43 protein-coding genes and 1 rRNA gene (1 of these 44 running past the window's edge) are annotated in these 57671 nt (G+C 54.8%); 37 read left to right on the top strand and 7 right to left on the bottom strand.

Annotated features, from left to right (window positions below; genetic code table 11):
* The 10 genes from QWJ34_RS19945 to QWJ34_RS19900 all read left to right on the top strand — a co-directional run.
* On the top strand, window positions 1–66 hold the 3' end of the coding sequence (locus tag QWJ34_RS19945; protein WP_302730569.1) for a type II secretion system F family protein. It extends 1143 nt beyond the left edge of the window; only the last 66 of its 1209 coding nucleotides appear in the window; its start codon lies off the left edge, out of view; it ends in the stop codon at window positions 64–66.
* Window positions 67–209: 143 nt separating this feature from the next.
* The gene (locus tag QWJ34_RS19940; RefSeq protein ID WP_302730567.1) at window positions 210–722 is read left to right on the top strand and encodes a prepilin-type N-terminal cleavage/methylation domain-containing protein; all 513 of its coding nucleotides are present in this window, start codon (window positions 210–212) and stop codon (window positions 720–722) included.
* A 282-nt stretch (window positions 723–1004) separates the two neighbouring features.
* Window positions 1005–1757, top strand: coding sequence for a prepilin peptidase (locus QWJ34_RS19935; protein ID WP_302730565.1), 753 nt, complete (start codon window positions 1005–1007; stop codon window positions 1755–1757).
* A 15-nt stretch (window positions 1758–1772) separates the two neighbouring features.
* Window positions 1773–3431, top strand: coding sequence for a pilus assembly protein PilM (pilM, locus tag QWJ34_RS19930; RefSeq protein ID WP_302730563.1), 1659 nt, complete (start codon window positions 1773–1775; stop codon window positions 3429–3431).
* Window positions 3415–4086 carry a type II secretion system protein GspM gene (gene gspM, locus QWJ34_RS19925; protein WP_302730561.1) on the top strand — a complete coding sequence of 224 codons (672 nt, stop codon included), beginning with the start codon at window positions 3415–3417 and terminating at the stop codon, window positions 4084–4086. The genes pilM and gspM overlap by 17 nt, the downstream gene beginning before the upstream one ends.
* A gap of 298 nt (window positions 4087–4384) precedes the next feature.
* Window positions 4385–5071, top strand: coding sequence for a cell division ATP-binding protein FtsE (gene ftsE / locus QWJ34_RS19920; RefSeq protein WP_302730559.1), 687 nt, complete (start codon window positions 4385–4387; stop codon window positions 5069–5071).
* On the top strand, window positions 5061–5969 hold the full coding sequence (ftsX, locus tag QWJ34_RS19915; protein WP_302730557.1) for a permease-like cell division protein FtsX: 909 nt from the start codon (window positions 5061–5063) through the stop codon (window positions 5967–5969). Before ftsE ends, ftsX begins: the two co-directional genes overlap by 11 nt.
* A gap of 59 nt (window positions 5970–6028) precedes the next feature.
* Entirely contained in the window at window positions 6029–7420 is a 1392-nt protein-coding gene (locus tag QWJ34_RS19910) for a M23 family metallopeptidase (RefSeq protein WP_302730555.1), read from the top strand.
* A gap of 178 nt (window positions 7421–7598) precedes the next feature.
* A complete protein-coding gene (locus QWJ34_RS19905; RefSeq protein WP_302730553.1) occupies window positions 7599–9050 on the top strand; it encodes a S41 family peptidase in 1452 nt (483 codons plus the stop codon).
* A 70-nt stretch (window positions 9051–9120) separates the two neighbouring features.
* A complete protein-coding gene (locus QWJ34_RS19900) occupies window positions 9121–10485 on the top strand; it encodes a PDZ domain-containing protein (RefSeq protein ID WP_302730551.1) in 1365 nt (454 codons plus the stop codon).
* A 179-nt stretch (window positions 10486–10664) separates the two neighbouring features.
* Here the strand turns inward: QWJ34_RS19900 and QWJ34_RS19895 are convergent, their stop codons facing one another.
* Window positions 10665–11513 (bottom strand): flagellar motor protein MotB, encoded by an 849-nt coding sequence (locus QWJ34_RS19895; RefSeq protein WP_302730549.1) that lies wholly within the window; start codon window positions 11511–11513, stop codon window positions 10665–10667.
* A complete protein-coding gene (locus tag QWJ34_RS19890) occupies window positions 11510–12298 on the bottom strand; it encodes a flagellar motor protein (protein WP_302730547.1) in 789 nt (262 codons plus the stop codon). Before QWJ34_RS19890 ends, QWJ34_RS19895 begins: the two co-directional genes overlap by 4 nt.
* 464 nt (window positions 12299–12762) lie before the next feature.
* Between QWJ34_RS19890 and uvrB the strand changes: the two genes are divergently transcribed.
* The 18 genes from uvrB (at window position 12763) to QWJ34_RS19800 (ending at window position 39998) form a co-directional block, all read left to right on the top strand.
* Window positions 12763–14757, top strand: coding sequence for an excinuclease ABC subunit UvrB (gene uvrB, locus QWJ34_RS19885; RefSeq protein ID WP_302730545.1), 1995 nt, complete (start codon window positions 12763–12765; stop codon window positions 14755–14757).
* A 514-nt stretch (window positions 14758–15271) separates the two neighbouring features.
* Window positions 15272–18148 carry an excinuclease ABC subunit UvrA gene (gene uvrA / locus QWJ34_RS19880; protein ID WP_302730543.1) on the top strand — a complete coding sequence of 959 codons (2877 nt, stop codon included), beginning with the start codon at window positions 15272–15274 and terminating at the stop codon, window positions 18146–18148.
* Window positions 18149–18386: 238 nt separating this feature from the next.
* Window positions 18387–19427: a S1C family serine protease gene (locus QWJ34_RS19875; protein ID WP_302730541.1), complete on the top strand. Its 1041-nt coding sequence runs from the start codon at window positions 18387–18389 to the stop codon at window positions 19425–19427.
* A gap of 62 nt (window positions 19428–19489) precedes the next feature.
* Complete coding sequence (locus QWJ34_RS19870) at window positions 19490–21364, top strand: stalk domain-containing protein (RefSeq protein WP_302730539.1); 1875 nt, start codon at window positions 19490–19492, stop codon at window positions 21362–21364.
* A 109-nt stretch (window positions 21365–21473) separates the two neighbouring features.
* The gene (locus QWJ34_RS19865) at window positions 21474–23108 is read left to right on the top strand and encodes a PA2928 family protein (RefSeq protein ID WP_302730735.1); all 1635 of its coding nucleotides are present in this window, start codon (window positions 21474–21476) and stop codon (window positions 23106–23108) included.
* A gap of 282 nt (window positions 23109–23390) precedes the next feature.
* Window positions 23391–25904 (top strand): U32 family peptidase, encoded by a 2514-nt coding sequence (locus tag QWJ34_RS19860; RefSeq protein ID WP_302730537.1) that lies wholly within the window; start codon window positions 23391–23393, stop codon window positions 25902–25904.
* Window positions 25905–26066: 162 nt separating this feature from the next.
* On the top strand, window positions 26067–27632 hold the full coding sequence (locus tag QWJ34_RS19855; protein ID WP_302730536.1) for an oligosaccharide flippase family protein: 1566 nt from the start codon (window positions 26067–26069) through the stop codon (window positions 27630–27632).
* A gap of 76 nt (window positions 27633–27708) precedes the next feature.
* Window positions 27709–28632 (top strand): glycosyltransferase, encoded by a 924-nt coding sequence (locus QWJ34_RS19850; protein ID WP_302730534.1) that lies wholly within the window; start codon window positions 27709–27711, stop codon window positions 28630–28632.
* A 26-nt stretch (window positions 28633–28658) separates the two neighbouring features.
* Complete coding sequence (locus QWJ34_RS19845) at window positions 28659–29963, top strand: hypothetical protein (protein ID WP_302730533.1); 1305 nt, start codon at window positions 28659–28661, stop codon at window positions 29961–29963.
* Window positions 29960–31111 carry a glycosyltransferase family 4 protein gene (locus QWJ34_RS19840; RefSeq protein WP_302730532.1) on the top strand — a complete coding sequence of 384 codons (1152 nt, stop codon included), beginning with the start codon at window positions 29960–29962 and terminating at the stop codon, window positions 31109–31111. The genes QWJ34_RS19845 and QWJ34_RS19840 overlap by 4 nt, the downstream gene beginning before the upstream one ends.
* A 14-nt stretch (window positions 31112–31125) precedes the next feature.
* Window positions 31126–32073, top strand: coding sequence for an NAD-dependent epimerase/dehydratase family protein (locus tag QWJ34_RS19835; RefSeq protein ID WP_302730530.1), 948 nt, complete (start codon window positions 31126–31128; stop codon window positions 32071–32073).
* 60 nt (window positions 32074–32133) lie between these two features.
* Entirely contained in the window at window positions 32134–34056 is a 1923-nt protein-coding gene (locus tag QWJ34_RS19830; RefSeq protein ID WP_302730528.1) for a polysaccharide biosynthesis protein, read from the top strand.
* 19 nt (window positions 34057–34075) lie between these two features.
* Window positions 34076–35323 carry a glycosyltransferase family 4 protein gene (locus QWJ34_RS19825; RefSeq protein ID WP_302730526.1) on the top strand — a complete coding sequence of 416 codons (1248 nt, stop codon included), beginning with the start codon at window positions 34076–34078 and terminating at the stop codon, window positions 35321–35323.
* A gap of 1 nt (window position 35324) precedes the next feature.
* A complete protein-coding gene (locus QWJ34_RS19820) occupies window positions 35325–36233 on the top strand; it encodes a dTDP-4-dehydrorhamnose reductase family protein (protein WP_302730525.1) in 909 nt (302 codons plus the stop codon).
* A complete protein-coding gene (locus tag QWJ34_RS19815) occupies window positions 36220–37290 on the top strand; it encodes a polysaccharide biosynthesis protein (protein WP_302730523.1) in 1071 nt (356 codons plus the stop codon). Before QWJ34_RS19820 ends, QWJ34_RS19815 begins: the two co-directional genes overlap by 14 nt.
* Before the next feature lie 45 nt (window positions 37291–37335).
* On the top strand, window positions 37336–38448 hold the full coding sequence (gene wecB, locus QWJ34_RS19810) for a non-hydrolyzing UDP-N-acetylglucosamine 2-epimerase (protein ID WP_302730734.1): 1113 nt from the start codon (window positions 37336–37338) through the stop codon (window positions 38446–38448).
* A 21-nt stretch (window positions 38449–38469) separates the two neighbouring features.
* Window positions 38470–39420, top strand: a complete 951-nt coding sequence (locus tag QWJ34_RS19805) for an NAD-dependent epimerase/dehydratase family protein (RefSeq protein WP_302730521.1) — start codon at window positions 38470–38472, stop codon at window positions 39418–39420.
* 5 nt (window positions 39421–39425) lie between these two features.
* Window positions 39426–39998, top strand: a complete 573-nt coding sequence (locus QWJ34_RS19800; protein ID WP_302730519.1) for a sugar transferase — start codon at window positions 39426–39428, stop codon at window positions 39996–39998.
* A 4-nt stretch (window positions 39999–40002) separates the two neighbouring features.
* Here QWJ34_RS19800 and QWJ34_RS19795 read toward each other — a convergent pair whose 3' ends face one another.
* The 5 genes from QWJ34_RS19795 to mraY are packed head-to-tail and all read right to left on the bottom strand — an operon-like array spanning window position 40003 to window position 46602.
* On the bottom strand, window positions 40003–41298 hold the full coding sequence (locus QWJ34_RS19795; protein WP_302730517.1) for a hypothetical protein: 1296 nt from the start codon (window positions 41296–41298) through the stop codon (window positions 40003–40005).
* Window positions 41295–42260: a glycosyltransferase family 2 protein gene (locus QWJ34_RS19790; protein WP_302730515.1), complete on the bottom strand. Its 966-nt coding sequence runs from the start codon at window positions 42258–42260 to the stop codon at window positions 41295–41297. The genes QWJ34_RS19795 and QWJ34_RS19790 overlap by 4 nt, the downstream gene beginning before the upstream one ends.
* 9 nt (window positions 42261–42269) lie before the next feature.
* Entirely contained in the window at window positions 42270–43160 is an 891-nt protein-coding gene (locus tag QWJ34_RS19785; RefSeq protein WP_302730513.1) for a Wzz/FepE/Etk N-terminal domain-containing protein, read from the bottom strand.
* A 15-nt stretch (window positions 43161–43175) separates the two neighbouring features.
* The gene (locus tag QWJ34_RS19780; protein ID WP_302730511.1) at window positions 43176–45620 is read right to left on the bottom strand and encodes an O-antigen ligase family protein; all 2445 of its coding nucleotides are present in this window, start codon (window positions 45618–45620) and stop codon (window positions 43176–43178) included.
* A 28-nt stretch (window positions 45621–45648) separates the two neighbouring features.
* Window positions 45649–46602, bottom strand: coding sequence for a phospho-N-acetylmuramoyl-pentapeptide-transferase (gene mraY, locus QWJ34_RS19775; RefSeq protein ID WP_302730509.1), 954 nt, complete (start codon window positions 46600–46602; stop codon window positions 45649–45651).
* Window positions 46603–46845: 243 nt separating this feature from the next.
* Here mraY and galU point away from each other — a divergent pair, with 243 nt between their 5' ends.
* The 9 genes from galU to QWJ34_RS19730 all read left to right on the top strand — a co-directional run.
* Window positions 46846–47742 carry a UTP--glucose-1-phosphate uridylyltransferase GalU gene (gene galU / locus QWJ34_RS19770; protein WP_302730507.1) on the top strand — a complete coding sequence of 299 codons (897 nt, stop codon included), beginning with the start codon at window positions 46846–46848 and terminating at the stop codon, window positions 47740–47742.
* A gap of 109 nt (window positions 47743–47851) precedes the next feature.
* Window positions 47852–48619: a glycosyltransferase gene (locus QWJ34_RS19765; protein WP_368046911.1), complete on the top strand. Its 768-nt coding sequence runs from the start codon at window positions 47852–47854 to the stop codon at window positions 48617–48619.
* A complete protein-coding gene (locus tag QWJ34_RS19760) occupies window positions 48616–49011 on the top strand; it encodes a DUF2304 domain-containing protein (RefSeq protein WP_302730505.1) in 396 nt (131 codons plus the stop codon). The genes QWJ34_RS19765 and QWJ34_RS19760 overlap by 4 nt, the downstream gene beginning before the upstream one ends.
* A complete protein-coding gene (locus QWJ34_RS19755; RefSeq protein ID WP_302730504.1) occupies window positions 48995–49462 on the top strand; it encodes a GtrA family protein in 468 nt (155 codons plus the stop codon). The genes QWJ34_RS19760 and QWJ34_RS19755 overlap by 17 nt, the downstream gene beginning before the upstream one ends.
* A 1-nt stretch (window position 49463) precedes the next feature.
* Entirely contained in the window at window positions 49464–50750 is a 1287-nt protein-coding gene (locus tag QWJ34_RS19750; RefSeq protein ID WP_302730503.1) for an ArnT family glycosyltransferase, read from the top strand.
* An 802-nt stretch (window positions 50751–51552) separates the two neighbouring features.
* Entirely contained in the window at window positions 51553–52260 is a 708-nt protein-coding gene (gene pcrB, locus QWJ34_RS19745) for a heptaprenylglyceryl phosphate synthase (RefSeq protein WP_483314292.1), read from the top strand.
* Window positions 52261–52706: 446 nt separating this feature from the next.
* Entirely contained in the window at window positions 52707–55076 is a 2370-nt protein-coding gene (pcrA, locus tag QWJ34_RS19740) for a DNA helicase PcrA (protein WP_302730502.1), read from the top strand.
* A 19-nt stretch (window positions 55077–55095) separates the two neighbouring features.
* The gene (gene ligA / locus QWJ34_RS19735; RefSeq protein ID WP_302730500.1) at window positions 55096–57108 is read left to right on the top strand and encodes an NAD-dependent DNA ligase LigA; all 2013 of its coding nucleotides are present in this window, start codon (window positions 55096–55098) and stop codon (window positions 57106–57108) included.
* Between the two features lie 496 nt (window positions 57109–57604).
* A 16S ribosomal RNA gene (locus QWJ34_RS19730) occupies window positions 57605–57671 on the top strand; the annotation flags it as partial.

Below are 57671 nucleotides of genomic sequence, written 5' to 3'. Positions count from 1 at the left end.
GTAGTCGGTACGATTATGGCGGCAATTATGCTTCCGATGTTCACTCTGTACAGCAGTATTTCTTAAATGATTGGCGCGCGGCTCCGTATGAAGCGCTTTGCTTGGTGCAAAGATATGTATGGTGCCGCGATCCCTCTTCTATAGTCTTTAGGGCGGGGAAGGCAAGGCCGGATACCTATCCGGAAAATAATCCATGGGAGTGAAAAAATATGAATCAAGCAGCAGAGATGGTAAGCGAAGTGGAAGTGACTGGAACACAAAAGTCGACTTTCATGCAGCGTGTGTGGAAAAAGATGGGGAAAGAAGAAAAAGGATTTACATTGATCGAGCTCTTGGCTGTGTTGGTTATTATCGCGATTATCGCTGTTATTGCAATTCCGTTGATCGGTAACATCATTAGTAACTCTCGTAGCGGTGCAGATGTTGCAACAGGTAGACAAGTTTATGATGCTTCCAGATTATACATTACAGGTGAAGAGAATGGTAAGTTCTTCACTCCAGCAGATGGTAAAACTGCAGCGGTCGGTGCAACTGTAGATATTTCTGACATGCAAGAAAAAGGATATTTAGACAGCCCGCTTTCCTTACCAAGTACTAAAAAAGAAATTACTGAAGGAACGGTTACTTATACAGGTACAGGTTCGCTCGATAAAGTGACTTTAACTACGGAAGATGGTGAACAAACGATTTCGGCTAAGCAAATTCTGAGTCAGACCAAATAACCGACTTTAAAATCAATAATTCTCATATTTTTAAGCAAAGTGAGTCGGAAAACCTTGTTTTTCCGACTCACTTTGTTACTTACATTTTCTTTATCTCTTCACCCACCAATTCGGAATCTAAGCGGAGGACTAAAGGGATTGTGGAAAAGCGAAGCGGTCGCCTTTAACCTCTTATTTCCTCCTTATAAAAAGTATAATCGGGAAATAAGAGGTTAACAGCGATTGGAACAACCCTTTAGACCGCAGCGCCCATTCCGAATCAACAATCCCTTACTACACTTTATGACAATCTTCATCGCCATCTACATCACCATCGTCGGGTTATTATTCGGCTCGTTTTTCAACGTCGTCGGCCTGCGCGTTCCCGTCGGCGAATCGATCGTACACCCGCCTTCGCGCTGCTCCAACTGCAACACGAGGCTGGGCGCCAAAGACATGGTTCCGGTATTCAGTTACTTGTTCTCAAAAGGCAAATGCCGGCACTGCGGAGTCAAAGTCTCGCCGATCTATCCGCTGTTCGAGGCGGCGACCGGGCTTCTCTTCTTATGGACATTTCTCCGCTTCGGGCTGTCGGGGGCGGCGGTGATCGGGCTTATGCTCGTCAGCTTGTGCGTCATCGTGACGGTCGCGGATTTGAAATATATGCTCATCCCGAATAAAGTGCTGCTGTTCTTCGCGCCGATCCTGATCGTGCTCCGATTCGTATTTATGGAGGCGCCGTGGTGGCATTATGTGCTCGGAGGCGCGCTGGGCGGCGGAATCATTCTGCTGATCGCGCTGCTGACGAAAGGTATGGGAATGGGCGACGTTAAGCTGTTTGCTTTATGCGGCATCGTGCTCGGAATCGGGCCGACGCTGCTTGCCTTCATGCTGGCCTGCGCGCTCGGCAGCATCGTCGGCGGGCTGCTTATTCTTTTGAAAATCGTGCAGCGCCGCCAGCCGGTCCCGTTCGGGCCCTGGCTCGCGCTCGCCACGCTGATCGCTTACGGTTACGGAACGCAGATTATCGGCGGATATCTCTCGCTGATCGGTTAGGAGGAAGCATCGAGCATGCTGGGAATCGGAAGCAAAAAAGCGGGACTGACGATCGAACAGACCGGTGTCCGCTTTGTCCGTTTAAAAAACAATAAAACCTGGGAGATCGACAAACAGAGCTATCTGCCGCTCGAATCCGGGACGATTATCGAAAACCAGATTTCCGACGAAGACGGACTGCGCTCGCAGATTCGCCAATGGGCGGAGAAAGAAGGGCTCAAAGGCAGCCGCGTCGCGCTTTCGGTGCCGCCTTCGCAGGTCATCATCCGCAAAATGAGCATCCCGGCCGTTCAGCCGAAGCAGGTGCAGCAGCTCGTCGCGCTCGAAGTGGAGACGGGGCTGCATCTGCCTTTTGAAGAGCCGGTATACGACTATATTCCGATCGGCCGGGAAACGCAGCTTCAAGACGACGGCCGCGAAGAAGAAGTAACCCGTGTGCTCGTCTTCGCCGCGCCGCGTCCGCTGATCGCCCAATACGTCGAAATCCTGGACGAAGCCGGCATCAAAACGGACAGCGTGGAAGTGTCGGCGACGGCGCTTGCGCGCATGGCGGAGATTGCGCAGGGGCAGCCTTTTGGCGATACGATGCTGGTGCACCTGGAACACGCGCAGCTCGACGTCTACATGTTCCGCGAAGGCCATCCGGTGTTCATGCGCACGCTCAACCTGCTCGATCTGCAGCCGGAAGCGCCGCTGTTCGAGTCGGAATCGTATCTGGCGCAAAAGTCGGCGCTCGGTACGGACCGATTGGCTCCCGAACAAATCGTCGAGATTACGGCCGAAATTTCCCGGATGCTCAACTTCTACCAGTACAGTCTGCACGACGGAACCGCAAGAATCACCGAGCTCGTTGTAACCGGACCGGCAGCCAGCCGCGAGCAGTTAGTGAATGAACTGCGTTTGGCGCTGGCGGAGATCGATATCCATGAACTGAAACTGGAACAGCCGCCCGGCGGACGCGAAGAGAATGCTGCCCTTAACTTGTATCGAGTGTCGGTAGGCGCTGCGCTGCGGGACGAGAAGAACAGCCTGATCGACCTGCTGCCGCGCGAAGACAGGGAAACCAAGATCTTCCCGTACGCGCTGGGCGCTCTGCTGATTATCTGGGTGCTGGCGCTGGGAGGTACCGTTTTCTACTATCTCTCGGTCCAAAAAGAAACGGAAGCGCAGCAAACGCAGATCGAGCAGTTGAATACCGAATCCCAGGTCAAACAGCTCAAGCTCCAGGAATTGAACGGAAGCACCGCTTCGCCGGAAACGCTCATCCAGGAAATTCTGAAAGCCCGGACCGATGCGGTCGCCGTGCTGAAAGGCTTGAACGCGGCGATGCCAAAGGGAGGCATCATTCGCAATATCGCGTACAAGCAAGGAACGTCGATCGATCTTACGGTCGACTTTACGCAGATGGACCAGGCCGCGGCTTACCTGACCCGTTTGAAAGAAGCGGACTTTACGACAGACGCATCGATATCGAGACTGTATCAGGAAACGGATGCCGGAACGGGCATTGCTACCGCGTCGCGTCTGTACGGAGCCGTTTATCGGATCGATATGGCGGCGAGCAGCGAAGCGGCTTTAACCGGCAGCGCGGCGGACGCGCTCGTTCCGGAAGCGGGTTCCGCGGCGGATACACGAGGACTGGAGGTGGACACCGACGATGCAGCGAATCCTTAATAACCGCCAGGGCGTGATCCTGGGCATTACCGGGCTGTTCCTGCTTATCCTGGTGTTCTATATGCTGGCCGTCAAACCGAAAGTCGAGCTGTGGGAAAACCAGGATAACGAGATTGTCGGCTTGCAGCAGCAGAATACGCTGATGCAGAGCAAGATCGACGAACTGAGCAAGGAAGAAAGCGGCAGCATGACGGACGAAGAAATGACCGCCAAGCTTCCGCCCGATGCGGATTCGCAGCAGATCATCCTGGATATTCAGCGCATCGGCCAGCAGGCCAGCGTCAGATTGTCGGATGCCACTTTTGCGTATGAAGGAGAAGGACAGGATGCGTCCGCGTCGACGCCGATTTCCAAAGCGCTGACCGCAGAAGGACTGCGTACCGTTTACGTCACGGTGAATGTGGAAGGCGACTACGCGCACCTGCGCATGTGGCTCGACCAGCTCCAGCAAACGGAGCGGCTGACCACGGTCGATTCGGTCGGTTTTCAACAGCCCGCCGTGCCGAATACCCTCCTCGCCGCGACCGTCACCTTCACCGCCAGCTACTACCCGACGGCGGCGGGAACGGCAGCCGATGCGGACGGTACGAGCGATGCAGCCGACGCCGCCGGCACAACCGACGCAACCGACGCAACCGCCGATCCCGCGCAGTAAACGCCGGTAGACGCGGAGAGTTCGCATCGGTTATACTTTGGGAAGTGGGTTTTGAGTAGTTCTATAAGAATGATGCCGGGGGAGCACCCCGTAAGCTTCGGAGCCGCTTCTTGGCGTGCCCGGAGCTTTTTTGCAAGAGGGGAGAAAATCGCGAATAAGAAAAACCTCCCCCTGTTTTTTCGCGATTTCGTGCAGAGATGGGAAATCCGGGTCTCTACTCACGGGATAACAAATTTGTTACAATGAGTACATAGAGAGAAGCCCGGAACTTCGAATCCAAAGATCGGGAAGTGATACCGTGATCGACATGCAGGATGTGTGGAAGACATATCCGAACGGAACCCATGCGCTCAAAGGGGTTTCGGTCCAGATCGACCGCAGCGAATTCGTATACGTCGTCGGACCTTCGGGCGCCGGCAAATCGACGTTTATGAAGTTGATTTATAGAGAAGAAACGCCGAGCAAAGGACAGATTTCCGTCAACGGATTCAATCTGAGCAAGCTCAAGCAGAGAAACATTCCGCTACTGCGCCGCAATATCGGGGTCATTTTCCAGGACTACCGCCTGCTGCCCAAGCTGACCGCTTACGAGAACGTGGCGTTCGCGATGGAGGTCATCGAGACGCCGAGGCGGATCATGAAGAAGCGCGTGATGGAAGTGCTGGATCTCGTCGGGCTGAAAAGCAAAGCGGGACGCGAGCCGTCGCAGCTGTCGGGCGGCGAGCAGCAGAGAGTGGCGATCGCGCGAGCGATCGTCAACAATCCTTCGGTCATCGTCGCGGACGAGCCGACCGGCAACCTCGACCCGGAGACGTCCTGGGGCATTATGCAGCTGCTGGACGAGATCAACTTCCGGGGAACGACGGTCGTGATGGCGACCCATAATAGAGAGATCGTCAACACCATGCGCAAGCGCGTGCTGGCGATCGAAGACGGACAGGTCGTGCGCGACCAGCTGAGGGGAGAATACGGTTATGAATTTTAATACCCTTTTGCGGCACTTTCGCGAGGGCACCAAAAACGTATTCCGCAACGGCTGGATGTCGGTGGCTTCAATGCTGTCCATCGTCGTTTCGCTTATGCTGCTCGGGGTCGCGCTGCTGCTGGTGCTGAACCTGGACCGCGCGGCCGACCGGATCGACAAGCAGGTGGAAATCAGCGTTTACCTGAATCTCGAGATTACGAAGGCGGAAACGGATATCATCGAGCAGCAGATCCGCGAGATGCCGGAAGTGCAGGATATGACGTTCGTCTCCAAGGAAGAAGGGCTGGAAACGATGCGCCAGTCCCTGGGGGACGCGATGGTCAAAGGCTACGAAGAGAACGGCACCAACCCGCTGCCCGATATGTTCAAAGTCCAGGTGATCGAAGCGACGACCGTGCCTTTTGTGGCGGAGAAGATTTCGGCGCTGAACGATTCCAACCCGGACAAGCCGGTCTACGACGTGGATTACGGCAAAGGAACGGCGGAGAAGCTGTTCAAATGGACGCAGGCGATCCGGACGGTCGGCGTGGTGATTGTGCTGGCGCTCGGATTGATGGCGATGTTCCTGATTGCCAACACGATCAAAGTGACCATTATTGCGCGCCGGCGCGAGATCGCGATCATGAAGCTGGTCGGCGCGACCAACCGTTTTATCCGCTGGCCGTTCTTGATTGAAGGCGTGCTGGTCGGGATGACGGGGGCCGCGATTACGCTGGCCATTCTGCTGTACGGATACTATCGCGTCGAGCTGGCTTACAGCGGGTGGGACACCACGCAGTTCACGCCGCTGCCGCTGGGCGATTTATGGATATGGTTCAGCGTGTTGATTCTGGGTCTGGGCTTCCTGATCGGGGCCTGGGGCAGTACGATTTCGATCCGGAAATTTTTGAAGGTCTGACGGAAGAGCCTTTACAAAAGTCTGCACTCTACTTCGAAATAAAGGATGGGGAACGCGCTTTGAAAAAAACAGTCTCGATACTGGCTGCCCTTACATTGGCCGCAGCAATCGTCCAGCCCGCCAGCACTTACGCTTCGGGTTCGACCGACAAGATCGACCGTCAGCTCGAAGATTTGCAGAAAAAGCAGGACGATGCGCAGGCGCAGAAAAAAGCGGCCGAGGCGGACAAGCATGAGGCGCAGCACAATAAAAACAAAACGTCCGAGTACCTGAAGCAGGTACTGGCGAATATCGAAGTGGTCGGCGGCAAGCTGACCCAGGTATCGATGGAACTGGCGGAGACCGACGCGCAGCTGACGCAGACCAAGCAGGATCTGGAAGCGGCCAAGCAGCGGATCGAAGAGCGCAAAGGGCTGCTCGATACGCGCGTTCGCATGATGTATACGGACGGTTACGTTTCTTATCTGGACGTGCTGATGGCTTCGGCCAACTTCAGCGATTTCCTGAACCGCGCCGAATCGATCAAGCTGCTTGTCGGCCAGGACCACAATATTCTGGAAGAACACAAGCGCGACGAACAGATCGTCATCGAGAAGCAGGCGGATCTGGAAGCGCAGCAGGCCAAGCAGCAGACGCTGCTGGCGGAAGTCGAAAGTCACAAGAAAGACCTCGACGCCAAAGAAAAAGAAAAACGCGAGCTGATCGCGCAGTACGATTCGGATATCGAAGACGCGGATGAAGTCAGCGTCGAGCAGGATGCGATGCTGGTCGATTTCGCGACCAAGCGCGCCGATCTGGAGCGCGAGAAACGCGAGATCGAACTGGCGCAGCGCAAAGCGGCGGCCGAAGCCGCGCTGAAAGCCGCGCAGGAGAAAGCGCGTCAGGCCGAAGCGGCGAAGCAGGCGGAAGCGAAGCGTCTGGCGGACGCCGAAGCGGCCAAAGCGGCTGCGGCGGCTCAAGCGGCCAGCGTCAGCGACTACTCGTACAGCAGCGGCGATTCCGCTCCTGCCGATTCGGGTTCGGGCGACAGCTCGTACTCGAACAATACAAGCAGCGCAGCCATGCTGACGCCGGTGGACAACTACCGCATGTCGTCGGGTTACGGAACTCGGGTCCATCCGATCACGGGTAAAGTCAAAAAGCACACCGGGGTCGATCTGGCCGCTCCGCAGGGCACCGATATTCACGCGGCGGCCGACGGCGTCGTGACGGTGGCGCAGTGGTGGAACGGATACGGCAACACCGTCGTTATCGACCACGGCAACGGCGTCTGGTCGCTGTACGGCCACATCCGCGACGGCGGCCTGATGGTGACGCCGGGCCAAACCGTCAAGCGCGGCGAGAAGATCGCCGAAGTCGGCTCGACCGGCAACTCGACCGGGCCGCACTGCCATTTCGAAGTCCGCGTCAACGGATCGCCGGTCGATCCGGTTCCTTACCTGGGCTGGTAAAAAAAGCGGCTGTACAACACAAGTTGGACGAACCGAAAACAACGTACGAGTTCCCGTCCGGTTGCTGCCGGGCGGGACTTGCGGCTTTAGCGGAATTTGGGCAAAATAGAAGACAAGATTGCATGCAATCGGGAAACACGACGATCTATCAGTTAAGGACTCTGGGAGGCTTGCACCTATGATAAAGAAACGTACGGCGGTTCTGCTGATTATCGTGGCGATGATCATCGGAGGGGGAGCGGTGCTGGCCTTGACGAATTACCCGATCTTCGCAAGCAGCGGAGCGAGCGCCAGCGCCGGGCTCAGCCAGCAGGACATGAACAAGCTCGACACGGCGGTGAAGCTGCTCGAAGACAACTATTACAAAGACGTGGATCACGACAAGATGGTCGAAGGCGCGATCAACGGCATCGTCGGCTCGCTGGACGATCCGTACTCCGCTTATATGGCGGTCGACCAGGCCAGCCAGTTCAACGAATCGATCGAAGGCTCGTTTACCGGCATCGGGGCGGAAGTCGAATTGAAGGACAAGCAGGTGACGGTCATTTCGCCGATCAAGAACTCGCCGGCGGAGAAAGCGGGCATCCAGGCCAACGACGTGCTGCTGTCGGTCGGCGGCGAATCGCTGGCCGGATTGGATCTGCAAACGGCCGTATCCAAGATTCGCGGGCCCAAGGGCAGCAAAGTCACGATTATGGTGCAGCGTCCGGGGACCAAAGACCCGATCAAATTCGAAATTACGCGCGACGACGTCGAACTCGAAACGGTTAACGCGAAGATGGAAGACGGCAAGATCGGGGTGATCGAAGTGACCCAGTTCTCTTCGAATACGGGCACGCGTTTTGCCGAAGAATTGTCCAAGCTTGAAAAGCAGGGAATGAAAGGTCTCGTGATCGATCTGCGCAGCAATCCGGGCGGACTGCTGAACGTCGTGGTCGACATGGCCGAGAAGTTTGTGCCGAAAGGCAGCGTTATCGTGCAGGAAGAGCAGCGCGGCGGGGCGCGCCAGACGGTGCGTTCGGACGGCACGGCTTCGAAAAAGAAATATCCGGTGACGGTGCTCATCAACGGCGGCAGCGCCAGCGCTTCGGAGATTATGGCCGGCGCGCTCAAGGAATCGGCGGACGCCAAGCTGCTCGGCGAGAATTCGTTCGGCAAAGGCACGGTGCAAACCAGCGTTCCGGACAAGCTCGGCAAAGGAACGCTGCTCAAATTCACGATCGCCAAATGGCTGACGCCGGACGGCGAATGGATTCACGAAAAAGGCATCAAGCCGGATGAAAAGGTCAGCCAGCCGGATTACTTCTCGGTTGCGCCGATCGACAAAGAGCAGACGCTGAAATACAACATGAACAACGACAACGTCAAAAATGCGCAGATCATGCTGAGCGGGCTCGGCTACGATACCGGACGCAAGGACGGGTACTTCGACGCCGCCACCAAAAAGCAGGTTCAGGCGTTCCAGACGAAAAGCAAGCTGACCGTCAGCGGCATGATCGACGCGAAGACCGCGGCGGCGCTGGAAGCGGCGATCCTGAAAGCCATCGCCAATCCGGCAAACGATACGCAGTTGAACAAAGCGATTAAAGAATTGAAGCAGGAAGCTTTGGCTCCCGCGTCGAATTCTTAATAGACGAATAATCAAAACGGAGAAGGCGCAAGCCTTCTCTTTTTCAAAGCAAGGCGAAAAGGAGAAGCCGATGAACGAATATCTGGAAATCATCCTGTCGGGACTGCTGGAACTCGTGATTCAGCCTTTCTACTGGGCGGGTCTGCTGATTCTGCTCCTGTATTACCGGCGTCAGGGCATCCTGGAGCGCCGCCTCTTTCATATCCGGCTGCACGGCTACGGCGCTCTTGCCGGGCGCGCCCTGCTGGGCGGGCTGTGCGCCGGCGCGGTCGTTTCCCTCGCCATGGCCGGGCTCGGCTTCACGCTGACGCCGCAGGGGGCGGCCGCGGTCTGGATCGCGGCGCTGGTGCTGTTTGCGGCGCGGATTCGCTTCGCAAACTTCGTGTACGCCGTCGGCGTGCTGGGCGCGCTGCAGTTTGCGCTGCGCCTGATCCCGGGGCTGCCCGACCGCGGCGTCTGGGCAGCGGTGCTCGGCGCGGTGGACGGGCTGAACGTCCCGGCGCTGCTTGTGCTGGCCGCCCTCCTGCATCTGGCGGAGGGCGTGCTGGTCGCCGCGCAGGGCAAGCATTTTGCCCTGCCGACTTACATACCGGGCAAGCGCGGCCGCCCGGTCGGGGCTTACGTCCTGCGCCTGCTGTGGCTGGCGCCGACTCTGCTGCTCGTGCCGGCCGAAGGCGGCGCGATCGCGCTGCCGTGGCAGCCGCCGCTGCTCGCGTGGCTCGGCCTGCCGCAGGCGGCCGGCTACACCCTGCTGGCCCTGCCGGCGCTGATCGGCCTGCAGGAAACGACCTGGACCCTGCTGCCGGAACAGAAGGTCCGGCATACCTCCCGGCGCGCGCTGCTGTTCGGCGCCGCGCTGCTGGCCCTGGCGGCGGCGGCCGTATTCTGGCCGCCGGCGACCGTGATCGCGGCCGTCGCCGCGATCGTGCTGCGCGAACTGCTGATTCGCGGCGGGCAGCGCGAAGAAGAAGGCCACGCCGGAATGTACACCCATTCCGGCAAAGGGCTCAAGGTGCTGGCCGTGCAGCCGGGCAGTCCGGCGGAAAGCCTTGGCGTTCTGGCCGGCGAGACGCTGCTCAAGGTCAACGGCAGTCCGGTGTCCACGCCGCAGCAGATGCACGAAGCGCTGCGGGTCAATTCGGCTTTTTGCAAGCTGGAAGTGCAGAATCGCAGCGGCGAAAGCAAATTCATGCAGAGCCCTATTTATGAGGGGGATCATCATCAGCTGGGCTTTATCTTCGCGCCCGACGACGATTCGGCGGCCGAAGTGCCGGACCGTCCGGCTTCGCCGATCGGCTTATGGAGAGCCGAAGTGGAAGCGGAGCGCGGCCGCGGCGCCGGTGCAGAAGCGGCCGCAGAGCGGGAACGCGAAGCGGAAGCCGGGGAATCCCGCGAAGTTTCGGCGGACGATGCCGGCGTGCGTAACCGGGCCTAAGGGATAACACAAAGCGAAAATACTGCCGGCGTACACCATTTCGCGCCGGAATTTTTCCGAAATCAAAAAAATGTTGCAAGGGTACATCGTTTTTGCCCGCTTTCCGTCTATTGACCGGGAAGCGGGCGAAAGTAATGTATACCTGCAACATTTTTGATTTTTACACGATCGGGTGTGAATCACTCGCCCGGATTCGCCTTCACCACGGCCTCGGCGGCCGTGTCCGCACGCAGCTGCCGCAGCACCGTGATCTCGACCCGCCGGTTCTGCTGCCGGCCTTCGGCCGTCGCATTGTCGCCCACGGGCCGCGTATCGGCGTAGCCGGCATACTGGAACTGCGCGGGATCGAGCTTGCGCACATCGATAAAGTAGCGCAGGACGGACAGCGCGCGCGCTCCCGACAGCTCCCAGTTGTCCCCGTAGCGCCCGCCCCGGATCGGCTGGTTGTCGGTATGCCCTTCGATGCTGATCATGGCGTCGACCGTGCCGAACAGACTGGACAGCCGGTCGAGAATGCCCGCCGCCCCGCTTTTCAGGTCCGCCTGCCCCACGTCGAACAGAAAGCGGTCGCTGAGCGTGATCGAGATGCCCTGCGGTTTGTCCGCGACAAAGATCTGGTCCTGCAAATTGTTGGTGGTCACGTACGACTGGATCGTTTCGAGAAAATTCTGCATCTGCTGTTCCTGCTCCCGGAACTGGCGCTCGCGCTCCGTCATGACTGCGTTATCCGGGTCTTTTTCCGGTTCCGGATCCGCATTGTCGCCCTGCTTGTTTCCGCCGCTGCCCGGGATCTGCTGTCCGGCCTCGCCGGTGATCTTGGGACCTCCGTCCAGAATATTGCTGCCCGCTTGAAAAGTGGTTTGCAAAGAGGCGGAGACCGCTTCGTATTTCTCTTCGTCGACCGAACTCACCCCGTACATGATCACGAAAAAAATCAGCAGCAGCGTCAGCAGGTCGGCGTACGTAATCAGCCAGCGTTCCTGCTGGTGGGAAGGTCCCGTTTTGCGTCCGCGTCGTCTTCGGCTCATCGCGATTCAGCTCCGTCCGTTCCCACCGGCGCGCCCGTTTCGACGTCGTCCAGGTAGGTGGCGAGCTTGCGGCGGACCAGATTCGGATTCTCGGCATTTTGCACGGACAGCAGTCCTTCCAGCATCATCTCCATCACTTGGACCTCCTCTTCTCCGCGCGCGCGGATCTTGGATGCGATCGGCAGGAATATCAGGTTGGCGCTCGCCACGCCGTACAGGGTCGCGATAAACGCGACGGCGATCGACGAACCGAGATTGGCGGGTTCCGTCAGGCTGCCGAGCACCCGGATCAAGCCCATGACCGTCCCGATGATGCCCATCGTCGGCGCGTAGCCGCCCGCGGATTCGAAGATCTTGGCGTAGCTGTCGAACTTCTCCTGGCGCTTGTCGATCTCGAGTTCCAGAATCTTGCGGATCAGCGGTGGATCGCCTCCGTCGACGATCAAAGTGAGTCCTTCGCGCATAAAAGGGTCTTCGTGATTCTCGGCGGTTTTCTCCAGCGCCAGCATGCCGGAACGCCGCGCCGTGGACGCCATGCCCGCGAGGTCTTCGATCAGCTCTTCGGCGCCGGCCGGCCGCGTTCCGAACGCCAGCCTCAGCGCCTGGGGCACGGTTCGCAGCCGCCTCCACGGAAAGCTGATCGCGACCGCCGCCGCCGTTCCCCCGAATACGATCAGCGCGGCCGGGCCCTGCAGCAGTCCCCCGGCCTGGCCGCCTTCCCAGAGAAATCCTCCGAGCAAAGCGGCGATACCCGCGATAATTCCGATGATGGTTGTGATGTCCATGAGTTCGTTCCTCTCCGCAATGAAAGCTTGAAATAAGGCAGGTCCGCCGCTTGCGCGAGCCGTTCGTCTGTTTCAGAAAGATTTGCACAAACCTGTGGAAAAGAGTATACTTGACGGGAACACGCATTCTTATAAATGAATACTCGATAGAAGCGCGGGCCCGTTCGACAATGGGCTTTTCCTGTCGTTTCGAGACCGGTTTTTCTTGTGTATTTCATATTCGGGCAAAAAATATCCGGCTGTCCGCAGGCGGCCGCACGAACGCGGCGCAGCGGGCGAATACGCCGTAAGAAGTCCGGTTTGCGGAAGGCCTGGACCGCTCCGCATTCGTTTCCCCGGCGGAAATGTGGTTATTTACAATATAAGCATGAACACGGCGTGTCAAACGATAGCGATACGTCGGTTTTTTACGTATTCTTTGTTCAAATACTATCATTTTAAACGATGAGGGTGAAATAGGGCCAATGAGCGATATTGTAATCAGCAACAAAGCGTTTGAAATCGTCTCCGAATTTACGCCGCAGGGCGACCAGCCGGGCGCGATCGACGAATTGGTGGAAGGCGTTTACGCCGGCAAACGGCACCAGACGCTGCTCGGCGCGACAGGTACGGGCAAGACGTTCACGGTCGCCCAGACGATTGCAAAGCTGGGACGTCCGACACTCGTCATCGCGCACAATAAAACGCTGGCCGCGCAGCTCGCCAGCGAATTCAAAGAATTTCTGCCCAACAACTCCGTCGATTACTTCGTCAGCTATTACGATTACTTCCAGCCGGAAGCGTACGTGCCTTCCTCGGATACGTATATCGAGAAAGACTCCAGCATCAACGAAGAGATCGACCGGCTGCGCCACTCCGCGACCAGTTCGCTGTTCGAGCGGCGCGACGTCGTGATCGTCGCCAGCGTCTCGTGTATTTACGGCCTCGGTTCGCCGCAGGAATACGGCAACCTGCTGCTGTCGCTGCGGGTGGGCATGGAGAAGTCCCGTCAGGAAATTCTGTCGCGGCTGGTGGACATCCAGTATCAGCGCAACGATATCAACTTCGTGCGCGGCACGTTCCGCGTACGCGGGGACGTCGTCGAGATCTTCCCGGCTTCGCGCGAAGAGCACGCGGTGCGGATCGAGCTGTTCGGCGACGAGATCGAACGGATCAGCGAGATCAACGTGCTTACCGGCGAGATTACGGGCGAACGCGACCACATTGCCATTTTCCCGGCTTCCCACTTTGTCACGCGCGAAGAGAAGATGAAGGTCGCCATCACGAATATCGAGCGGGAACTGGAAGAGCGTCTTGCCGTGTTCAAGGAAGAAGGCAAGCTGCTCGAAGCGCAGCGGCTTGAGCAGCGCACGCGCTACGATATCGAGATGATGAAGGAAGTCGGCTTCTGTTCCGGTATCGAGAACTACTCGGGACCGCTGACGTTCCGCGAACGCGGCGCCACGCCGTACACGCTGATGGACTACTTCCCGGACGATCTGCTGGTCGTAATCGACGAATCCCACGTGACGCTGCCGCAGATCCGCGCCATGTACAACGGCGACCAGGCGCGCAAGAACGTGCTTGTCGACTACGGATTCCGCCTGCCGTCGGCGCTTGACAACCGGCCGCTCAAGTTCGAGGAATTCGAAGAAAAAGCGCAGCAGCTCATCTACGTTTCGGCAACGCCCGGACCGTATGAGATCGAACACTGCGACACGATGGTCCAGCAGATTATCCGGCCGACGGGGCTGCTCGATCCGATTATCGAAGTCCGCAAGACCGAAGGCCAGATCGACGATCTGATCGGCGAGATCCGGGACCGGATCGAGAAAGATGAACGGGTGCTCGTGACGACGCTGACCAAGAAAATGTCCGAAGATCTGACCGATTACCTCAAGGAGATCGGCATCAAGGTCCGCTACCTGCACTCGGATATCAAGACGCTGGAGCGGATTGCGATTCTGCGCGACCTGCGGCTCGGCGTATTCCACGTCCTGGTCGGCATCAACCTGCTGCGCGAAGGCCTCGACCTGCCGGAAGTCTCGCTCGTCACGATTCTCGACGCCGACAAAGAAGGCTTCCTGCGCTCCGAGCGCTCGCTGATCCAGACGATCGGCCGCGCCGCGCGGAACTCCGAAGGCCGGGTTATCATGTACGCCGACAAGATCACGGAGTCGATGGACAAGGCGATGCAGGAAACAAGCCGCCGCCGCGAGATCCAGATGGCGTACAACGAGCAGCACGGCATTACGCCGCAGACGATCAAGAAAAAGGTCCGCGACGTGATCGAAGCGACCAAAGCCGCCGAAGCCGGCGCCGATTTCCTGAGCGGCATCGACGGCAAGATGACGAAGAGAGAACGCGAGAAAGTCGTTATGCGACTGGAAAAAGAAATGAAGGAAGCCGCCAAGAACCTGAACTTCGAACGCGCCGCCGAACTGCGCGACGCGCTGCTGGAACTGCGCGCCGCCGAATAAGCCGGCTCCTGAACGATTATCCGGTTCACGCTTTCCGATCCGTACGTCGGCCGCATCAGCCGGCCGGCGTACGATTATCCATTAGCGCTTTTCCCGATCCGGATGTTGGCCGTCATGACCGGCCAACATCCGATTATCCATATCAGGCGTCCGCATTTTGTTGCGGGCGCAGTCTTTTTCCCAAGCCAAAGCCGACTTTCCCGAAGGCCGGGCTGCCGGGAACCGATCCGCCGCATTTATCGTGAGCGCACGGCGGGCGGCAGCGGAGGGGAAGGCCGTGTCCTGAAGAAGCGGAGCGTTCGCCTTTGAATTTGGATTTCTTCCGACTGAGAATTCCAATGAGGAAATCCAAATTCAACACGCGATCGTAAGGACACGGCCGAACCCGCAGCGTCTCCCAACCGCAACCCCGCCCCCGCCGCCCGCGATAAGCAGACGGCCAACGGTCTTTCCCGCAAGAACCCGTCCGCCGCGAAAGTCGGACAAGAAATAAACATGTTGGAGGTTGAGGCCGGTGGCAAGCGAAAATATCGTAATCAAAGGTGCCAGAGCACACAACTTGAAAAACATCGACGTCACGATCCCCCGCGATCGTTTCGTCGTCCTGACGGGTCTCAGCGGCTCGGGCAAGTCCTCGCTTGCGTTCGACACCATCTATGCCGAAGGTCAGCGCCGCTACGTCGAGTCGCTGTCGGCTTACGCCCGCCAGTTCCTCGGCCAGATGGAGAAGCCGGATGTCGATTCGATCGACGGGCTGTCTCCGGCGATCTCGATCGACCAGAAGACGACCAGCCGCAACCCGCGTTCGACCGTCGGCACCGTAACCGAGATTTACGACTACCTGCGCTTGCTGTTCGCGCGCGTGGGCAAGCCGCACTGTCCGGACCACGGCGTCGAGATCACGTCGCAGACCGTCGAGCATATGGTGGACCGGATTATGCAGTACCCGGAGAAAACACGGCTGCAGATTCTGGCTCCCGTTATTTCCGGCAAGAAAGGCGAACACAAAAGTCTGTTTACGGAAATCTCGAAGCAGGGCTTCGTCCGCGTCCGCGTCGACGGCGAACTGCGCGACCTGTCCGAAAGTATCGAACTGGAGAAAAATAAAAAGCATACGATCGAAGTGGTCGTCGACCGCATCGTCGTCAAAGAAGACGTGCAGACCCGGTTGGCCGACTCGATCGAAACCGCGCTCAAGCTGTCCGGCGGCCAACTGCTGGTCGATGTGATGGGCCAGGAAGAGCTGAGGTTCAGTTCGAACTTCGCCTGCCCGATCTGCGGATTCAGCATGGAAGAACTGGCTCCGCGCATGTTCTCGTTCAACAGCCCGTTCGGCGCCTGCCCGGACTGCGACGGTCTGGGTTTGAAGATGGTCGTCGATCCGGAACTGCTGGTGCCCGACGAGCGCAAAACGATCGAAGAAGGCGCGTTTACCGCCTGGAGCGGCGGATTGTCCAATTATTATCCGCAGTTCCTGGCCGCGATGTGCGAGCACTACAAGATTCCGACCGGCGTGCCGGTATCGGAGCTGACCCAGGACCAGAAGAACAAGATCCTGTACGGCACGGACGGGCAGAAGCTGCGCTTCCGCTACGAAGGCGACTTCGGCCGCAGCAAAGAAGTGAGCGTGGCGTTCGAAGGCATCATTCCGAACCTGGAGCGCCGCTACCGCGATACGTCCTCCGACAGCATGCGGGAGTATATCGAAGGCTTTATGGGCACCAAACCGTGCGGCACATGCAAAGGCCAGCGCCTGAAACGGGAAGTGCTCGCGGTCACGGTGGGCGGCGTCAGCATCTCGCATGTGACCGATCTGTCGATCTCCAAGGCGGGCGAATTCTTCGACAAGCTGGAGCTGTCCGATAAAGAGCGTTCGATTGCCAACCTAATCCTGAAAGAAGTATGCAGCCGTCTGGGATTCCTGAGCAATGTCGGTCTGGATTATCTGACGCTCAGCCGCGCGGCGGGCACGCTGTCCGGCGGCGAAGCGCAGCGGATTCGTCTGGCGACCCAGATCGGGTCCAGCCTGATGGGCGTGCTGTATATCCTCGACGAGCCGAGCATCGGGCTGCATCAGCGGGACAACGACCGGCTGATCAAGACGCTGGCTCATATGCGGGACCTCGGCAATACGCTGATCGTCGTCGAGCATGACGAAGACACGATGATGGCGAGCGATTATATTATCGATATCGGACCGGGCGCGGGCGTGCACGGCGGGCAGATTATCGCCCAGGGCACGCCGCAGGAAATCATGGACAATCCGGACTCGCTGACCGGCCAGTATTTGAGCGGCCGCCGCTTTATCCCCGTTCCGCTGGAACGCCGCAAGCCCGGAGAACGCTGGCTGGAGATTCGCGGAGCGAAAGAAAACAACCTCGACAACGTGAACGTCAAGCTGCCGATCGGTTTGTTCACCGCGGTTACGGGCGTATCGGGTTCGGGCAAATCGTCGCTCGTCAACGAAGTGCTGCACAAAGCGCTGGCCCGCGACCTGAACCGGGCGCGCGTCAGACCCGGCAAGCACAAAGAAATTCGCGGCCTGGAACATATCGACAAAGTCGTCGACGTCGACCAGTCCCCGATCGGACGGACGCCGCGCTCCAATCCGGCGACCTATACCGGCGTGTTCGACAACATCCGCGAGCTGTTTGCCACGACCAACGAAGCTAAAGTGCGCGGCTACCAGAAAGGCCGTTTCAGCTTCAATACGAAGGGCGGCCGCTGCGAAGCCTGCAAAGGCGACGGCATTATCAAGATCGAGATGCACTTCCTGCCGGATATCTACGTTCCGTGCGAAGTCTGCAAAGGCAAACGCTACAACCGCGAAACGCTGGAAGTGAAGTACAAAAACAAAAACATTTCCGACGTGCTGGAAATGACGATCGAAGACGCGGTCGAATTTTTCCAGAACGTGCCGAAGATCAGCCGCAAACTGCAAACGCTGCTCGACGTGGGTCTGGGCTACGTCAAAATGGGCCAGCCGGCGACCACGCTCTCGGGCGGCGAAGCGCAGCGCGTCAAACTGGCGTCCGAGCTGCACCGCCGCAGCACCGGCAAAACGATCTATATTCTCGACGAGCCGACCACCGGCCTGCACGTCGACGATATCGACCGCCTGCTTCAAGTGCTGCACCGGCTGGTGGAATCGGGCGATACCGTGCTCGTGATCGAGCATAATCTGGACGTGATCAAGACGGCCGATTATCTGGTCGATATGGGGCCGGAAGGCGGCAACGGCGGCGGTAAAGTCGTGGCGACCGGAATGCCGGAAGAAGTCGCGAAAGTGGAAGGTTCGTATACCGGGCGTTACCTGGCTCCGGTGTTGAAGCGCGATACCGATCGGACGCGCCAAGAACTGGAACCGGACCGGGAAGCCGTCAATAAATAAATCCTGTACCGCGGGAAGCGGGCGCCCAACGGCGTTTCGCTTCCTTTTTACATAAACCGATTTCTCCGTTTACCTGAATCCGGTTCTATTATACAGACGAATTTCAAAGCTTTTTTTCTAAAAGATGGAATAGGGTAAAAATAAAGGTTTCTCATTGTAGGGGTCCGCTTAACTGTGTTAAAGTGAATGAAACTGCGGCTGGATTTGCATACGCGAAGAAAGAGGGTCATCGACAGAAATGAGAAAAGCGGGAACCAAAGCGGCGTGTCTGCTGCTGTCAGCCACAATCGGAGTATTCGGGTTTGACGCTGCGCCGAATGTGCAGGCGGCCGCGGCCAAATCGTCCGCCGCGCAAGCGCCGGCAGTCAAAACGATTCCCCAGATCATCGCCAAAGTGTCGCCGTCCGTAGTCGGGATTATCGGTGAAGTCCCGTATGGATACGAAGCTTCCGAAGGCGAAGAAGGCGAAACTTACGATCTGGCGCACGGTTCGGGCGTGATTGTCCGCGCAAACGGATGGATCGTGACCAACGCGCACGTCGTGGACGAGATGGAGAATATTCAGGTCGTCACCTCGGAAGGAAAGTCCTATAAGGTCAAAGAAGTTTACAGCGATCCGGTCAGCGATATCGCTTTGATCCGCATCAACGTAACCGGTCTCAAGCCCGCCAAGTTCGTCGGAAGCACGGAGAAGACGCTGGTCGGCGAACAGGTTATCGCGATCGGGACTCCCGTTTCCCTCTCGCTGCGCAACTCCGCCACCGTCGGAATCGTCAGCGGGCTGAACCGCGCCGCGGGCGCCGAATACCGCCTGATCCAGACGGACGCCACGATCAACCCCGGCAACAGCGGAGGGCCGCTCGTGAATCTGAAAGGCGAAATTCTCGGCATCAACTCGATGAAGTACGCCGCCGTCGATATCGACAATACCGGTTTCTCGATCCCGGCCGCGACCGTTCAATACGTAATCAAGCAGCTGTTCGAATACGGCGAAGTAACGCGGGCGGGACTCGGCCTGGAATTGAAAGAAAGCTTCTCGGCCACGGCCGGACTTCCTTCCGACGATCCGCTGACCGTGACGAGCGTGCTTTCCGAGGAAGCGGAGAAAGCCGGCGTCAAAGAAAAAGACGTGCTGTACAGCGTCGCCGGCAAACGGATTACCGCGCTGGTCGATCTGAACGAATTGATGAAGGCTTACAAACCGGGACAGGTCGTGCGCGTGCTGATGCAATCGAACGGCGATATCGTCGAACGCAAGATCGCTCTGGTCAGTGAATAAACGCCGGTACGTGCCGCCGCCAAGCGGCGGGGAAGCATACAGGACGAAGAGGGGGAGAAAGGTTGAGATTGGCGAAAAAAGGAGCCGCGCTGCTGCTCGTTTTGTTGATGACGCTTGCCGCGGCAATGCCGGTTATGGCGGCCGAGAAAGTCACGCTCGCATTTCAGGTGAAGGTCGGCAGTTCCGCCGCCGTGGTGAACGGCGAGAAGGAAACGATCGAAAAGCCGTATACGCAAAACGGAATCACTCTGGTGCCGCTCGGGTTGTTCCAGCGCGCCTTCGGTACGACAAGCCGGCTTGAAGGCGAAGATGTCGTCAGGCTCGCTTACGGTTCGCATAACGCCGTTTTTACGATCGGCAGTAAAACGGCCAAAGTAAACGGCAAAAAAGTCACGCTCAAAGCGGCGCCGGCCATGAAGCGCGGCACGCTGATGGTTCCGCTGCGCGCGGTAACGGATATGCTCGGCGCCGAGGTCAAGGTGTCTTCGGGCACGATTACGGTCAGCCTGGTTTCGGAGAACGGAATTCCGGGCAAGACTCCCGCCGAAAACGAAACCGGCGCCGAGCTGCGGGTCGGAAGCAGCTTCGCCCAGTGGTCGATCGACTATCCGGACGGAGCGCTTGTGGAGCCGGGATCGGACGAATACACGGCTTATCTCGGAGATTCGGACGGCAACTATATGCTGCAAATTCAGGTATGGGCCGAAGACGGAGTCGTACCGACATCCGATATGATCGAACAGCTCGAACGCGAAGCTCTTCAAGCCGGCGAAACGATTATCCACCGGGAAACGGTATCGGCGGATCTTCCGTACGCGCGGCTGATTACGCGCGACGAAGACGGCCTGTACTGGGAGAATCGCAGATATTACGACAACGGACGCGTCTACACGCTTTACATGGGCGATTCCACGATTGAAGATTATCGCAGTTTCACCCAGGACGCGCCGCTGCTCGACTCTTTCCGGACTTCTTTCCAGGTCGGGAAGACCAGAACCGAAGATCTGTCCGGCGTGCAGAACGGCTACGCGCAGGCTGTTTCCTATCCTTACGGCGCATCGCTGGAGCTGCCCGCGGACTGGGCGCCTACAAGCGCAAGCGAATTCCGCTATCAGTCTCCCGACGGCGCGGTCCTGTCGCTCGACGTGACTTCGGCTCAGAAAGGCGGGACGCTCGATAGCTGGCATACGACCCTGCAGAACCGCACGAACGAAATCTTCCAGCCGGGCATCGCGCAGCCGATCCGCAAGGAAACGACCCGGGCCGCCGGCAAAACGGCGCTGCTCGACCGGCTTACGTACAATCTGGGCGGAGGCGACTACACCTGGAGCTGGCTGGTGATCGAAGATCAGGGGTACTTCTACGTGCTGCGTTATTCGGCTCCCCCGGGAACGTACAACGAAGAGACGTTCCGGCATATCGCCGATTCGCTTGAGATCGACTTTGAAGCCGTACCGGGCAGCTTCGGCACGCTTGGCGAGATTTCTTATCTCAAGGACAAATCGCTAAACGCGACATACAGCACGAACGACTTCCAGTTCAGCGTTCCGGCTTACTGGACCAGCCAAACAGATAATTACACCCAGTCTTCGGATATCGACTATTTCATCCCCGGCGGTTCTTTCAAACTGACAACGCTGAACGCCGGATTGGAAGCGGCGGCCGCGCAAACGATTCGCGGTTACGACGATTTGAAGCTGGACGATTCCACTTTCGCTTACGAATCGCCGCAGCATATTACGTTTGCCGGGGTTCCTGCGATCCGAATCGCCTACCAGGGAACCAAAGACGGCAATCCGTATCAGGGGCAAACGATCTGCTTCCGTCACGGAAACCGGACTTTCGTGATTCGCACCGAACTTAACCGCGGGACGGCAACGCCGGTTCAGCTTGCGGCGATCGAGCGTACGCTGCAATCGTTCAAATTTTTGAAGTGACCGCTGCAAACCGGCCCGGACCATTCCGCGGCCGGTTGTTTGTTGTGTTTTCCTTTTTTTGTCGCATTTTATCTTTTTGTTCTACTTTATTAAAGGAGGCGTCCGTTTGATGGAACCGACACTCTGGGAGAAAATTCAATTGGCTTTTCGATACAACGATGCTCTCTGGCACAATGTGTTTCTGACCGTTATACTTGCGCTGGCCGGCCTATTCGTGCTGACGGCTCTGGCTTCGCTCGTCCGCTCCGCCACGCTGCCGTCCGAGAGCAGGGACCGCAGGCCGCGCCGCAATCCGCTGCGGTTTTTGCTGGGCTGGGGCATCGGGTCTTTCTCGCTGCTCGCTTTTCCGATCGGCTTGTTTCTGATCTTGTCCGTTGTGCTGGGCGGTTCGGGCAGCGCGCGAATCGAATCCGGCATGCTCTCGTACGAGCAGGACGGGCGGCAAATATCGGTCGTACTGGCGGATAAATTTATCGCGAATTCGACTGAAGAAGGCGTTACGAGGGGAACGAGCAAAGCTTTCGTGTACGCGCTCGACACCGCGGACGGGCGTCCTGTTTGGAAAACGGGAATCGGCCGCTCTTATTCTCCCATGCTGCTGGGGCAAACCGATAAACGCATCGCGGTATTCGACGGGGGCGGTCCGCTGATTCTGGACAAAGCCGGCGGCGCCGTGCTGGCCGACGCCCGCAAGCTTCAGTCGGCGAACTCGGAGCTGAACGGACAGATGCCGGAAGACGCGAAGCGATACATATGGCAAGAACGCGAGAAAGCGATCGTTTTTCAGGGGCTCGACGGCCGGCTGTACAGCATCGATCCCGATACGCTGACGGGCGGTCCGATGCAGGGGGCGAAGCCGGCCGATTATTTCGGCGGCGAAGCCGGGAACGCGGCGGCAGCCGCGCCGCAGCGGATCGGGCTGATCCGTTCGGGCGGCGGCGATAAACGATCGGTCCTGTTCTTGAGCGACGAGCAGGCCGATACGCTGCGCGGCGGGAACTTCGAGTCGGAGCTGCCTGCAAACGGCGCGGCCGCCGATCCGAGAAAGCGAATCTTTGCGGGCCGTTTGCTGCCGGGCGGAAGTTCGTCTTCCGAAGAGCTGGAACCGCTGCTGGAAACGGTTTTTTTGAACGGCGGTTTTCTGAGCGATATGCGCGTGGACAGCAGCACGGCGTCCGATCCCTACACGATGACCGGGTTTCCGGCGTTCGGCGCGCTGGAGAAAGAACCGGTTATGCCGGAGCTGCCCGAGCCGTTCGACTGGTCCGATATGACGATGGACGAGTACCTGAAGCATGAAGCCGAGCAGGAACGCCGAATGGACGCTTACTACGCCGAGCGCGACAAGTACGATCAAGCGCGGGAAGATTATCGGGCGCGCCAACAAAAGTACGAGGGTGCGGCGCGGTCGATCCTGCGGCTGAACGGAGCGTCGTCCGGGTATCCGCCTTTTCATTACAGGAATCCGGAGGCCAAAGACCGGGATTTGTTTATCGTTTTGCACGACTCGGAAGTTTCGAACCGCGCGAGCATTCTGCTCAGCGCCGTCGATCCGGAGTCCGGCAGCGTGCTCTGGACCGCGGATACGCATCTGCAATCTCTAAAAAGCTGCGATCCGTCGGCCGACCGGCTGACGCTTGTGGGACAGGGCGACAAAGGCGATTCGTATTTGTTTACCGTGTTGCTCGAAGACGGAAGCTCGCATGGATACGATTTCAACTACGACCGGTCTTTAAAATTTTAAAAAATGCTTAAATGCTTGTAGGCATGCAGGTTACAGTCTGTTAAAATGAATAAGTTAAAGTCAGGCTTGAAGTGAGAACGTTGAAACCAAGGGTTTGTCTCGATATGAAGTGAAGCAGGCTGTTGGACAGCAGATACTATGGATTCCCGCGGGGTTCGGCCCGGCGGGATTTTTGTCGGATATAAATTTGGCGATTGTACACAAGGAAACGATACAGCAAGCGGTTTGTACGGGAGTCCGCAAGCGCGGACCGGCAAACGGCGGAGCGGGAGGACAACATCAATGAGCGTTAACGGAATCACAAGACGGGACGTCGAACTGCTGGCGCCGGCGGGCGACTGGGACTGCATGCGGGCAGCCGTGGCGAACGGCGCGGACGCGATCTTTTTCGGGGTGGAGAAATTCAACGCGCGGGCGCGCGCCAACAACTTCCGGATGGACGAACTGCCGGAGATCATGGGCTTTCTGCACAGCTACGGAGTGAAAGGCTTCCTGACCTTCAATATCCTCGTATTCGAAAACGAATTGGAAGACGCGCGCGAATTGATCGACGCCTGCGTAACGGCCGGCGTCGATGCGGTCATCGTACAGGATCTGGGCCTGGTGCGCATGATCCGCGAGATCTCGCCGGACTTCCCGATCCACGGCTCGACGCAGATGACGATTACGTCGCCGGAAGCGGTCGAATTCACCAAGCCGTTCGATATGGAACGGGTCGTGCTCGGACGCGAAAACAACCTCAAACAAATTCGGAAAATCGGCGAGCAGGCCAAGCTGCCGATGGAAGTCTTCGTGCACGGCGCGCTGTGCGTGTCGTATTCGGGCCAGTGCCTCACCTCGGAAATGTGGGGCGGTCGTTCGGCGAACCGCGGCGAATGCGCGCAGGCCTGCCGTCTGCCGTACGATCTGATGGTCGACGGCGAGCACAAGCCGATGGGCGATATCGCGTATTTGCTGTCGCCCAAAGACCTGGCGGCGATCGATATCATGCCGGAGCTGATCGAAGCCGGCGTTACGTCTTTCAAGATTGAAGGCCGGCTGAAATCGCCGGAATACGTCGCCAACGTGGTCAGCAAATACAATGCGGCGATCGACCGTTATTTCAGCGGCGACGACTCGAAGCCGACGCAAGAAGAAATGCGCGAGCTTGAGCAGAGTTTCTCGCGCGGCTTGACGCACGGCTTCCTCGAAGGCACCAACAACAAGCAGCTCGTGGAAGGGACTTTTCCCAAGAGCCGCGGCGTCTACCTGGGACGGGTCGAGCAGATTCTGCGCGACGGCGTGGTCTGCCGCATCGAAGCGCCGCTCAAGCGCGGCGACGGCATCGTTTTCGACGCCGGGGACCCGACGAAGAAAGAAGAAGGCGGACGCGTGTACGACGTGCGCCGCAAAGGCGTCAAGCTCGAAGGCGAAGCCGGCCAGGGCTGGGTGATCGACATTGTGCCGGGACGCAACGACGTCGATCTGCGCCGCCTGCACGTGGGCGACCGCATCTGGAAGACCAACGATCCTGCGCTCGACAAGCGCCTGCGCCAGACGTACGAGACGGAGAAGCCGTACCGCGTATTCCCGCTGCACGTCAAAGTCATCGGCAGCCCGGGCCAGCCGCTCGTCTCCGTCTGGACCGACGCCGACAAAGGCACCGCGGTTCGAGTCGAGTCCGAGATGGAACTCGAGATCGCCAAGAAGCGGCCGCTCGGTTACGAGCTGCTGGAAGAGCAGTTCGGCCGCCTCGGCGGCACCGTCTACCAGCTTGAACAGCTGGACGTGCAGCTGCACGGCGACGTGATCGTGCCGATGCGCGAACTGAACGCGATGCGCCGCCGCGCCGTGGAAGAGCTGGCCGGCGAACGGCCGAAGCCGCCGGTATACATCCATCGCGATATCGAGGTGTTCGGCGACGCCGCTCCGGCCGCGGCCCCGATCGACCGCTCGGAAGCGCGCATCGCCGCGCTGTGCCGCAGCCTGCCGCAGGTCGAGGCTGCGCTGGAAGCCGGTGTCGGCATGATCTATGCCGACTTCGAATTCATCAAGCAGTTCCCGGCGGCCGTCGCAGCCGTACGGGCGGCCGGCAGGATGATCGCGCTGGCGACGCCGCGCATCCACATGCCGGGCGAGAACGGCTACCACGCGAATATTCTTCGCCTGGAGCCCGATGCCGTGCTCGTCCGCAATACAGGCGCCCTGTATTACTACCTGCGCCACCGCCGGGAGAACCCGGATAAGAATCATCCGGAGCTGATCGGCGACTTCTCGCTGAACGTAGCGAACCACAAAGCCGTCGATCTGTTCCTGGAAGCCGGCCTCGACCGCGTGACGCCGTCGTACGACCTGAATATCCAGCAGATGGTCGATCTGCTGGGCCGCTCGCAGACCGGCAGGATGGAGATCGTGATCCATCAGCATCTGCCGATGTTCCATACGGAACACTGCGTATACTGCACCTTTATGAGCGAGGGCACCGACTTCACAAACTGCGGCCGCCCGTGCGAAGAACAGCGCGCGTCGCTGCGCGACCGCATCGGCATGTCGCACCCGGTCCGCGTCGACGAAGGCTGCCGCAACACGGTCTACAACGCGATCGAGCAGTCGGGCGCCGAGTACCTGAGCGAGTTCCTGAGCGCCGGCGTGCCGAGCTACCGTATCGAATTCCTCGAAGAAACGCCGGAGCAGGTGCATGAAGTCATCGACCTGTACACCCGCGCCCTGGAAGGCAAGATCAGCGGTTCCGAAGTCTGGCGCACGCTGAAAGCGACCAACCAGCTTGGGGTCACGAGAGGACAGCTGGTGAAGTAAGCGACAAACCATGAATGTTTAATCCGTGAGCGCGTATTCCTTTATAATGTGGAATACGCGTTTTTTGCTGTCCTGCCGGTCTGAATCCGGAGTTGCTTCCTTCTTTTAATCCCGTTATACTTGTCGCAGGAGAATTACATACTATTCCATAGGTGGGTGTACATGAGCGAAATTCCGTTGAAATCCGTAAATCCCGCCGAACGGAATATGCTGCGGGATGTATTATCGTATATACCGGCTCTTTTAATCCCTGCGCTTTTGAATATCGTCACCCTGCTTATCTTTCCGCGCTTATTTAGTTTGGAGACTTACGGACAATGGATACTGGTGCTTAATACGCTCAATATCGGAACAGGAATCGTCTCGCAATGGCTGGGACAGTCTGTTCAACGTTACCTGCCGCTTTATCAAGCGCGGGAAGAAGAAGCTCTATTTCTTCATTTTTTGCTCCTATTTCTTCTGCTTTTTTTCACTTCTCTTCTCATAGCGGCGTTAGGTTTTTACGTTCCGTTTTTTGCTCTATTTTCAGACTGGCGTATGCTATACTGGCCTCTTTTTGGTCTGATGCTCTTTCAAAGCCTATTTTTCTTGCTGTCTGCGTTGTTCCAATCTAACTTTAAAGTCCGAATGTACCGGATCTGCCAGATTGCCGTTTCCATTTTAAAACTGGCTTTCGCTCTCGGCTTGTTGGTTTTTGTATCGCGGTCTGTAAACGCAGTGATTTACGGCTATTTACTGGCTCTTGTTTTGGTCTGCGCACCGATGGTAAGAGCGTCCGGAATGCGGCTTAGACCGCCGCCGATGATCGATTATTTTCAGGCTTTCCGCTTCTTTGGCACGTTGATGCTGCGCTACGGAATGCCTATGATCGGCTGGCTGATCGGAACGCTGATTCTGACGGGCTCCGATCGTTACCTGATTCAATGGCTTTTGGACACCGGGGCGGTTGGCATATACGGAGGGATTTATGCTTTGGTTGCCGGTTTGGTGAATTTGTGCGCCGCTCCGCTTTTGGTTGTTGCTCATCCGGTATTGATGCGCGCGGCCGAACAAGAGAGCGACGATGAGCTTCAGCTTCGTATTTCCGGCTTCAGCCGGTATTTTCTGCTGATTGCAGTTCCGCTGCTGGCGTTCGCTATTGTTTTTCATGCCGAAACCGTTCAGGTGTTTCTGGGAGAAGAATTTTCGGTCTATTCGCCGCTTATGCCTCTTTTAACCGCGGGAATGCTGATTTGGAATTTTGCTCTTTACGGTCAAAAAGGACACGAAATCAAGAACAGGACACTTTCTTTGATGATCATTGTCTGGTTAAGCGCTCTTTTCAATATTGTTTTTAATATCGACTCGATTAGAAGTTATGGTATTTACGCGGCGGGAATTTCTGCGTTGTCCAGCTTCGTTGTTTATATTCTTTTGATTTATTTGTCGTCGCGAAAAATACTGGCATGGCGTCTGAAAGAAGTGCTTACGGCCCGGCTTGCCTTTGTGTTTATCGTTTCCGTCATGCTGCTTTTTGCATTGAGAATAGGGTTTCTTCTGCCGCTTCCGCTCAACCCGTTTGCCGTGCTTTCAATCGGCGGATTTTTATTTATATTTCTTTATCCCGGGCTTCTTGCGGTTTTTGGGGTATTGACCGACGACGAACGCGAAATCGTAAAGCGCTCTATCGGCAGGTTTGCCGGCGGCAGGTCGGCTTTCTTTTTCAAAAATAATCGCGAAGAAGATTAAGCGCAGACAAATGCGGCGACAAATCGAAGAATATGCGCTTTGAAATTCAAAAGCTGCAGCGGAAAGGGGAATGGGCATGACCTTTCGGGTATCCATCGTAATTCCAACTTATAATAATGCGCAGTACTTAAAAACGGCTATCGACAGTGTCCTCGCGCAAAGTTACGGAAATATCGAACTGATTGTACTCGATGACGGCTCTACAGACGGCACCACGGAAATTTTGCGGGAGTACGGCACGGCATTTAAATGGAACAGCCATGCGAATATCGGGCAATCGGCCACTCTGAATAAAGGTTGGGCTTCGGCCACCGGAGAAATATTTTCTTATTTGAGCGCCGACGATGCTCTGCTGCCGCGCGCCGTACAGGACGCGGTCGACTTTTTGAACGGAAATGATTCCTGTATTCTTACATACTGCGATTACGATTTGATCAACGAGTATTCCCAAAAGATTCGCACCGTTCAAACTCCTGAATTCGATTACTGGGACATGGTGGTGCGTTTGATCTGTCAGCCCGGTCCCGGTGTGTTCTTTCGGCGTTCCGTATTCGAGAAGATTGGAGGATGGGACGAGCGATTGCGCCAGATTCCCGATCTGGATTACTGGATTCGGTTGGGCATACACGGGCCTTTCAAGCATATTCCTTCAGTAGGAGCTTTATACCGTGTGCATGAAGAATCACAGACTTTCGCTAAAGCGGATTATCGCGGCGCGCAGGAACCTGTCGAAGTTATCAAACGCTTCTACGCTCAGCAAAACGGCATGCCCGACAGGATTCGAGGAGACTCGAAACGTTCATTGTCCAATGCGTATCTGATGTCTGCCAGATTGCATATCCGTTCGAATCGTTCGCTTCCGGGAGCGAGAAACATCTTTTACGCTTTCCGTTTGCATCCATTAGGGATGGTCGAGCCCAGAACGATCAAACTGTTAATCAACGCGCTGTTATCGAGATCGTTCTACAAACTTTGGTATCGAATCGGCAGAAAGACTTAGACCGAGCAATATGAAGGAGGAACCGTATGCTGATCGTGATCTTGTATATCATAACAGCCGCATTGGTGGCGGCTCCGCTTCTGCTTATTTTAAAAAGGAGAGAATTTCAGCAGTATTTCGTGTATTTTATCGCAGCATCGGGCTTTTTGTTTTTGAATGTGATTGGAAGTGTTTCCAGGAACGTTACGGCATACGGAAAACTTTCGTTTTATATCGCAAATTTAGCGATTGCCTGCGCGTTTGCCGCATTTTATCCGGTTATACGGCATGCGGCGTCGACGAGGCAATGGCAAACGTTCGAACGGCGTTTCTCCGCGATTGATCTGAATACTTCTTGGATCAGAACGTATGTCCGGTTGCTTGGAACAATCGCGGCCGTCTCGCTGCTGCTGTTTTTTATATTCGGCGCGCTGCCTCTGATTTTCCGTTTCGATCTTTTCGGCGATTGGGGACTTTTGATCCAGGCGCGAACTGCAGTCGTGAGCTTGCCGGGATTTTACTGGATTTCTTTAGGGTTGTTCGAAATTCCACTATTTTTGACAATTGTGTTAGGCATGATGCGGCTGCTTGACCGCGATAGGCAGAGCGCCGAATCCCTGTATTGGAGAAAGTTTTATCGCATTGTCGTCTTTTGTTCGCTTTTGGGCTCGATCCTATATTTGAATAAGCAGTATTTAATGTATTTATTGGCGGCTGTGCTGCTGGTTCGAACGATCGCGGACAACCGGCTGTCTTTAAAGAGGCTCTTTTCGCTTGCGGCTGCGGCATTCGGCTCGCTTTTTTTTCTATATTGGATTTATCTGGGGCAGGCCGCCGTGAAATTTATTGCGCAAACGGTTTTTCATCGTTTATTCGAAGTTTATGCATGGGGAGGAGCAGTCGCATTCTGGCTTTTTCCCGAATATATTTCTTTCCTGCACGGTACTTCTTTTGTGAATCCGGATCATTTGTTTCCCTATCGTCAAATCAGGGTCGATCTGCTGATCTATCCTTTTATTTATAAAGACCAGGGAGGCAATGCTCCGCTTGCGGCCATCTATGAGAACTATGTGAATTTTGGCTGGTGGGGGATTTGCATAGGGATCGTATTGATGCTGCTTGCGATTTGGATTATCACTTTGTTATCCTGGTCGCCGGAGCCGTTTTACGCATGGATGGCCGTCTACCTTTCGATCAAGACCCTTTTGCTCTGGCAGGCTCCATTCTGGTTCGGCTTGTTCGATCCCACGCTGTGCGTATTTCTGATCTGTTTATTTATCGGCAAATGGATAGTGAGTCGAGAAAACCATGTTTCGCGAAGACTGCTGGCAGATAAGGAGAGGGAAGGATGAAACATTCCGGAAAACCGAGAGCGGTGCTGACGCTGGTACAGTATTACCTGCCCGGCTACAAAGCGGGCGGCCCCATTACAACCGTAAGTAACGTCGTTTCGGTTCTGGGCGGGGAATACCGATTTAAAATTGTGACTTCCGACAGGGATCTGGGCGATTCCACGCCTTACAACTTGCCTCTTGGAACGTGGAACGAAGGGGTAGCGAATACCTTATATTTAAAAAAACTAAGCTCTAAAAAATTTTGGACAATCATGCGGGAAACGTCTTACGATGTTCTTTATATAAATAGTTTTTTTTCATATTCTTTTTCTATCCGTCCGTTAATTTTACATATTCTGCGCTGTTCTCGCTCCGGCAAAAGGGTCGTCGTTGCGCCTAGAGGAGAGTTTACCAGCGGCGCGTTATCCGTTAAAGCTTCTAAAAAAAAGATGTATCTGGCGGTCGCGCGTTTTCTCGGTTTTTACCGATTCGTCGTCTGGCAGGCTTCGAGCACTCAGGAGGCCTCCGAGATTCGCCGTATCTTTGGTAGTAAAGCCGAAATTGTGATCGCTCCCGACCTGGCCTCGACTGTTCATTTTCCGGATATTTTTCCGTTCCGGGATAAATCCGCCGGTTGTTTGAACATCTTGTTTTTATCGCGGATTTCGCCTATGAAGAATCTGAAATTTGCTCTGAATTCGCTTCGCGGCATAAATGCACGGATTACTTTTCGTATTCGCGGCCCTATCGAAGATTCGAATTATTGGCTCGAATGCAAACGTCTGATCGACTCGCTTCCCTCCAATATAACAGCCGTTTACGGCGGGGAGATCCCTCATTGCGAGATTGGGGAGGAACTGCAGCGGGCTCATCTTTTTTATTTGCCGACTCTCGGCGAGGGGTTCGGTCATGCCATATTCGAAGCGATGCAGTACGGATGTCCTGTACTCGTTTCGGATCGAACGCCGTGGAACGATATCGAAGAGCGTCATGCGGGTTTTGTCCGTCGTCTTCAATATCCGAATGAATTCGTCGATGCGCTGAAGAATGCGGCGGAAATGGACTTCGAAGAATTCGAACGCTTGTCCAGAAGCGCTTTTCAATATACCCGCGAATATCAGCGGTATTCTCGGGCGGAAGAAGGGTATCGTATTCTGTTCGACTAGGGAGATGACCGGCGATGAAGACAGTGATGCTGACGGGAGCGAGCGGTTTTATCGGAAGTGCGCTGTTGGAAGATTTGCTGCGCGATCATTTTGTGCTGGCGTTCGGCAGGCATTTTCGATCGAAACGAGTCGCTTCCAATCTAGCGTATATCGAAGGCGATTTAAACGATATGAAGTCTTCGGATTTTCAGCACCTTCTTCCTGGAGGCAGAGCCGATATTTGCGTGCATGCCGCCGGACAAGCGCATATTCCTGCAGGCGGCGCTTCGAATGACATATTGTGGTTAAATAATGCAAAAGCAACATATAAATCTTTGAATTTAGCAAAAGAACTTCAAATAGATAAATTCATATATCTTAGCAGCGTTGTGGTTTATAATGGAAATTGCAACGATGCTTACGAACAAAGTAAACGGCACGCTGAAGCGGAAGTATTGTCTTTTTGCCAGAAGCATCGTATCCGGTGCGTAGTTATTCGTCCGACTATGGTATATGGAATCGGCGAACCGGGCGGACATCTGCTTGCTCTCATCGATTCGATAAGGCGGGGCGCAATTCTTCTGCCCCATGCCGGCCGCCGTAAGCGAATTATGATTTATATAAAAAATCTTGTTTTTGTCGTCGGAGAAACCGTGCGGTTTGGCCTGTACGACGACAGCGTGCTTGTTGCCCGCGACGAGGATCCCTGGACGCTGCTTTGTATCTGCCGATACATTCGAGAACAAATTCATGTCCGCTGCCTGCTTATTCCCGTTCCTTCGTTGGTCGTGAAAAGCGCGATTATCGCCGTGAATCTTCTTCGCTTTTCGGGTTTGTTCAAACACAGCGGCGTCCGCAGCCTGCGTAATCTGAATAAGCAAATCGATTATCCGATTGAACCGATTAACCGGGAACTGCTTGCGCGCCTTCCTTATACAGTAAGCGAGGCTTTAAGCGAGACACTCCGCTCTCTAAAAAAATAGGCTGCTTTTTCTCGCCGGTGCAGACCGACGACGAAGACGCTGCGCCCGGGGAGAATGCCCATGATTAGAAACCGGTATTTCGTTCCTTTGCTGTTATTCGACGGAGCGGCGATGGCGCTGGCCGTCCTGCTCGCTTACGCTCTAAGATTCGATGGAAATATTCCGCCGGAGTATGCAAAAGCGATCAAGTATGTCGTTCCGGTCTACGAGATCTTGTTCTTCTCTTTGTTTATCCATCACAAAGTTTATAAAAAATCCTGGAGGTATGCCGAAATCAAAGATATCTTCGGCTTGATTGAATACTTGTTTTTGGCCGGAGGGCTCGCTTATATCGTTTTTTCGGGCGCCGGTTACATAAATCCGTCTTTTGTGGTTCCAAGGAGCATTCCGATTATGGTCGTGCCTTTTTCAATCATCGGGATTCTCAGCGCCCGGTTTCTGATGAATCGGGCTGAGGGCTCCCGAAACAAAATTCATCCGGGGCAGCGCAAAGCGCTCATTTTCGGAGCCGGCGATGCGGGAACGCTGATTGTAAAAGAACTTGGACGTTCAAAAGTCGAGACCTCATTCTATCCGGTCGCGTTTATCGACGATGCAAGAAGAAAACACAATATGGAGATCATGGGTCTGCCTGTACTGGGAGGCCGACAAGATATTCCGGGGATTGTGCAGCGCCTGAATATTCAAACGATCATCCTCGCTCTTCCCGTCGTCAGCGAGCGCGATATGAGAGAGATCGTCGATATCTGTCGGTTGACGGGATGCACGCTCAAGACAGTACCCAGAATGATCGATTTGATCCACGGAACCGCCGGTGTAAACGCGATACGCGATGTCAGCGTCGAAGATTTGTTGGGGAGAGACCCTGTACAAATGGACTCCAATGCCATTCGTAGAACGGTAACTGGCAAGACCGTGCTGGTTACCGGAGCCGGCGGGTCGATCGGCTCGGAATTGAGTCGGCAGCTTTGCGGCTTCCAGCCGGAAAGACTTATCCTGCTCGGCCGCGGGGAGAACAGTATTTATACGATCCAACAGGAACTTAAGCGAAAATTCGAAGATGTCGCGGTCGAAGCCGTAATCGTTAACATACAGGATCGAAAGGGATTGGAAGCCGTATTTGCCCGATGTCTGCCCGAGGTCGTTTTTCATGCGGCGGCCCATAAGCACGTTCCCTTAATGGAAGCCAATCCGATTGAAGCGATTAAGAACAATATTTTCGGTACGCGAAATGTTGCGGAATGTGCCGATCACTATAGAGCTGCACATTTTGTGCTCGTTTCTACCGATAAAGCGGTGAATCCCGGCAGTGTGATGGGCGCGACTAAAAAAGCGGCCGAATCTATTGTGTATCGGCTGCAAAAGCATAGCGGGACCGTTTTTGCTTCGGTACGCTTCGGCAATGTATTGGGGAGCAGGGGAAGCGTAGTGCCTATATTCAAAGACCAGATTGCAAGAGGCGGTCCCGTTACCGTTACTCATCCCGATATGGTTCGTTACTTCATGACTATTCCCGAGGCGGTTCAGCTTGTGATTCAGGCCTGCGCTTTTGCGGAAGGCGGGGAATTGTTCATTCTCGATATGGGCAAACCGGTCCGTATTGCGGATTTGGCGCGCGACCTTATTACATTGTCGGGTCTGGAACCGGAAAAAGATATTGAAATTCGTTTTACCGGTATTCGCCCGGGAGAGAAATTGTATGAAGAAATTCTGAGTCCCGAAGAAGGAGCCGCCGCAACTAAACACGACAAGATTTATATCAGTCGTGCCGCAGAGATTCAAGATAGCGCTTTTGAAGAAAATTTGGACCTATTGCGGATTTTGTGTGAGAGCGATCAAAACGAACGAATGACGCAAACCGTCCGCGAGCTGCTGCACAAGCTGGTGCCGACCTATTGTATGCCATCCATACGGGAGATCGGGATCGAAACGGAAATTTCCCGACAAGAAAATTCGATTGCTTTACAGCCGCATAGAACCTGAACGCCAAGGAGGCACGCACATGCGCATTCTGGTAGTCACACAGTATTTTTGGCCGGAAAATTTTAAAGTGAACGATCTGGTGCTGGGCCTTCAGGAAAAAGGACACGAAGTCGTCGTTTTGACGGGAAAACCCAATTATCCCTCCGGACGTTTTTTTGACGGCTACGGCTTTTGGAAGAAGGCGACGGAAAACTATCGTGGAGTTCGGGTTCTGCGCGTGCCGCTTATTCCAAGAGGGACGGGAAGCGGGATAAGGCTGCTGTTGAATTACGTTTCTTTTTGTTTATCCGCCAGCGTTGCTGCCCCTCTGCGCTGCAGAGGAGCATTCGATCTGATTTTTGTTTACGAACCTTCGCCGATAACGGTAGGATTTCCCGCCGTGCTGATGAAGAAAATTAAGCGGGCCCCTTTATTTTTCTGGATACAGGATCTCTGGCCTGAAAGTCTGATGGAAGCCGGGTCGGTCCGTTCGCCCCGGATTCTCGATTACGTGGCAAAAGGCGTACGCTACCTGTACCGAAACAGCGACCTACTTCTTGCCCAGTCTTTACGCTTTCGTGAAAGCATCGAAGCGTTTGGAGCTCCGCCGGATAAGATCGTTTATTATCCCAATTGGGCCGAATCGTATTACAGGCCTTTGAATACGGCGTCGTCGGTTAGCGAAAGTATACAAATGCCTGAAGGATTCAAAATTATGTTTGCCGGAAATTTTGGCGCCGCCCAGGATATTCGGACTATTCTGGATGCGGCCGGGGAATTGCGGGAACATTCGGATATACAGTGGGTATTTCTCGGAGACGGCAGAATGCGAGGTTGGCTGGAACAGGAGATTGTAAACCGGGGACTTCAGCAGAGCGTTCATCTGCTCGGTCGATTTCCGCCGGAACGGATGCCGGACTTTTTCGCCAAAGCGGATGCTCTGCTGGTAACCTTGAAGAAAAGTCCTTTATTCAATCTTACAATCCCGAGTAAGCTGCAATCTTATCTTGCCTGCGGTAGGCCCGTTATCGCTGCGCTGGATGGGGAAGGAGCACGAATTCTGCGGGACTCGGGCGGAGGGATCGTATGTCCGGCCGAATCTCCGACAGCATTGGCCGCAGCTGCACTGCAAATGAAGGCGCTATCCGTAGAAGAAAGACTGGCTATGGGAGAAAGCGGCATCGCTTATTATAGGGCGCATTTTGAACGCAATATGTTAATTGACAAATTAGATGGTTGGATCGGCGATTATGCGGGGCGCAAGCCTGCGGCGGAAGGAGAAAATTGATATGGCGAAAGTGCTTATTCTGGGCGGAAGCGGCATGCTCGGCCATACTCTGTTTACATTGACGCACGAGCAAGGTGAGCATGACGTGTACGCGACGGTGAGATCGAAAGGCCTTATAAGCCGGAACTGTTCCGCGTTGCAGGCGAATCGTATTTTTAACGGAGCCGATGCCGATCGTCCGGAAAGTATTTATACCGTAATCAGAGAGTTGAGGCCGGATATTATCGTCAACTGTATCGGAATTATCAAACAAATGCCGGAAGCCGAAGATGCAGTGAAAACGATCCGAATCAATGCTTTGTTTCCGCATCTCATAGCAAATCTTTGCGAAGAGCTGCATATCCGTATGATCCATATCAGTACGGACTGCGTGTTTGACGGCCGAAAAGGGATGTATACGGAGAACGATCCGACTTCTGCAACCGATTTGTATGGAAGAACCAAGCAGCTCGGCGAAATTGTCGACAGCGCACGCGTGCTGACGCTGCGAACTTCGATTATCGGGCACGAACTTAAAAATTATGTAAGTCTCGTCGGCTGGCTATTACGACAAAAGGGAAGCATTAACGGGTATACACAAGCTGTATTTTCCGGATTCCCGACTGTCGAACTTTCCCGAATCATCCAACGGTACATTTTTCCGTCGCCCGAACTGCACGGTCTATACCACATCTCCGCCAAGCCGATTTCGAAATACGAATTGCTTAAGAAAGTGGCGATTCGTTACGGTTTGGATGTGGACATTGCGCCTTATGCGGAGTTTAAAGAAAACCGGTCGTTGGATTCTTCGAAATTCCGGCGCGCAGCCGGCTATAATCCGCCGCAATGGGATGAATTGATCGAGGATATGTACCAAGACTATCAGAAGTTCAAACGCAGACAGGGGGATGCTTCGGATGTCTATATTTGAAGATAAAACGGTCGTTGTCACGGGAGGGACCGGATCGCTCGGAAAGACGCTGGTTCGTCGTTTGTTGGGAGGCGAAAAAGGAACCCCGCGCAAGATCATTGTGTTTTCAAGAGACGAAGCCAAGCAGCACGAGATGAGACTGATGTTTCAAAATCGTTCGGTCACAACGGATGAGGTCATTTACCGCAACTTCATGCAGCGTCTCGAGTTTCGCATCGGCGACGTTCGAGATTACAGAGACGTATGCTCGGTACTCAAGAACGCCGATATCGTAATTAATGCGGCGGCGCTTAAACAGGTACCAACCTGTGAATATTTCCCTATGCAAGCCGTTATGACTAATGTTACGGGCGCTTCGAATATTGTGCAGGCGATCACGGAAAATGATTACCCGGTACAGACGGTGGTGGGTGTAAGTACCGACAAAGCATGCAAGCCGGTTAACGTTATGGGAATGACTAAGTCGCTTCAAGAAAAAATTCTTCTTTCGGCCAATGTTCTGAATAAAGACACCAGGTTCGTATGTGTGCGTTACGGCAATGTACTGGCTTCAAGAGGCTCGGTTATTCCATTGTTTCGCAATCAGATTCTGCACGGAGGACCGGTTACCGTCACGCTGCCGGAAATGACTCGTTTTCTGCTCAGTCTGAATGAAGCGGTAGATACGGTATTTGAAGCGGTGGAATGGGCGCTGCCGGGCGATACCGTCGTTCCCCGCGCATTCTCCGCTACTGTATTTAATATAGCCAGGGCGTTAATCGGAGACCGCGATATCGAAGTGTGTTCTACAGGAATTCGGCCGGGAGAGAAGATGCACGAAATCCTGATCTCGGAAGAAGAGGCTTACTACACGATCCCTCACGGTGATTATTTTTCAATTCGCTCTTCTCTTCCGGAATTGAGCGGGATACAAGCACAGCCCAAGCTGCTCGAAAAGGAATTCAGTTCGGCGGATACCGTGCTGGATTTGCCGGGTACGATCGAACTCTTGAACAAACATGGATTATTGGCGTCGAGCCGCAGTGAATACGATGTCCAATCGGAGCTGCTGCGATAAACGACAATCGATCGGGATAGAGAGGAGGAGCAAAAGGTGAAAGTCATGACTATTGTCGGAACGCGGCCTGAAATCATCAAGCTTTCGCGTGTTATCCCGTTGCTGGATCAGCATATGGATCATATTCTGGTCCATACGGGACAAAACTACGATTATGAACTGAACGAAATATTCTTCAGTCAAATGCGCATAAGAAAACCGGATTTTTTTCTTGAAGCGGCCGGAAACACGGCGGCCCAAACGATTTCGGGTGTAATCTCGGGCGCGGATCTTTTGTTCGAGAACGAAAAACCGGATGCGCTGCTGCTTTATGGAGATACTAACAGCTGTTTGTCGGCAATCTCCGCCAAAAAGCGGAAAATCCCCATTTTTCATATGGAAGCCGGAAATCGCTCGTTCGATCAGAGAGTTCCCGAAGAAAGCAATCGCAAAATCGTAGACCATCTAAGCGATATCAATATGACGATCACCGAACATGCCAGGCGGTATTTGCTTGCCGAAGGGATTCGTCCGGAGACGATCATTAAAGTAGGCTCGAGTATGAAAGAAGTATTGACGCATTACCGGCCGGATATTCTAAATTCGCGCATACTTGAAGAACTCGAACTGAAGAAAAACGAATATTTCGTCGTTAGCATACATCGCGAAGAAAATGTCGATTCGGATGAACGGCTTCGCGAAATATTGCAAACGCTCGGAGCGGTTGCGAAGCGTTACGACCGGACGTTGATTGTATCGACTCATCCGCGTACCCGAAAAAAGCTCGAAACGTTGGAAGACGCGCACCGCGATGAGAAACTTCGTTTTCTCAAGCCGCTCGGCTTTTTCGATTATATTCATTTGCAAAAGTACGCTTACTGCACGCTGTCGGACAGCGGCACAATCACCGAAGAGGCTTCGCTGCTGCAATTTCCGGCCGTGACGCTTCGTCAAGCGCATGAGCGTCCCGAAGGCATGGACGAAGGGACGCTTATTATGTCCGGCCTGCGTCGCGAGGAGGTTCTGTCCGCGATCGAAGCAGCCGTTTCGGCATTCGAAAGCAATCCGTCTCCTTATCGAATCGTACCGGATTACGAAGCAGACGGATTGTCGTGGAAAGTGCTGAAGATTATCCTGAGCTATACGCATTACGTAAATCGCACAGTCTGGCATAAATAAAACGCCGAAGGGGAGGACGATATGGAAAAGGTTATGGTAACGGGAGCGAACGGCTTCGTTGGGCGCCGCTTATGCGCCGACTTAACGTCGCGCGGCTACGAAGTGCTCGCGGCGGTAAGACGTCCATGCCGGGATTTACCCGTAGCGGATTCAAGAATTCATATATGTCCGAACCTGACGGCCGATGCGGCTCATTTAATGGAAGGACTGCAAACCGTCGTACACCTTGCTGCTCGCGTGCACCAGGTTCGAGAGCTTTCGTCCGATCCGCTGACGGAATTCAGAGAAGCAAATGTCGAGCTGACCTGCAGGCTTGCGGAGCAAGCGGCCGCAGCCGGCGTCAGGCGCTTTCTGTTTGTAAGTTCTATCAAAGCGAACGAAGTGCCGGAGCGGGATCTTTTTTGTGAAGAGCCGTCGAACAGCGATTTTTATTCGTTAAGCAAAAGAGAGGCCGAGCTCAAGCTGCTTGAATTATCGGCGCGTTCCGGAATGGAAGTACTGATTATCAGGCCGTGCCTTGTATACGGACCCGAAGTGCGCGCGAATTTTTTACAGCTTCTGCGGCTGATTCAGACCGGAATGCCGCTGCCGCTCGCTCGAATCGATAATCTCCGAAGTTTTATTTTTGTGAATAATTTGACCGATGCGCTCGCTTACGGAATAAAAGCCGATAGACCCACAAAACAAATTTACCCGGTATCGGATTTTCAGGATATTTCAACGGTCGAACTAATTCGTTCTTTGGCTCATGCCGCAGGCAAAAAAGCCAGACTGTTTTCTTTTCCGCCTCAGCTGCTTCTTTCGGCCGGCCGATTAATCGGCCGCGAGGCGCTTGTCGAACGTCTGACCGGATCGCTCGTTATCGGTGACGTTTCATTTAAGGAAGAACTGGGTTGGAAGCCTCCTTACACTTTCAAAGAAGGGATTGAACAGACGGTCGAATGGTATATCCGAACCCGTAAAGGAGCCTGAGCAGTATGTACAGAGGGGTTAAAGCATTCTTCGATCCGGCAGCCGCGCTTTTGCTTATCGTCCTGCTAAGTCCTCTGCTTCTGATCGTTGCCGTTTCAATTCGGTTGGAATCGTCCGGCCCCGTTTTCTTTATGCAGCGGAGACTGGGACAGTCGGGACGATTTTTTACGATTCTCAAATTTCGAACGATGCGAGTCGGCACGCCCGAGCTGGCTACCGATTTAATTGAAGAACCATGCCGCTATCTGACTCGAATCGGTGGTCTTTTGCGCCGGACGAGTCTCGACGAACTTCCGCAGTTGATCAATATTTTACGCGGGGAAATGTCGTTTGTCGGCCCTCGGCCTTCGCTTTACAATCAGTACTGGCTTAACGAAAAACGGATTGGGCTGGGAATCGTAGAGGCAAAGCCCGGTTTGACCGGATACGCGCAGGTTCTGGGGAGAGATTCCATAAACGATATCCTGAAGCTGGAGTATGATCTTTTTTATGTGCGGAATATGTCGTTTTGTCTCGATGCGCGTATTCTTGTCCAGACTTTCGGTTCTGTTATTCGCGGCGTAAACATCAAAGGTTGAGTTTTTATTTAAAGCGAGCGCCGCGAAAAAACTTATGCAGCCAAGTGATAAAAAAGTACAGAACGTACAGCATCGCAATCATAAAAATAAGCGTGGGTTCAAGCGTTCCAAACCAGAAAGGAGCCTGCCAGAACAAAATCGTTTTTACTCCGATGTATACAGCCACTGAAAAATGAAAAAAATTCGATGTCCAGGATAAAAGAGTACCCGCAAGAATCACGCCGCAAATTATCGCTGTCCCCCATACGATCCCGGCCCATCCCCAGTTTGCATAGTTTTCGAATAATGCCGGGAGCGGCGCGCTGCCGTATCCCGTATTGCCATAAATATAAGGGTAGATCATATCTGCTACGCTGACCGGCGTATAAGGGAATAGACCGAACAAGTTCACGACCGAAGTTCCGTCAAGAAACGGATGCTGTGCAGGGAAAATTCGAAACATGATTGCGGCAGCCAAAGGATATACCTCGAAAATACGATGGATGATAATGCCGGACAAATAAGGCAAGGAATCGACGCCCATATAAACGATATACAGAAGCATCAAAAGAACGAACGAACCGAAAACGGCAATGGCGATACGTACTAACGGCAGACGCTTGGAGTAAATCGCGACGATGAATACCAGCGAAGCAAACAAATACATGACATACTGCTTATTCAGCAGAAGAAGAGAAAATAAGATCGAAGCCGCGACAATCGAGAAAATCCCGTGTCTGAAACGGGGAGGTATGTTTAACTGAAGCCGTTTCCTTCCGGCATAGGCCGAAAAAGCAAGAACCACCAAAAATAAAGGGACTTCGAACATTCCAAGTGCGTACCAGTGGAATTTTGGGGAAAGGACAATGCTCACGCGTTCGTCGACGAGCACATTCCACTGTCCGTAAAGATCGAAGCGAAGAAGCAGGGGCGGGCTTAACAGCAAGGAGCATAACAATACCGATATACACGCTATGGTAAACAGAATGATAACGTATATCCGGAAACCGGGAAATTCGGTATTCGACGCCTTCTCTGTTGAAAGAGTTCTTTTGACGAAGCGGCGGCGAATCTGCACAAGAATCAGGAAAAAGAGAAAGAAAATTATCGACACAAAAAAGTAAACGGCATAGTACTCGGGCATCTTGGGTTCGATACGCGAAGACAGGGATCCGATTAGATTCAGAAATAGAAATCCGGAAACGGCAATGAAGTAAACAAAGTAAAGCCGGATCGTTTTCGTCAATAAGATTAACAACAAAGGAATAAGAGTAAGCAGAAGGCTCAGTGTATAAAGAGCGTATACGAGAATGGAGTTCATGATTGCGAACCTCCATTTTTCTTTGATGCAAGCTTGCGAGCGTTCCATATCATCCGATGCATCGAACGGCTTACGGAAGTGCGGAGCATCATTAATAAAGCCGGGCCGAGCCGGATTTTATTATTGTAAGAATAAGCGGTTTTGATCTCCTCCACACATCGCTTCATACGCCCGCCCCGCAAATGAATTCGGGCCGATACCAGATGCGCGTTACCGTAGCATACGCATTTCTGCCGAAGCAACGTATCCGGAACATCGTCTCGCCGGAAATAAGCATCCATGACCCGTACATATTCGGTAGCCGAGTACTCGTCGATCTTGAAATAAGACAGGGATTTGGGATGCATTCTATACAGCGCGCAGACACGAGGCGCCATAATAAATGATCCGATCAGTCCCGCCCTCATCCAGAATTCACGGTCCGGAGCAAGTACAAGATCCGGCCTCCAGCCTCCGACGCGTTCGAGCAGATCTCTTTTGAATAAAGCGCCTACTCCGATATAACATTCCTGATCCCGGACCAGTGCTTCGTAATCGAATTCGCGACAAATCGAGCTTCGAATCGTACGGGAATTGGGGTCGATCAAATCACAATCCGGGAAAGCAACCACCGCTTCCGGACTTGAGAGCAGAGCATTCACTGTTTCTTCTACCGACCAGGGATGCAGGATATCGTCGGAACTTAAATAACCGACAATCTCGCCGTTGGCCAGACTCCATCCCTGGTTCAGAGTCAAAGACTGTCCGAGGTTCGATTGACTGATAATACGGACGCGGTTTTTATATCGGCCAAGAACTTCGGGAGTTGTATCGGTAGAGCCGTCGTCAATCACGATATATTCAATATGCGGGTATCGCTGCGCCAGCACGCTGTCAATCGTTTCTTCCAGAAATTCGGCCTGATTATAAGCGGGCGTAATAATGGTAACCAACGGTTGTTTTTCTGAAGGATGCAACGACATGGAATCACCTCAACTTTTTCCGGAAGGATATTTGAGCAGAGAATACAAAACACCGATCAGTGCTGCCGAACATGAAGACAACAAGGCGAACAGGATGTGCGGAACGCTCTCGGGCTCCTGCGGCGCGGACGCCGGAAATACTGCAATGGCTTGAAGATCGTCCGTCTGCCGCTCGGGTTGTTCGGTTTGAAGTTCTTCCGACAAAGACGTATTCTGAAGTTCGGATATTTCATGTTGTTTACGAGCCGTTTGCTTTACGGACTCCTCGTACTCTGCCTGCAGATGCAGCGTTTCCAGTCGAGCCGCTCCATGTTGTTTCTGAAGCTCCGAATAATCGGCACTATCGATTTTTTCTTCTGCCGCTTTATCTAGGCTTTGCTTAAAGGCCTGTTCCTCCGCTTTTTTTCCAGCAAGCTGCTCCTGAATTGAAATCTGATATTGATTATCTTTGACCAGCGAATTCAGCAGTGAGTTTACTTCTGCCAGATTGGCAAATTCTTCCGCAGATAAATTGGCCAGTCTGGCGGCCTGTTCGGGACTTGGGGCTTTAGCGGATAATTCAACGGAATTCAGATTAGGATAAGTTTCAAAAAAAATTGCCGAATTGAGCTTTTTTCGCGTATAGGCAGGATCGTCTAACTTTCGATGAATTCGTTCCAACGAAATGTCGCTTCGAAGCTGATCGGACAGCGATTCGAGGTTGACGCTAAGGTACAGAATTTCACCGGCATCTCCGAGGGTATTTACGGTAATCCGTGCCGTTGCGACATAAGAAGGTTTAATAAACAGCCAAGTCAAAGCAAAGCTGATTAAAAACGTCGCGACCGCAAATGCCGCAATGATTTTTTTGCCTTTATGCAAAGCCTGAAACAGCTGATCGAAATCGAATTTTTCATTCATTGGGGGCCTCCATTTTCAGGGCTTCAAGGCGGTTATCTGTTCAACTAGCACTTCAGCCGACGGATCGGCCGAGAGTAACGTTTGATAGATAAGCTTATCTTCGCTTCCGGCGGCTCGAAGCGCCGCTATATACCAGCAGGCTATTTCGCGATCGGAAGCGACGGTATAATCAAGAGCGGCAAGCTGCGGTTTGAACACTTCGGCGGCCTGGACAGGGCTGCCGGACAAATACATCATTTTTCCGACATTCAGGATGATGCCCGGCGTGACTACGAACGTTTGAGCCGGACGGACATCGAGCGGGGCAGCCTGCCACTGTTTGGCGAGCGCCTCCATTTTTTGATATGCGCGGATGCCCTTATCGAAATAATAGCTGGCTTCTTTCCGGTTTTTTCGGGCCAACGCCTGCTCGCCCAGCGTATAAGATAAAGTGACTGTCTGTTCATATACGGTCGTGTTCCATTGGAGTTTATCAACTCCGGCTTCTGCAAATTCGAGCGCCCGATCTTTCTGGCCCGCCAGAGAATAGCCGTTAACCAGCCGTTGAATAACGGACCGATTAAACGGTTCGTTATCGTAAATTTGAATCAGCAGACGACTTGCTTCTTCAAGCAAAGCGGGCTCCGGATTCTGCTCGTAACTGTTCTGGAGGAGAACCGCAAGTTGGATTGCGATATCGGGATAAAGTCGAATATTTAGCGTACGATCAATCGACCTGCGGAGTGAAGAGTACTCCAGTTGTCCGCCGCTTTGCATAATAGCGGTAGCTTGCTGAGCGGCATTCGCTGCTGCAAGAAATCTTGCGCCCATTATAATAGCAATTAAACTTCCTACCAACAATGACGTTTTATAAACGTAACTCCATATATTTACTTTGGGAGGTTTAAAAAAAACGCCGTCCTCCAATGAAGACGCCATTCCGCCGAGAGATAAAAAAGTCAATATTCCAATATACAGATAGCTCATGTCGAAATCCAGCATGCTGTGGACCAGGAGGGGCAATGCTATGGCGGCGAAGATGAATTTTTCTTCTTTTTGCGTTTCGACTGTTTGACCTAGCTGCCTGATAAAACCGAAGAATACAAGACCAAGGAGAAAGATCAAAGATAACAATCCGACTAGTCCGGTTTCGTTCAAACTTTGAAGCAAGTAATTATGCGTTTGACTTGTTTCGTACGGAAGACTCTGATATTTGGGGTATAGAGTCGCCCAGGCACCGCCGCCGGCGCCGGTTATCGGATAGTCCCGAAATAAGCCGATTGAATCCCGGTAGAACATCAAACGCTCCGCCGCGCTGCGCTGTTGAATATCCAGCGCCTGCAGGCTGGTTTGTAAGGATATCGGAAGCATGCGCCTCATCCCGGTTCCGAGCAGCAATCCGATCGCAGTGATGAAAGTCAAGAGCAGTATCGATGGAATCCAAAGATTTGCCCGCTTTCGGGCAAGCAGAGCAGGAAGCCTCGTTTCTAATTTCTCAGGCTTAAGTCTGTGAATCAGCATCACTGCCGCACCGTTGGCAAACGATGCCGCCAGAAGTAGGGACCAGGCCGCTGCGGCATCGCGTCCGTCGAATTGCTGCTGGAGCCCTATGCCGAGCGTTCGAAAAGGAAGGAATACGAGAAGAGTAAAAAGTGCGGAAGGCAGCAGCAGTGCCAGCGTCCATATTTGTTTGAGCGGTTTAAGCATTGCAAGCAGCAGAAGAAAAGAAAGAGGAAGTGCAAGCAGCCCGCCGCGTGAAGCGGTTAGCAGCAAAGAGATCGATATTGGAACCAGTAGAGCGCCTTGGAAAAAACGGATTTTTACGCTCGAACGAGGAATTGAAAACAGTAAGGCCATCAGAAGAGCTGTCAAGAATGCGGCGTACGTATTCGGATATTGGAAGACGGAGGTTAAACGACGCTGTTCCAAATTAACCAGTACGGCATCTTGATAGGTACCGTTTGACAATACGGCGTTCGAGAACCAGCCAACCGCTTTGCCCGCAAACTTCTGAGCGCCCAACCAATTCATCAACCCGAAGATTACGATCAAAGCGCCGCTGCCGATTAAGGTTCCCGTAACGGCCCGGCGAGCCGAAGAATGTCTGAATAGATACAGCCCAATGATGAAAAAGTGCGCGAGAGTCAAACTGATCAGGATAGCGTCCGAAGCCATATAAAACGAAGCTGCGCGCACCAAAGCGAGCGTATAAGCAAAAGGAAGAAGCAAAACTGCTGCCGCTGCTGCTCCTCGCCCGCCATCTATGCGGAGTTCGCTGCGAAAACGGAATAGGATTAATATCATTAGCAGACCGGACACCACTGAAGAAAAGTAGACCGGACGCATAAAAATCAGCTGCTGCCCGGTGAATAACCCGTGTTGAAAAGGCGCCCAGATTAAAAACAAAATAAGAATCGCCCAAATTACTTGCAGTGTATAAAAGGGAACTTTATATTGAGGAATTTGCTTTTTTTTATTCAAATTGCCCCCGCCCTTCATCTCGATTGCGTTACATCCACAAATACCAGATCAGCCAGCTCAAGAACGCCCCGAGCCACGATACATTTCCGAATACCGCCACGATCTTGCGCTCGTTCCAGCCGTACTTCAAACTGTAGTGGTAGTGGATCGGCGTCATGCGGAAGATGCGCTTTTTGGTCCGTTTGTAATAAGCGACCTGGATAATGACCGAGAATTGTTCCGCAAAATAGATTACAAACAGCAGCGGCACGAGAATCTCGACTTTTTCGATCACGGCCATCAGCGAAAGCGACCCGCCGATCGCGAGCGACCCGGTATCGCCCATAAACGCTTTGGCCGGGTATTTATTGTACAGGAACAATCCGAGCAGCGCGCCGACCATGATAAGCGAGAACAGCTTGACCGACGAATGGTCCGAGATCACGAAGAAGAACAGATAAGTCGGAATCGCGACGATAATCAGCAGGCCGTCCAGGCCGTCGGTGAAGTTGATCGCATTGGCCGAACCGACGATAAACAGCAGCATAATAATGAAGTAAACCACGGCCGGCAGCGTCCAGACGAATCCGCCCGGGAACGCGATCGTCGGTTCCACGCCGAAGCTGTTCATCGCAATCAGCAGCAGAGTGATCGTAAACGCAAACTGGAAGATCAGCTTCGCTTTGCCCGAGATCCCCTGCGGGTCCTGGAACGCGGCTTTCTTGAAGTCGTCGCTAAAGCCCACAATGCCGAACAAGACGAACGACGCGGCCAGCAGCCACATGAGCGGCGTCGGCTGAGCGATCACGGCGATCAGCACTCCGACCATAAAGATCATGCCCGCCATCAGCGGCGTGCCTTTCTTGGCCTGGTGATCGGGCGGCAGCTCCTTGCGGATCGGCTGGAGCCAACCGATGTTGCGCAGCGTGCGGATCCAGAGCGGAGCCAGCAGAGCGACGAGTACGAATGACAGAATAGCGGCAATCAACGTGTAAAAATTCATGGGTTTCAGTCTTCTCCAATCGGCAATTCAGATTTTGAAGCGGTTCTATCGGTTAATAATAGAAGTAAAGGTTATGTAACGCGCTCGCATGAACACCGTAACTCCCTTATTTTAAGCAATTTGCACGCCCGCCACAAGAGAAGTCCGGCAGAAATTGGCTTTTTTTCACGGGACGCATGCGCAAACGGGAAGAGGGACGGTCCGTTCGGCTATTTCAGACCAGTCTTTAGGAGGAAACCACAGATGAGTAAACAGAAAGTTCGCAAAGCGATTATTCCGGCGGCCGGCCTCGGTACGCGCTTCCTGCCCGCCACCAAGGCGATGCCGAAAGAGATGCTGCCGATCGTCGATAAGCCGACCATCCAATATATCGTGGAAGAAGCGGTCAAATCGGGCATCGAGGATATCATCATCGTAACCGGCAAAGAAAAACGCGCGATCGAGGATCATTTCGACACTTCTTTCGGCTTGGAACAAACACTTGAAGAAAGCGAGAAGTGGGATCTGCTCGAAGAAGTCCGCAAACCTTCGGAGATGGCCGACATCCACTACATCCGGCAAAAAGAACCCAGAGGTCTCGGCCATGCGATCTGGTGCGCGCGCAAATTTATCGGCAACGAACCGTTTGCGGTTCTGCTCGGCGACGATATCGTCGAATCCGATACGCCGTGCCTGAAGCAGATGCTCGACGTATTCGACAAGCACCAGGCTTCGGTCGTCGGCGTGCAGGAAGTGCCGTGGGAGGACGTGTTCCGTTACGGAATCGTGGACAGCGAACCGATCGAAGGCGAAGAACGCACGTTCAAAGCCAACGGTTTGGTCGAGAAACCGAAACGCGAAGACGCGCCGTCGAACCTGGCGATTATGGGACGCTATATCCTGACGCCGGAAATCTTCGAGATTCTGGAGAATCAGCCGACCGGCGCCGGAGGCGAGATCCAGCTTACGGACGGAATCGCCACGCTCGGCCAATCGCAGGAAGTCCTGGCGTACAATTTCGAAGGGCAGCGGCACGACGTGGGCGTCAAGATCGGGTTTATCGAGACGACGATCCATTACGCGCTGCAAAACGAAGAAATGAGCGAGCCGCTGGCCGCTTACATGAAGAAGGCACTGGCCGAATACGAAGAAAAGCGTTAAAATAGCGAACGGGGAGCCCGGCCTGACGGCCGGGCTTTCGCATGAAGCCGTGCCGACGTCTTCTTCGGTAAACGCACGGCCGCAAACCGGCCGTAAAGGAGAAATTAAAGTGCCGCCCAAACCGACTCAACCGCACGCAGCCGAATCGTCGGGACCGACCGGACTTTCCCGGCCGCCCAAACTGCTGCTCATTATCCCCGCGTTCAACGAACGCGACAATATCGGCCCGCTGCTGCTGAGCCTGCGCGAAGCGGGACTGGAAGCGCTGGTCGTCAACGACGGATCGACCGACGATACCGCCGAAGTCTGCGCCGAGGCGGGCGCCAACGTTGTGAGCCTTCCCTGTAATCTGGGCATCGGCGGAGCCGTGCAGACCGGCTACAAATATGCCTGCTCGCACGGTTACGATATCGCCGTCCAGTTCGACGGCGACGGCCAGCACCGCGCCGAGTTCATCCCCGCGCTGATCGCTCCGCTGCTGGCGGGCGAAGCCGACCTGACGATCGGCTCGCGCTATATCGAGAAGCGCGGCTTCCAATCGACGCCGATGCGCCGCGCCGGCATCCGTTATTTCAGCCGTCTTATTCGCCTGATTACCGGGCAGACCGTCACCGATCCCACCTCCGGCTTTCGCGCCGTCAACCGGCGGATTATGACCCTGTTCGCGGCGCACTATCCGAGCGATTATCCCGAGCCGGAATCGGTGATGCACGTGCTGCGGCTCGGCGGCCGCGTCGCCGAGGTTCCCGTGCTTATGTCCGAGCGAAGCGGGGGCCGCTCTTCGATCCGCAGCTTCCGCTCGGCCTACTACATGGTCAAAGTATCGCTGGCGATCCTGATCGATATGCTGAGAGGAAGCGGGATGAGAAACGTATGATTTCGCTCAAACTGCAGCTGCTGCTGCTGGCGGTCAGCCTGGCCGTCTTCGTTTTGTTTATCAACCGCATCCGGCGCTATAAACTTGAACTGAAATACGCGTTGATCTGGATTTTCCTCAGCACCGCGGCGGTGGTCGTATCGATCTTTCCGCAGATTTTTTTCTTTATCGCGCGGCTGATGGGCATCGAAGTCCCGGTCAACGCCGTGTTTCTGCTGTCCGTCTCGGGCATTTTTCTGATTCTGTATACACTCACCGTGTCGCTCTCCAACCATTCCCGCAAGCTGCACACGCTGACCCAGGAGCTGGGCCTGATGCGCAACCGGGTAGAAGAACTGGAGCGGAGACTCGAACAAACGCAGGGAGGGCGAGACCATGAACCGGAACGATGATCGGCCGGCGCCGGCGGGGCGGACTTCCGGCTTTTCGCGTTTTCGGCCGCTCCGCGCCCACTTGATCGACTTTATCAAATACGGCGTAGTCGGCGTGTTCGGCACCGCGCTTCAGACGGGGACGCTGCTTCTGTATGTGGAAAAAGGCGGGGGCGACCCGCTGGTGGGCGCGGCGCTGGGCTTTATCCTGTCGCTGCTGTTCTCCTATGCCGTCAATCTCCGCTGGACGTTCAAAAGCAGCGAAGGCTCGCTGTCGGTCCTGCTGCGGTATACGATCGTGTCCTGCGCGGGTCTGGCGCTCAATCTGCTGATCCTGTATCTGTTCGACCGGGTGCTGGGCTGGTGGTACGGCTACGGCCAGGCGGCGTCGATCGTGCTTGTGCCGATTCACAACTTTATCTGGAATAAAGCGTGGGCGTTCCGCTCGCCGCCGACACGGGAGGTCCGCTGAATTGTTTTCCTTAAAAGAAGAAACCCGCCGTACCCGCCTGCGTCTGCTGATGCTGTGCGCGCTCGTGTTCCTCGTCAGCTGCGCGATCTCGCTGTCTTACGGCGACCGTCTGCTGCTCGGTTCCTACGCCGGCATGAACGACGACGACGTCAAATACGTGCAGACCGCCGACAAACTGCTGGAAACCGGCGTACTGACCTACAACACCGGTGATGCTCCGTCCACTTTTATTATGCCGCTGTTTCCGCTGCTGCTTGCCGGCGCGAGATGGCTCGGAGGCGAACACGGCGCGATGCTGCTGCGGATTGTGCAGGGAGCGTTTCAGGCGCTGGGCGTTTATCTGATGTTCGTGCTGGCAAAGCGCGCCCTCGGCGGCACCCGCGCGGCGATGACCGCTTCCGTGCTGCTGGCGCTGTATCTGCCCGATTACTGGCTGTCCGGATCGGTGCTGACCGAATCGACTTTTCGCCTGTGCCTCATGCTGACCGTCTGCTTGCTGCTGCATGCGCTGGATAAGCCGGGGGTGCTGCGATGGGCGCTGTTTGCCGTTTGTTGGACATCGCTCTGTTACTTCAAACCGCACGCCGCGCTGCTGCCGCTGATTCCCGGATTGTTCTGGTTGGCGCGGCGCTATTCGTTCGGACGCATGCTGGCTTACACCGCGGTGATCCTGAGCGTGTTCGCGCTGCTGATGTCGCCCTGGTGGATTCGCAACTACGAAGTCTTCGGCCGCTTTATCCCGTTCACCGAAGCCGCCGGCAGCCCGATGATTCTGGGCGCGGTCGCGTTCGGGCAGGTGCCGGACGGCTTCTACGACAAGTATCCGCAGTACGGCGGCGATGTCATGAGCGGCTCGGACGACGATATGGCGAAGGCCGCGGTCCGGATGGCGATATACGGATTCACGCACGAACCGCTGAAATACCTTGCTTTCTACACCGCGGGCAAGTTCGGCGGCCTGTACGGAATCGCGTATTGGGAGCGGCCGATTCTGGGTATGACCTGGGCGCATTACTTTATCGTACACGCGGCTTACCTGCTGCTGGGGATTTACGGGATCGTGCTGGCGTTAAAAAGAAAGCGGCGTTCCGCCTACGCGCCGCTGGCCGTGCTGGCGTACTTTACGCTGATTTATGTGCCGTTTATCGCGATTCCGAGATACGGCTATCCGAATATGTTTTTATTTATCTTGTTTGCGGCGCCGGCGCTGCTTGAATGGTATGAGCGTTGGAGGAGCAAGCGTAGACAGATTCTTTTGAAAAAAGTCCAATCCGTTAGAGAACCATGAATGCTGCGAGAGAAATTCCTTAGCGTATGCTTCCGACGTGTCTTTCTTCGGTCAAGTCCATATTTGTGTGTGAAAAAGATGCGGCTCGTCGATCCAGCGGCGAGGTCGGAAGACGCTGCCGCCACTCAAGACTGAAGGGAACACCGGGGATGCCCCTCAAATGTTGCCGCCAGGTCAGCATTTTAGCGAAAAATTTGAGGGTCGAACGAAAATGCTGACGAAATGTACACATTTGGACGTGAAAATCGCGGAAAACGACGATTTGTTCGTAAAATGTGGACGAAAAGTCAGCATTTTTCCGTATCGGTTCTTTTTTAGTCCGAAATGCGGACTAAAAGTGCACATTTTCTGTGGGGCTTCAAAGGACTTGCACGGTGGGTGTGTAAAAAGAATAGCCGGTTGTGCCTCCTTTTTGGGGAAGTGTTTTTACACATCATTATGGACTTGACCTAATATCCCTGCGTCTATCAAGTTGTTCGCATTGGGATGCGAGCGAACCTGATCACTTCGTAGATCAGGCTGTTCACCATGTGAAACGACTTGCTGTCGTGCCTCCAACAAGTTGTTCGCATTGGGATGCGAGCGAACCTGATCACTTCGTAGATCAGGCTGTTCGCCATGCGAAGCGACTTGATATCCTGCGTCTATCAAGTTGTTCGCATTGGGATGCGAGCGAACCTGATCACTTCGTAGATCAGGCTGTTCGCATTATATACGAACAAAAAATTGACACGGTCTTTCGCGTAGAATAGACTTATCTTGGAGCAACCTGTCCCGGCAGGCGGACAAGGCGGATGGAGGAATGGAATTGAGCAGGATGTTCGAGACGTGGAGACACGTTTTTAAGCTGGACCCGGACCGGGAAATATCGGACGAGGCGCTGGAAGCGGTCTGTTTATCGGGCAGCGACGCGATTCTCGTCGGCGGTTCGAGCGGCGTGACTTACGAGAACACGGTGGAGCTGATGTCGCGTATCCGGCGATACGAGCTGCCGTGCGCGCTGGAGGTCTCGACGCTGGAATCGATCGTGCCCGGTTTCGATCTGTATCTGATTCCGATGGTCCTCAATACGGACCGGGCGGAATGGATCGTCGGCCGGCACCGGGAAGGCATCGAAAGCTTCGGCGAGCTGATCCCGTGGGACATGCTGGCGGCCGAAGGCTACATCGTGCTCAATCCCGATTCCACCGTTGCCCGCCTGACCGGCGCCGAGACGGATATCGGAGCTCCCGCCGCCGCGGCTTATGCCCGCATGGCGGATAAGCTGATGCGGTTGCCGATCGTTTATATCGAGTACAGCGGTACTTACGGCGATCTCGACCTCGTGCGGGAAGTCCGCCGCGCGACGAGCGAAGCCGCCGTTTTCTACGGCGGGGGCGTCCGCGATTACCAGGCGGCGCTGAACGCCGCCCGCGCCGCCGATACCGTCGTCGTCGGCAACGTCGTTTACGACGACTTGCCGTCCGCGCTGAACACCGTTCGCGGCGTCCGCGACGCCGATCCGGCCTGACCGGCCGCGAGCCTTTTGAACCGTTCCGCCAACCAAGCCGCTTCTGATCGAAACGGCTTCACAGCGACCTACAACGTCATCAAGCCAATCCCGGAATGCATAATCGCGTGCATTCCTTATGCCTTTTAGTCTTTTTGTTTTTCAACCCAACCCAACGCGCGAACGGAGCGGAGGGAGGCGGGGAGCCCGAAGAAGCTGTACGTTGTTTCATATTGTTACAAATTTCGTGCGCCGGATTCGTTCTTAAAGCATAAACGAATCATTCGACGGTGAGCGTTACTTTCGAACGGAAACAACGTATTGAGCGTTCGCCTTTCAAATTCGTTTTTCACCTTATAATATCCGATCGAAAAAACGAATTTGAACAGCGATCGTAGGGCCCCCGCCTCCCGCAGCGTCTCCCAATGCGCGCCCACCCTTCTCCCAAAGAAAGGAGCACCATCATCATGTCGACTTTTAACCTCGATGAATCGATCGCCCGCCTCAATCCGCAGCAGCGCAAAGCCGCGCTCAAGACCGACGGGCCGCTGCTGATTATGGCCGGAGCGGGCAGCGGCAAGACGCGAGTGCTCACGCACCGCATCGCCCACCTGATCCAAGCGCGCAAAAGCGCCCCGTGGGGCATACTCGCCATCACGTTTACCAACAAAGCCGCGCGCGAGATGCAGGAACGGGTCTCGGCCCTGGTTGGCCCGGACGGCAAAGAAATCTGGGTCTCCACGTTCCACTCCATGTGCGTGCGCATTCTGCGCCGCGATATTGCCCGGATCGGCTTTTCGTCCAACTTCTCGATCCTCGATTCGGGCGACCAGCTTTCCGTCATCCGCAACTGCATGAAAGACCTCAACCTCGACACGAAGAAATTCGAGCCGAAGGCCGTCCAGGCCCTCATCAGCGCGGCGAAGAACGAACTGATCACCCCGAAGATGTACGAGCAAAAAGCCGGCGGCGACTTTATGGAGTCCATCGCGGCCAAAGTGTACGGCATGTACCAGAAACGCCTGCGCAGCAACAACTCGCTCGATTTCGACGATCTGATCATGACCACGATCGACCTGTTCAAAGAAGTGCCGGAAGTGCTCGATTCGTATCAGAAGAAATTCCGCTATATCCACGTCGACGAATACCAGGATACCAACCGCGCGCAGTATATGCTGTGCCGCATGCTGGCCGAGAAGCATCACCAGATCTGCGTCGTGGGCGACAGCGACCAGTCCATTTACCGCTGGCGCGGCGCCGACATCACGAACATCCTCAATTTTGAAAAAGATTACCCGGAAGCCGAAACGATCCTGCTCGAGCAGAATTACCGTTCCACGGCGAACATTCTGAATGCCGCCAACGGCGTGATCGGGCGCAACACCGGCCGCAAGCCGAAGAACCTGTGGACCGATCAGGACGGCGGACCGAAGATTCGCGTGTTCCGCGGCAGCACCGAGCACGACGAAGGGTATTTTGTCACGGGCGAAATTCATAAGAACATCAAAAAGAAAATGGTTTACAAAGATCACGCCATTCTCTACCGTACGAACGCCCAGTCCCGGGTTATCGAAGAAATTCTGATCAAGTCGGATATCCCGTACCAGATCGTCGGTGGCATCAAATTCTACGACCGCAAAGAAATCAAGGATCTGCTCGCCTACCTGCGCCTGCTGTCCAATCCGGACGACGATATCAGTTTGGTTCGCGTCATCAACGTGCCCAAGCGGGGGATCGGCGATACGAGCGTAGCGAAACTGGCGGCGGCTGCGACCGAACGCGGCGTGTCCATGTTCAAGATTCTCGAAGTGGTGGACGACCTCGGCTTCGCCGGACGCACGCGCAACGCGCTGGTCGAATTTTACGATATGATCGTGGCGCTGCACCGGATGGTCGACTACCTGTCCGTCACCGAACTGACCGAGAAGATTCTGGAGATGAGCCAGTACCGGATCGAGCTGCAAAAAGAAAACACGCTGGAGTCCAAAGCCCGCATCGAGAATATCGACGAGTTTCTGTCCGTTACGCTGGAGTTCGAAGCGCGCAACGAAGAGAAGTCGCTGGTGTCGTTCCTGACGGATCTTGCGCTGATCGCCGACATCGACTCCATGGGGGAGAAAAAAGAAGAAGTTTCCGACGACGCTGTGATCCTCATGACCATGCACAGCGCCAAAGGTCTGGAGTTCCCGGTCGTGTTTATTATCGGGATGGAAGAAGGCGTGTTCCCGCACAGCCGGGCTTTCCTCGACAACGACGAGCTCGAAGAAGAACGCCGGCTCGCTTACGTGGGCATCACCCGCGCGGAGAAGCAGCTGTATCTGTCCTGCGCGCAGATGCGTACCCTGTTCGGACGCACGACGGCGAATCCGCCCTCGCGTTTCCTCCAGGAGATTCCGGACGAACTTAAAGAAGATACCGGCATCAATCCCGACCGCTACCGCCGCGGAGGCGATCCGGATAAAGGCTACGGCAATTCGCGCGGAGGCGGAAGAAGCTTCGGCGGAGGTTCATCCTCGTCGGGCGGCTTTGGAAGCTCAGGCCGCGGAAGTCGTCCGGGCGCGGGATCTTCGCCGACCGGCATGGGCCGTCCCGCCGTCGCGCCGCGCACGTCGGGCGTGACCGTTACTCCGGCCGGCGGACAGCCCGCCGCGCGGAGCACCAACAATACCGGCGCTTTCCAGGTGGGCGATAAAGTGGCGCACGGCAAATGGGGCGAAGGCACGATCGTATCGATCAAAGGCAGCGGCAACGACACCGAGCTGAACATCGCGTTCAAAGCGCCGGTCGGCATCAAGCGGCTGCTTGCGGGTTTTGCGCCGATTACCAAGGTGGAGTAAACCGAAAAGGAGAGAACCTATGGACGCGATGCACGAGATGGAAGGGCTGGTCGAGGAACTCAACCGCTACAGCTACCATTACTATACGCTGGATCAGCCGCTGGTCAGCGACAAAGAGTACGACGTCCTGTACGACCGTCTGGTCAAGCTGGAGCAGGAGAGCGGTCTGGTGCTGCCGGATTCGCCCACGCTGCGGGTCGGCGGCGAGCTGCTCAAAGGCTTTTCGCCGCACCGGCATCTGGCCCCGCTCTGGAGTCTGGACAAAGCGCAGAACGAAGAGCAGCTGACCACCTGGAGCAACCGCGCGCTGAAGCTCTGGAACGATTACAACACCAAGAATCCCGACAATCCGCTGCCGGAACTCCAGTATGCGCTGGAACTCAAATTCGACGGCCTGACGCTGAACCTGACCTATACCGACGGCAAACTCGTGCAGGCGGCGACGCGCGGCAACGGCGTAACGGGCGAAGGTATTTTGGAGCAGATCAAAACGATCCGCTCCGTTCCGCTGTCCATCCCGTACAAAGACGGCACGCTTGAGATCCAGGGCGAAGGCATCATGAACCTGTCCGTGCTGGAAACGTACAACAAGGCGGCGCTGGAACCGCTCAAGAATGCCCGGAACGCCGCCGCCGGCGCTCTGCGCAACCTGAATCCGAAAGTCACGGCGAGCCGCAAGCTCAGCGCTTTCTTCTATAATGTAGGCTACAGCGACAACCGCGCGTTCTCCAGCCATATGGAAATGATGGATTTTCTGCGCGAGAACCATTTTAAAATCAATCCTTACATCTTCTACTTCGACAAATTCGAGGACGTGATGGAGCAGCTGGAAGAGATCGAAACGGGGCGCGGCAAGCTCGATTACCTGATCGACGGCGCCGTCGTCAAGATTGTCGATGTGCGCACGCGTTCCGTATTCGGCTATACCGACAAGTTTCCGCGCTGGGCCGTCGCCTACAAATTCGAAGCCGAAGAAACGACCACCGTGCTCGAATCCGTTTCGTGGGAAGTGGGCCGCACGGGCAAGATTACGCCGATCGCAAGACTTGCTCCGGTGGAACTGGCGGGCGTGACCGTCAAGAACTGCACGCTCAACAATATCGGCGATATCGAACGCAAGAACTTGAAGCACGCGCTCGGCACCCGTGTGTTTATTCGCCGCTCCAACGACGTCATTCCGGAGATCCTGGGCAAAGTGACGGAAGAAAGCGACGGCGAGGAGATCGTATATCCGGAAAAATGTCCGGCGTGCGGCTTCCCGCTCGTGCAGCGGGGCGCGCATTTGTTCTGCGACAATACCCTTTCGTGCAAACCGCAGTCGATTGCGAGGATTACGCATTTCGCTTCGCGGGACGCCATGGATATCGAAACGTTCAGTATCAAAACGGCCACGCAGCTCTATGAAGAATTGACTGTGCGCGAGCCTGCCGATTTGTACGAATTGAAGCAGGAGTCGCTGGTCAAGCTGGAACGCTTCGGAGAACGCAAAGCGAGCAACCTGCTTGAAGCGCTGGAGCACAGCAAAACGCGAGACCTGGCTTCGTTCCTGTTTGCGCTGGGCATTCCGAACACCGGTAAGACGACGACCAAGATGCTGTCGGAGCATTACCGCGATCTCGATAAAGTGATGAACGCTGCCGCCGAAGAACTGATTGAACTGCCGGATGTAGGCGGGATCGTGGCGGAAAGCATCGTGAACTACTTTAACGATCCGTTTATGCGCGCGGGCATCGAGAAGATGCGCCAGCTCGGCGTCAATCCGACCCTTCCGGAAGCGCGGGAAGAAGTTGAACAAGATTCGTATTTCAGCGGCAAAACGGTCGTGCTTACGGGGACGCTGCATCAGCTTACACGCGACGAGGCGGCCGAAAAGCTGGAAGCGCTGGGCGCCAAAGTGACGGGCAGCGTATCTAAGAAAACGGATATCGTAATCGCCGGAGAGAAAGCGGGCAGCAAGCTCACCAAAGCGCGCGAACTGGAGATCGAAGTGATCGAAGACGAAGACGAACTGATTCGGCTGCTGAACGAGTAACAAAGCCGCCGACGATAACGGGAGAAAAGCCTGGGCTGACAGGCTTTTCTCCCGTTACGGGTTCCGTGTTTGCGAGACTTGAGACAGGTGAAGATTGGGAAGAGAAAGACTTTGCGATTTTCTTTAAAAAAATGCTTGCTTTCTTGTTTGCGGGATGATAAGATATTTCTTGTCGCTTCTGACGGACACTCAAATAAAACGGACTTCGGAAAAACGGTTCGAAAAAAAGAGTTGACAAAGGAAAGCGATAAGAGTAAGATGTAAAACGTTCGGCAAGTTAAGTTGCCGGCCGCAAGTTCTTTGAAAACTGAATGGTGAGTGAGTTGCGACGATGCAGATCGTCGTGAGAAAAATAGATTCTTGAGCAATCGAGAATCCACAACGTTCGGAATGAAAATCGCGGATCCTTCTGGGTAAAGCGAATTGAAATTCCAACGCCAAGCTTCAAAACGAGCACATGGTGCTTTCTTTTAAACGGTGACTTCGGTCGCCAACTTTAATGGAGAGTTTGATCCTGGCTCAGGACGAACGCTGGCGGCATGCCTAATACATGCAAGTCGAGC

It is taken from the genome of Saccharibacillus sp. CPCC 101409 (assembly GCF_030518235.1).
Classification (GTDB): Bacteria; Bacillota; Bacilli; order Paenibacillales; family Paenibacillaceae; genus Saccharibacillus.
This window is presented reverse-complemented; position numbering and strand designations above follow the sequence as displayed.

Bases quoted from the DNA above. Each gene is read 5' to 3' on its own strand.
- QWJ34_RS19940 (WP_302730567.1), top strand. From the start codon at position 210: ATGAATCAAGCAGCAGAGATGGTAAGCGAAGTGGAAGTGACTGGAACA.
- QWJ34_RS19935 (WP_302730565.1), top strand. From the start codon at position 1,005: ATGACAATCTTCATCGCCATCTACATCACCATCGTCGGGTTATTATTC.
- pilM (WP_302730563.1), top strand. From the start codon at position 1,773: ATGCTGGGAATCGGAAGCAAAAAAGCGGGACTGACGATCGAACAGACC.
- gspM (WP_302730561.1), top strand. From the start codon at position 3,415: ATGCAGCGAATCCTTAATAACCGCCAGGGCGTGATCCTGGGCATTACC.
- ftsX (WP_302730557.1), top strand. From the start codon at position 5,061: ATGAATTTTAATACCCTTTTGCGGCACTTTCGCGAGGGCACCAAAAAC.
- QWJ34_RS19905 (WP_302730553.1), top strand. From the start codon at position 7,599: ATGATAAAGAAACGTACGGCGGTTCTGCTGATTATCGTGGCGATGATC.
- QWJ34_RS19900 (WP_302730551.1), top strand. From the start codon at position 9,121: ATGAACGAATATCTGGAAATCATCCTGTCGGGACTGCTGGAACTCGTG.
- QWJ34_RS19895 (WP_302730549.1), bottom strand. From the start codon at position 11,513: ATGAGCCGAAGACGACGCGGACGCAAAACGGGACCTTCCCACCAGCAG.
- QWJ34_RS19890 (WP_302730547.1), bottom strand. From the start codon at position 12,298: ATGGACATCACAACCATCATCGGAATTATCGCGGGTATCGCCGCTTTG.
- uvrB (WP_302730545.1), top strand. From the start codon at position 12,763: ATGAGCGATATTGTAATCAGCAACAAAGCGTTTGAAATCGTCTCCGAA.
- QWJ34_RS19875 (WP_302730541.1), top strand. From the start codon at position 18,387: ATGAGAAAAGCGGGAACCAAAGCGGCGTGTCTGCTGCTGTCAGCCACA.
- QWJ34_RS19865 (WP_302730735.1), top strand. From the start codon at position 21,474: ATGGAACCGACACTCTGGGAGAAAATTCAATTGGCTTTTCGATACAAC.
- QWJ34_RS19860 (WP_302730537.1), top strand. From the start codon at position 23,391: ATGAGCGTTAACGGAATCACAAGACGGGACGTCGAACTGCTGGCGCCG.
- QWJ34_RS19855 (WP_302730536.1), top strand. From the start codon at position 26,067: ATGAGCGAAATTCCGTTGAAATCCGTAAATCCCGCCGAACGGAATATG.
- QWJ34_RS19850 (WP_302730534.1), top strand. From the start codon at position 27,709: ATGACCTTTCGGGTATCCATCGTAATTCCAACTTATAATAATGCGCAG.
- QWJ34_RS19845 (WP_302730533.1), top strand. From the start codon at position 28,659: ATGCTGATCGTGATCTTGTATATCATAACAGCCGCATTGGTGGCGGCT.
- QWJ34_RS19840 (WP_302730532.1), top strand. From the start codon at position 29,960: ATGAAACATTCCGGAAAACCGAGAGCGGTGCTGACGCTGGTACAGTAT.
- QWJ34_RS19835 (WP_302730530.1), top strand. From the start codon at position 31,126: ATGAAGACAGTGATGCTGACGGGAGCGAGCGGTTTTATCGGAAGTGCG.
- QWJ34_RS19830 (WP_302730528.1), top strand. From the start codon at position 32,134: ATGATTAGAAACCGGTATTTCGTTCCTTTGCTGTTATTCGACGGAGCG.
- QWJ34_RS19825 (WP_302730526.1), top strand. From the start codon at position 34,076: ATGCGCATTCTGGTAGTCACACAGTATTTTTGGCCGGAAAATTTTAAA.
- QWJ34_RS19820 (WP_302730525.1), top strand. From the start codon at position 35,325: ATGGCGAAAGTGCTTATTCTGGGCGGAAGCGGCATGCTCGGCCATACT.
- QWJ34_RS19815 (WP_302730523.1), top strand. From the start codon at position 36,220: ATGTCTATATTTGAAGATAAAACGGTCGTTGTCACGGGAGGGACCGGA.
- wecB (WP_302730734.1), top strand. From the start codon at position 37,336: ATGACTATTGTCGGAACGCGGCCTGAAATCATCAAGCTTTCGCGTGTT.
- QWJ34_RS19805 (WP_302730521.1), top strand. From the start codon at position 38,470: ATGGAAAAGGTTATGGTAACGGGAGCGAACGGCTTCGTTGGGCGCCGC.
- QWJ34_RS19800 (WP_302730519.1), top strand. From the start codon at position 39,426: ATGTACAGAGGGGTTAAAGCATTCTTCGATCCGGCAGCCGCGCTTTTG.
- QWJ34_RS19795 (WP_302730517.1), bottom strand. From the start codon at position 41,298: ATGAACTCCATTCTCGTATACGCTCTTTATACACTGAGCCTTCTGCTT.
- QWJ34_RS19790 (WP_302730515.1), bottom strand. From the start codon at position 42,260: ATGTCGTTGCATCCTTCAGAAAAACAACCGTTGGTTACCATTATTACG.
- QWJ34_RS19785 (WP_302730513.1), bottom strand. From the start codon at position 43,160: ATGAATGAAAAATTCGATTTCGATCAGCTGTTTCAGGCTTTGCATAAA.
- mraY (WP_302730509.1), bottom strand. From the start codon at position 46,602: ATGAATTTTTACACGTTGATTGCCGCTATTCTGTCATTCGTACTCGTC.
- galU (WP_302730507.1), top strand. From the start codon at position 46,846: ATGAGTAAACAGAAAGTTCGCAAAGCGATTATTCCGGCGGCCGGCCTC.
- QWJ34_RS19760 (WP_302730505.1), top strand. From the start codon at position 48,616: ATGATTTCGCTCAAACTGCAGCTGCTGCTGCTGGCGGTCAGCCTGGCC.
- QWJ34_RS19755 (WP_302730504.1), top strand. From the start codon at position 48,995: ATGAACCGGAACGATGATCGGCCGGCGCCGGCGGGGCGGACTTCCGGC.
- pcrB (WP_483314292.1), top strand. From the start codon at position 51,553: ATGGAATTGAGCAGGATGTTCGAGACGTGGAGACACGTTTTTAAGCTG.
- pcrA (WP_302730502.1), top strand. From the start codon at position 52,707: ATGTCGACTTTTAACCTCGATGAATCGATCGCCCGCCTCAATCCGCAG.
- ligA (WP_302730500.1), top strand. From the start codon at position 55,096: ATGGACGCGATGCACGAGATGGAAGGGCTGGTCGAGGAACTCAACCGC.